A 44,222-nucleotide genomic window follows, 5' to 3' on the forward strand; every position below is an offset into this window, starting at 1 on the left:
TTGACTATCAGTCCGTACTCACAAGCACCCACACGAATTGCTTGATTCAATTTGTTAAAGAGCGTTTGGTTAAGAGCTTTTCGCCTCAACCGAGGCGCGCATTCTACGCTTTCCTCACTTGCTGTCAAGCGTTTATTTCGAAGTTTTTTTACAACCGCTTCCTTTCGAAAGCTAACAACTTCAAACACTTACCGCTTGCCCCGAAGCGTTTGTCGCTGCGAGGTGGCGAATAATACGCGCTTTGAAATTAGAGTCAACACCTTGATCTAAAAAACTTTTCAAAGGTGTTTCGCTGCCTCCTGGCAACTAATGGAAGCGCAGCGGATCTGTAATGAAACACCCCCACGGAGCGTAGCGGCCATGAGCGATGGGCAAAGCGAGAAAACCCCGGGCCTGTCTGCAGATGAAGAGCAGGAAGTCAGCCACAACCAGCCGCCGCGGGCGGCAGTGCTGCACGAGATGATTCGTTCCCAGGGCGACCAGGAGCTGGAGCGTACGCTCGCCGCGCTGTGGTGGTCGGCACTGGCCGCCGGCTTGTCCATGGGCCTATCGCTGATGGCCATGGGGCTGTTCTACGCCCGCCTGCCGGACGGCGACAGTGCCCAGGTGATTGCCAGCATTGGCTACAGCGCAGGCTTTCTCGCCGTTATCCTGGCACGCCAGCAACTGTTTACCGAAAACACCCTCACCGCCGTGCTGCCAGTCATGACCGCCCCTACCCTGGCCAACTTCGGTCGCCTGTTGCGCCTGTGGGGCGTGGTACTGCTCGGCAACCTGGCCGGCACCCTGCTGGTGGCCTGGGTCATGCTGGAGCTGCCGATCTTCGACAGCAAGACGGATGTAGCCTTTTTGGAGATTGGCCGCAAGGTCATGAAGAACGACGTCAGCCAGATGTTCGCCAAGGGCATCGTCTCGGGCTGGATGATCGCCACCATGGTCTGGATGATCCCATCCATGGAGCACGCCAAAATCTGGATCATCATGATGATCACCTACCTGATGGCCCTTGGCGACTTCACTCATATAGTAGTGGGCTCGGTCGAAGTGTCTTATCTGGTCTGGGCCGGCGATGAGACCTGGCGCAGCTTCTGGCTGGAATTCGCCTTGCCGACCCTGGCGGGCAATATCATTGGCGGCAGCTTTATCTTCGGCCTGATCAGCCATGCTCAGGTACGCAGTGACAGCGGCAAGCCGCCCTCGCAACTATTGAAAGACGACCAGGACCGGCCCTCGCGCAGCAGGGACGACAAACATTGAAGCTCAGCGTGCCGCCATTGTGCGCTCGTTCGCCTGGCCCCGCTGGCGCACAGGCCGCGGCTTCCACCAGTTCTGCCCGGCATGCGGTGAGCCAAGGCTGACCCGCTCGCCCATCTGCGGCGTACTCAGGCGCACCTGAGCCTGATTGGCCAGCGTCAGTATGCGTTCGAAGGGCTCCTGCCAGCCGTGGGTAGACAGGTCGAAAGTGCCATTGTGAATCGGCAGCATCCAGCGCCCGCGCAAATCCAGGTGGGCCTGCAAGCTCTGCTCCGGCTGCATGTGCACATCGGGCCAAGCGACGTTGTAGGCGCCGGTTTCGATCATGGTCAGGTCGAACGGCCCGAAACGTTCACCTATCTGCTTGAAACCGTCGAAGTACCCGGTATCGCCACTGAAGAACACCCGCACTTCCTCATCGACAATCACCCAGGACGCCCACAACGTCCGATTGCTGTCCAGCAACCCGCGCCCGGAAAAGTGCTGTGCCGGGGTAGCGACGAAGCGCACGCCTTCCACCACGCTTTCCTGCCACCAATCCAGCTGCCGCACTTTCGCAGGGGCCACCCCCCAGCGCATCAGCAGGTCGCCCACCCCCAGTGGCGCCAGAAACACCCCGGTGTGCGGCGCCAGCTGGCGAATCGCCTGCTCGTCGAGGTGGTCGAAGTGATCGTGCGACAGCACTACCGCAGCCAGCGGTGGCAACTGGTCCAATGCCAGCGGCGGCGCATGGAAGCGCAAGGGGCCCGCCCACTGCACGGGCGAGGCGCGCTCGGCGAACACAGGGTCGGTGATGAAGAAGCGCCCGCGCAATTTCAGCAATACCGTGGAATGCCCCAAGCGCCATAAGCTGTGGTCCGGGGCATCGAGCACCTGCTGGCGGGTCATGGGCTGGAGGCTGATTGGCATGGCTGGCCGGGTTTGCGGGGGCTTGCGCAGGAACAGGTACTTGAGCCCGATGCGCAGCTTTTTCAGCACGCTATCCTGCGGCCGCACCGCCTGGTTATGGAAACGCCCATCCTGCTGGGGTGCCGGCTCGCCAGCGTGGTTGGCCAAAGGAACCATCAGCAGCACTCCAAGCAACAGGAAAGCCTTCATGTTACCCCACAGTGATCGCATCAACCGTGAATTGGCTTGTAAGGTCATTTTTCGCCGATGAAACTGTGTTCAACAATATTCACGTGAGTTATGCGATAAACGGCACCCCGGCAGAAGAACAATGACCATGATGGACAATCGCAGCGGCAAAGGCCTTTCATTCGTCAAGCGCATCTACCTGCCGCGCGTCATCGGCATGGGCATCGGTCTGCTCAGCGTCATGGCCGGCATGGCTCCGCTGACGCCGCCTGCCTGGCTATGGGGCCTGCTGCTGTTCAACGGGCTGCTGTGGCCGCACGTGGCCTACTGTTGGGCTACCCGCTCGGTAACCCCTTACCAGGCGGAACAGCGCAATTTGCTGCTCGATTCACTGATGGGCGGGTTCTGGACCGCCGCCATGCACTTCAACCCGTTGCCCAGCGTGACCGTGCTGTCGATGATGACCATGAACAACGTATCTGCCGGCGGCAAGCGGCTGGTCGTGCGCGGGGCAGTGGCCCAGCTGGCCGGCATGCTTGTTGCCGTTCTGGTGCTCGGCCCCGGCCTGCAGCTGAACGCCACGCCCCTGCAGGTTTATGCCTGCCTGCCGATGCTGACGCTGTACCCGCTGGCCCTGGGCTGGGTGTGCTATCAACTGGCGATCAAGCTGGCCGACCACAAGCGCCGGCTGAGCGCCCTGACCCTCACAGACAGCCTGACCGGGCTGCTCAACCATGGCGCCTGGAAAGACCTGCTGCTGCTGAAGTTCCAGGCCTGTAAACAGCAACAAGGAGGCGCGGTCATTGCCCTGATCGACATCGACCATTTCAAGACCATCAACGACACCTTCGGCCACGTGGTCGGCGATTGTGTACTGCGCCAGCTCAGTGCCGAGCTACGGCGCAACCTGCGCGATGGCGACCAGGCCGGGCGCTACGGCGGCGACGAGTTCTGCGTCATCCTGCCGGACACCAGCGAAGCTCAGGCCTGCCTCGCCATGGAGCGCCTGCGCGAACGGGTCGCCAACTACCGTAACCCGCAGTTGCCGCACCTGCGTATCAGCCTCAGCATCGGCCTGTCAGCATTCGAGGCTAGCCTCGAGTCCCCGGAACACTGGCTGGAACAGGCGGACAAGGCGCTTTACACCGCCAAGCACGCAGGCCGTGACCAAGTCAATTTTGCCCGCGGCGAGGCTGCGACGCTCAGGCTGGCCTATCCTGATTGAACCTCCTGCCTGATTGCCCGGTGGGGGCTGCTTGAAGGAGCCGCTCGCGCATGGCCAGGACCGCCAACCTTCCACCCGCAAGCCCCACGCCGCGCTTTCAGGTACGCCACCTGATCGCCGGTTTCAGCGCTGTTTTCGGGCTGGCCTGCCTGGTCACCCTCGGAGCGCTGTTCAATATCGCGACCACGCTTGACCAGCAGGAGCGCCAGCGTAGCGCCTTTCATGCGACCCAGGCGCTGGAGCAACGGCTGCTGGCCTCACGCCAGTTTCTGTCCAGCTATGCCGTATGGGATGCGGCCTTCGAGCACCTGGCGGGGAATGCCGACTGGAAGTGGGCCTACGAGGAAAAGAACATAGGCGAGTCGCTGTACAGCGCCAGCGGCTACGAAGGGGTGTTCGTGGTGGAAAACGACCGTACCATCTATGCCTTGTTCAAAGGACAACCCAGCCAGGCAGGCGCCAACACCTATATAGATGCGCCGTTGCAGCCGATCATCGACCTGGCCCGGGCGGCGGCCATTCCCCGCGAGCAGATCACCCGTTTCGTGCTGTTCAATGGCTGGCCGGCCGTACTCAGTGCCGCAGCCGTACGCCCGGACCGCGACGTCACCGACAGCGAGGTAAGCCAGGCGCCAGTGATGCTGTTCGTCGACCAGCTTACCGAAGAAAAACTGGCGCAGCTGGGCAAAGGTGCCGGCCTGGCCGGCATGCATGTGGAAAAGGAAGACATGCAGCAGCATGACCACCTACGTATCGACCTGGGTGACACCGGCTATCACCTGTCCTGGAGCAGCCCGCTGCCTGGTCACCAATTGCTGTGGGCGGTAATGCCAGCCCTGCTGGGCGCGCTGCTGATACTCGGCCTGATCATGCTGTACCTGTTCCGCCTCACCTTGCGCAGCTCGCGGGCAATCGGCCTGACGCTTTCACACTTGCAGCAGAGCAACCAGGCCCTGGAGGCCAGCGAGCAGCGGTTTCGCGCGGTGGCCGAGTCGGCATCCGACTGGATCTGGGAAACCGACCGGCAACAACGCCTGACGTACCTGTCGCAGCGCTTTGCCAATGTCACCGGCTACCCGGTGGACGACTGGCTGGGTCACCCGCTCAACCAGTTGCTGGCCTGCGATACCACGCCGCTCTCACCTTGGCTGGACGCCCTCGCCAACGCAGACCCGCAACAGTTGGCCAACCTGCGCTGTACTTACCGCGACCAGAATGGCCAGAACCGCTACTGCAGGATTTCGGCCCGCGCGATCTGGCATGACGACAAACCCATCGGTTTTCGTGGCACCGCCAGTGACATCACCGACGAGGTCGACGCCCATGCCCGCATCCAGCACCTGTCGCTACACGACCCACTCACCGGCCTGGCGAACCGCAACAAGCTAGCCAGGCACCTGGAGCAGGCCCTGCTGCGCGGCAATGAATCGCCGCCACTGACCTTGCTGCTGCTGGATCTGGACAACTTCAAACCGATCAACGACTCCCTCGGCCATGGCGCCGGGGATGCGGTGCTGCAGGAAGTGGCGACGCGCCTGCGCGACACTACCCGCGATGGCGACCTGGTCGCACGCCTGGGCGGCGATGAGTTCATTGTGGTGCTCAGCGGCATGGACAACCGCAGCGAAGTGGACCGCTTCTGCGCACGGCTGATCGGCCTGCTGCAGCAACCCATCAGCTTTGACAGCCAACCGCTGCACGTCGGGGTCAGTATCGGTGTCGCGCAGACCCGCACCCAAGGCTTCGATGCCGGCGAGCTGATCCGCTGCGCCGACATCGCCCTGTACCAGGCCAAGGCCGATGGCAAGAATACCTGGCGCTACTTTGCCGCTGAAATGAACCAGCAGATCCAGTACCGCCGCCAATTGGAAAACGACTTGCGCCGGGCCCTGCGCAACCAGGAGTTCGTGCTGCACTACCAGCCACGCTACCGCCTCAGCGACCTGCGCATCGTCGCGGTCGAAGCCTTGCTGCGCTGGCAGCACCCACAGGAAGGGTTGCTGGGGCCGGATACCTTCATCCCGCTGGCCGAGCAGAGCGACATCATCGTCGCGCTGGGCCGCTGGGTGCTGCGCGAAGCCTGCCGCACTGCCCACGACTGGCCCGCCGACATTCTGGTTTCGGTGAACCTGTCGCCTGCGCAGTTCCTGCGTAGCGATGTGGTCGCCGACGTGCGCGAGATCCTGCTGGACACCAGCTTCCCGGCCCAGCGCCTGGAGCTGGAAATTACCGAAAACGTGATGCTCAACGACATCGAGGGCGCGCTGGGCACCATGCTGTCACTCAAGGAACTGGGCGTACGCCTGAACATGGACGACTTCGGCACCGGCTACTCATCGCTGGGCTACCTGCGTACCTACCCGTTCGACAGCATCAAGATCGACAAGCGCTTCATCAGTGGCCTGAACAGCAACGGCGGCAGCGACCGCGCCGTGGTGCAGGCCATCATCAACCTGGGTGAGGCGATGGGGTTGACGGTAACTGCCGAGGGAGTAGAGAGCGAACAGCAACTCAGCGCGCTGGAAAAGGACCACTGCCACGAAGTGCAGGGCTTTTACCTGAGCCGGCCGCTGGACAGTGCCGGGCTGGCAGCGCTGCTGCAGCCCCCCTCTCAAAGCACTGCACAGCCCTTGTAGGAGCAGCCTTGTGCTGCGAAGAGGCCGGTACAAGCTGCACAGTTGATGGTGGCTTCACCGGCCTCTTCGCAGCACAAGGCTGCTCCTACAAGGGCCGGGTTTATTGCTGCATGCTGCGTTCGGCCACGATCTCTGGCAGATCCCGGCGGCGCAGGTAGGCGCGCAGTGGCTCAGCAATATTCAAGCGGTCATCCACATGCTGCTCCAGCAGCAGCGCCAGCCGCTCACGGCACAGCGCCATGCGCTGCCCTTGCTCGGCACGCCAGACAAACTCGCTGCAGGGGGTAATGCTGTCGTCGGCCACATCCATGCCGAACGAGTCCTCGGAAAAACGCACGATATGAACGCCGCGCTTGCCATGAAAACCGACAAAGCCCTTGAGCTGGTCGGCGGCATTGCAGATGTCCTGGGAAGTGATGGCCATGACGTAACCTCGCAATGATATCGGAAGATACGCACGCCTGGCGGAGATCGGTCGCCTCTACCGGGCAACTCGCAAACTGGAGCCTAACGCAAGTGCCAGGCCGTTCGCCAAGGTTTTTCGTGCTTGCCCCGCACGTCTGCACCTGCGCCCGGCACCCTGTTCAGCGTTCACTTGGCGCTGGGTCGACCTGCGACGCCAGCACCGACGCCAGCCACTGCATGAACGCCTGAACCCGGCGCGGAACGTGCCGTTGCCGGGCATACAACAGCGACACCGGCATGGCCGGGGCCTGCCAGTCTTCCAGCAGTGAAACCAGCTCGCCCCGCTGCAGGTGCTCGGCAACCCCCACCGCCGGCACCTGAATCAGCCCCAGCCCGGCCAGGCAAGCCGCCGAGTACGCCTCGGCGTTGTTGACCGTGACCACACCCGCCATGGCCTGATAGTGCAGCTCATCCCCTTGCAGGTACTCGAACCCGGCGCTGCGTGCACCCAGGTTGCGCACGTAATGCACCAGCTGGTGCCCGGCCAGTTCCTGCGGCGTCTGCGGTACCCCGTAGCGGGCCAGGTACGCGGGGCTGGCACAGTTGCGCATGCTCAATTGCCCGACCGGCCGTGCCACAACATCCAGGTCATGCAGGGTACCTATGCGCATCACGCAGTCGAACCCTTCGCGCAGCAGATCCACCTGGCGGTCAGTACAACTGAGCTCCACCTCCAGCCGCGGAAAGCGCTGCAGAAACTGCGGCAACGCCGGGATGATGACCCGCCGGGCCATCATGGTCGGCAGGTCGATGCGCAGGCGCCCGGCCAGCTCGGCATCGTCGGCCCTGAACAGGCTCTCGATCTCGTCCATGCCTGACAGCAGGTCTTTGCTGCGCTCGTACAGCAAGGCGCCATCCTGGGTCGCCTGTACCCGGCGGGTAGTACGGTTGAACAACTGCGTACCCAGCAAGCGTTCCAGCGCCTTTACCTGCTCTGACACGGTCGAGCGTGGCAGCCCCAGGCTCTCGGCAGCCAGGGTGAAGCTGCGGACTTCACTGACCCGCACGAAGGTGCGCAACAATTCAAGCTTGTTCATTCGGGCATCGACTATCCGGTTTTGGCGAACAGTATTTCCATTTTTACAGGATTTAACAGCCTCGCGCCGACCAATAATCTGACCTCATCCACCCACCCTGAGGTTTTCACCATGACTCGCAAAATTGCCCTGATCACTGGCGCCAGCCGCGGCCTTGGCCGTAATGCCGCCGAACACCTGGCCGCACGCGGTATCGATGTGATCGGCACTTACCACAGCAAGGCGGACGAAGCCCAGGCCGTCGTTGCCCGACTGGAACAGGCCGGGGTCAAGGCGGCCATGCTGCAACTGGACGTCAGCGACAGCAGCAGTTTTGCCAGCTTCGCCGAGCGCCTGGGCAGCACGCTGCAGCAGCACTTTGGCCGCGAGCGTTTTGACTTTCTGGTTAACAATGCCGGGATCGGCCTGAACGTGCCGTACATCGAAACCAGCGAGGCGCAGTTCGACCAGTTACTGAATATTCAGCTGAAAGGGCCGTTCTTCCTCACTCAGCGCCTGCTGCCGCTGTTGGTCGACAATGGCCGCATCGTCAACATTTCCACCGGCCTGGCGCGCTTTGCACTGCCGGGGTATGCCGCCTATGCCGCGATGAAGGGCGCCATGGAGGTGCTGACCCGCTACCAGGCCAAGGAACTGGGCGCGCGTGGCATCCGGGTGAACATTCTGGCGCCGGGGGCGATCGAGACCGATTTTGGTGGCGGCGTGGTGCGGGATAACCAGCAGGTGAATGAGTACATTGCCGGCAATACGGCGCTGGGCCGCGTGGGCTTGCCGGATGATATCGGCGCAGCGATTGCGCTGTTGCTGGAAGACGGCAATGGCTGGATTACCGGACAACGGCTGGAAGTGTCGGGCGGCATGTTCCTCTGAGGCTCACGGCACGCCAGGCGATGCGCCGTACCTGCAGGAGCAGCCTTGCGCTGCGAAGAGGCCGGCATGGCCAACACAACTACATTGCCTGTACTGGCCGCTTCGCAGCACAAGGCTGCTACAAGTTAGCAAGGCAGCACCATCACTGCTCGCCCCGGTCCTCATGCACCTGCACGCTCGCGGTCATGCCTGCACTCAGGGTCACCCCTTCCGGTACCTGGTCCAGGCGAATCCTTACGGGTATGCGTTGGGCCAGCCGCACCCAGTTGAAGGTTGGCTCTACCTCCGGCAGCAACTGGCTGTCCGGGTTGCTGTTGCGGTCGGTGATGCCGCGGCTGATGCTCTCCACATGCCCCTGCATCGGCTCGCCCGCACCCATCAGCCAGACTTTCACCGTGTCTCCCACGCGAATACGCGGCAGCTTGGTTTCCTCGAAGTAGGCCTGGATATAGAAGGTTGAATCATCCACCAGGGCCATTACCGATTGCCCGGTGTTCACATAGTTACCCTCGGCCAGACGCAGGTTGGTGATATGCCCGCTGCGTGGCGCCCGCACTTCACTGCGCGCCAGGTTGATCTTGGCAACCTGCAACTGCGCTTCGGCTTCATGCAGTTCGCCACGCGCAATGGCTGCATTGATCTGGGCATTTTCACGCAGTTCGGCACTGATCGCTTCTGGCCCCAGGGCGGTACGCCGGGCTGCCTCGCGCTCGCGCAAGCGCAGTTGCTGCGCGCGGGTCTCAGTCACCGCACTGGCCTGGTCGAAGGCCGCCTGGAAGCGCTCGCGGTCGATGCTCATCAACAGGTCGCCAGCCTTGACCTGCTGGTTATCACGGGCCTTGAGCTCACGCACCCAGCCGGACACGTCAGGGGCGATCACCACCACATCGGCGCGCACACGGGCGTCACGGGTCCAGGGCGTAAGCATGTAGTACTGCCACAGCTGGTAGCCGGCCCAGACGGCCAGAGCCACCACACACAGCGTCACCAGGGTACGTACGGCCGCACGCATCGAAACACTCCTTTATAAAGCTCCCAGCAGCCTCACCACCAGGAACAACACACAAACGAACAGCGCTGCATCGAACAACGCTTCATGCCAGATCCAGCGCCCCAACGGCGTCGCCTGCACCACCAGGCGCAACACGCCGGTTATCACCAGCGCCAGCAACACATAAAGCAGAAACGGGCTGAGCAGCACGCCGCCCACTTCCCATTCACGCAACCCCATGGGCTTCCTCCTGCCAACGGCACCACTTGCCCCAGCTTTTCTGCAACTGCAGCACAGCCCCTTCGGCCAGCCGCAGCGGGTCACTCGCAGGCAGCCGACGCAAGGCGGCAATGAATTGTTCACTGGCGGCGTCCAGGCGCTGCCCACGCCCGGCGGCCGGCCCCTTGGCCAATACCGCCTCCACCTGCTGCAAGTACTCGCGCTCGGCCCGCCCCAAGGGGGCCTGGGCAACCGCCAGGCACATGCGCAGGTGCACCAGTTCATCGCCGATATCCAGCCCGTGCAGGCCGTCATCCCAGCGCTTGCGCTCGTTTTCGGGCAGCTCGCCAGCATGCCGCGCCAGTTGCATCAGGCGGTCGGCCATGCGCCCGCCAAACCAGCTGTCGGCGCCGCGCAGGTCGCGCCGGGTCAGGCGCACCAAGTCGCTCTGGGTGGCGGCACGCAGGCGCCGGCCCAGCCAGGCCGGGTGGCGGAATACCAGTAACCGGAAGGCCATCACCGCTGCCGACACCCCTACCAGCATCGCCAACGCACTGTTGAGCATGGTCGCCACACCAAACTGCATGGCGTTGAGCGGGGATACCAGCACGATGAAGTGCAGGCAATAGGAAGTGGCGGTGGCCCCGGTGCGTGGGTGGGCCATGCCCAATGCGCCGAGAAACAGCGGCACGCCCATGCCCAGGCAAAGCATGGCGAAGCTGCTCCATTGCGGCAGCAGGATCTGCCCCACCAGAAACGCCGCAGGTATCGCCAGGAAGATCCCGCGCAGGAAGCTCAGGCCAATCTGCGCGCCGTTCTCGCGGCTGGCGAACAGGCTGCAGACCACGCAAGTCAACACCAGGCCTCCCGGCGCCGAAGGCCACGCTGTCGCCAGCCAGAAGCCGCTCATCACCAGAAAAGCCAGTGCGCTGCGTGAGCCGAACAGCAAGGCCAGCGACCAGTCGCGGTGCACGGCCAGGCCTTGGGATACATCCTTGGGCGCCCTGCCCGCCTCCACATCCTCCAGCGCCAGACTGGCGGCCATGGCGTAATCCAGTAGCAAGGCCATGCGCGCCAGGCAGTAGTGCTCCGTCGAACTGATCTGCTCATCATGGGCGGCATCCCAGATGCGCTGGCGCAGCAGCAACAGGCTGGGCTGGTCGGGTTTGGCCAGAAGCGCGCGAACCTCTTCCAGCCAGTGTGCCAGGTGTGCTGCCTCACGCTCATCGAGTTGCCGCCACTGCCGGCGCACCGAGCGCGAGATGCGCAACAGCACCATCAGCTTCTGGCTGAGACCACGAATGGCGCGAGCTCGCTGGCGCCCGCGGTTGCCTTCGAACCAGGCATGTTCACGCTGGCTGTCGATGGCAACGATACGCCCCAGGCTCTCCAGCAAGCCTTTGCGCGCCTCGTCCTCGCCGCCCAGCATGGCACTGGCAGCCTGCAGGCCGTTCTGCCAGGCCTGCCGCGCCTGCCCGCCCAATTGCTGCTCCACCCGCATTGGCCAGAGCAAGGCACTGGTGGCGGTGGCGCAAAAAATGCCCAGGCAGATCTCGGTACACCGTGCCACGGCCTGGTCGAACACCTGCAACGGGTGGTCGATGGCCGGCAAGGCAATAATCGCCGCGGTGTAGCCAGCCAATACAAAGGCATAGGCCCAGGCGCTGCGCAGTTGGGTCGAGGCAGCAGTGCACAGCGCCAACCACAGCGCCAGGGTAATGAGGAACAAGCCAGGGGTCTGGGCAAACAGGCCGATGAACACCACTGACATGACCGTGCCGACCAAGGTACCGGCCAGCCGTGCCAGGCCTTTCTGCACCACCATCCCGGACAGCGGCTGGGCGACGATGAAGGCGGTCATCAGTGCCCAGGACGGCTGCTCCAGGCCCCAGCGCATCGCCAGCCACAACGCCAGGCCGCCACCGAGCAAGGTCTTGATGGCGAACTTGAGGGCGAGGCTGGTGGGGGCGAACAGGGCCTGAAGGGTGATGGGCACTAGGCGGACCTTGCGGGGGATGGTCGTACTGGAAAGATAGACAATGGTGAGGAGGATAATGCGGAAACGATTAATTAGCTAGCTAATCATCTTTATTGGAACATCGGTAAACCTGTGCCGGCCCTTTCGCAGCACCAGGCTGCTCCTACAGAGATCCCGTAGAGCCAGGCATCACGCTCAACCTGTAGGAGCAGCCTTGTGCTGCGAAAGGGCCGGCACAGGCAACACTTAAATCCCAGGCAAAAAAAATGGGCGACCGAAGTCGCCCTAAATGCCTTGCGTGCTCGTGTACCCGAAAGGTCAGCGCGGCTTGCGCTTGTTCGAGTCCTTCCAGATGAAAATGCCCAGACCGGCAAAGAAAGCGACCATCAACCCGACCGTTACCACACCAGCGATAACCACGTTGTCGAAGAACATGCTGGCCTCCCATTCGTCTGCCGTTGTCCGATGGGTGAACGTTAACCAATGTGAGGGGGGAGAAAATTGATCGGGGTCAATGGTGCCCGGGGCCGGGCACGCGAGGCGGCTGCAGGGTTGACCTGCGTCAAGTTTCAGCGCTTCTTCGGTTTGCCCTTGGGCTTCTTTTTCTTGCTGGTGCTCAACGGCAGGGCCTGCTCGAACGCGTTGCGCATTTCGTTCAGGCGCTTTTCCTTGAGGTCGTGGACGCGCTTGGCGCGTTCGGCATCAAAATCGATGAGGTTGTCTTGGCTCATGGGCGGGCTCGACGATCAACTGAGGCTTGCATGATGAAGCCAGGCGCAGGCGCTGACCAGCCCCGCGTCAGACTTCGATATCCACCAGCAGCCCCTGGCGTACGTGCTCGCCCATCAACGGGGCGACCGGCACGGTGTTGTCAGCGTTGACCTCGTCACCTGGCACGGCACTGTAGCGATCCTGGTCGCCCTGCTTGCGACGTTGCTGCTGGCGCCGCTGCTCCTCGCGCAGCAACAGCACCTGCTCCTGCGGGTCGCGCTGGTGCTTGAGGTCGATGCCACTTTCGCTGGACGTAGGCTGCGCCGGCACCACCGGCTTGATGTCGGGGGTCGGCTTGACCGGGTCCAGTTGCGAGGTCACCGGGGCAGCGCTGAGCGGGATGATTGGCGGCAGCATGGACGTTCTCCTATGCCCCCTGTATCGGCAGGCGCGGGTTTACCTTGATGTCATGGACAACAATTACTCGGCTTCGTCGTCAGGATCATCGTCGCTTGGCGGGCTGGCTTCGCTCCAGGGCCGCTTGTAAACCTGCTGCCAGACCGCATCCATGTGGTCGCGCAGCACCTGCGGCGCGGCTTTGAGCGAGGCACTGTCATCCCGGTCACCGCCGATCGGCTCCTCACCCGCCGGGCTGATCAGTGACTGGCCGGTGATGGTGTAACTGGCCTGCCCTTCGCGCATCTCGATAGCGATATCGTGCGGGTCGATGCCGCCGCCACAGAAGGCATGGCTGGCCACCGTAACCTCGGCCACATCATCCTTGTTCAGGTCGCTGACATCACTGACGTCGGTATAGAAGTCCACGTCCAGGTCCAGCCCCGGGCAGGTGGTTTCCTGCTCGATCTGCCAGCGCGCCTTGAATGCATCGCTTTCCGCAGTGCGCCCGTACAGGGTGGCCTTGAGTACCACCTTGTCCACTTCCTGCTCGCTTTCCGGGTCGCTGGCCTGGCCATCGCTGCGGCTCAATACCAACAGGCCTTCACCGTCGCGGTCACGAAAGTGCACGCTCTTGATCGGCGTCTGCACGCCCAGGACCTCAAGTTGCTCCATCGGGATGGCCGGCAAGGTCTCAAAGTTTTTCTGCTCGCAGGCGGCCAGCAGCAACAGGCTGCCCACGGCCATGGAAGCGCTGATCCAGCGGTGCTTGGCAGACATGTTGATCCGAGGCCCTCGTCAGCTGCACGGTGCAAGACGATGAAACGGCTAGACTGACTAACTTCCTGTTGTCGATCGGCACCTTTCGGTGCGTTCGCACTTTGGTCTGACCGGCCGATCCGTTAACATAATCGGCTTTTTCATCGCGGGAGTTCAGGCAGTATGGCGCAGCAGTATCAACCGGGGCAACGCTGGATCAGCGACAGCGAAGCAGAGCTCGGCCTGGGTACCATCCTGGCGCAGGATGGCCGCCTGTTGACCGTGCTCTACCCGGCCACTGGCGACACACGCCAGTATTCCCTGCGCAACGCGCCGCTGACCCGCGTGCGCTTCTCGCCAGGTGACCAGATCACCCACTTCGAGGGCTGGAAGCTGACCGTGCGCGAAGTCGACGACATCGACGGGCTGATGGTCTACCACGGCCTGGACGGTCAGAACCAGCCGCGTACCCTGCCAGAAACCCAGCTGTCGAACTTCATCCAGTTCCGCCTGGCAAGTGACCGGCTGTTTGCAGGGCAGATCGACCCCCTGTCGTGGTTCAGCCTGCGCTACAACACCCTGCAGCACACCAGCAAGCAGATGCAGTCGGCGCTGTGGGGCCTGGGGGGCTGCCGCGCGCAACCGATCGCCCACCAGCTGCACATCGCTCGTGAAGTCGCCGACCGCAGCGCCCCGCGGGTACTGCTGGCCGACGAAGTGGGCCTGGGTAAAACCATCGAGGCCGGCCTGGTGATCCATCGCCAGTTGCTGTCGGGCCGCGCCAGCCGCGTGCTGATCCTGGTGCCGGAAAACCTCCAGCACCAGTGGCTGGTGGAAATGCGCCGCCGCTTCAACCTGCAAGTGGCCCTGTTCGATGCCGAGCGCTTTATCGAAAGCGACGCCAGCAACCCGTTCGAGGATGCCCAGCTGGCGCTGGTTGCACTGGAATGGCTGGTCGACGACGAAAAGGCCCAGGACGCATTGTTTGCCGCTGGCTGGGACATGATGGTCGTCGACGAGGCCCACCACCTGGTCTGGCACGAAGACCAAGTCAGCGCCGAATACGGCCTGGTCGAGCAACTGGCCCAGGTGATTCCGGGCGTGCTGCTGCTCACCGCCACCCCCGAGCAGCTTGGCCAGGACAGCCACTTCGCCCGCCTGCGCCTGCTCGACCCCAACCGCTTCCACGACCTGGCCGCCTTCCGCGCCGAGAGCGAGCACTATCGCCCGGTGGCTGAAGCCGTGCAGGAGCTACTCGATGAAGGCCGCCTGTCGCCCAAGGCCCACGCCACCATCCAGGGTTTCCTGGGTGCCGAAAGCGAAGCCCTGTTGGCTGCAGTCAGCGACGGCGACAGCCAGGCCAGCGCACGCCTGATCCGCGAGCTGCTGGACCGCCACGGCACCGGCCGCGTCCTGTTCCGTAACACCCGTGCGGCAATCCAGGGCTTCCCCGAGCGCCAGTTGCACCCTTACCCGCTGGCCACACCCGAGCAGTACCGCGACCTGCCAGCCGGCGAGCACGCCGAGCTGTACCCGGAAGTCGCCTTCCAGGCCCAGGGTGATGTGGCTGACGACGAGCGTTGGTGGCGTTTCGACCCGCGCGTCGACTGGCTGATCGACACCCTGAAGATGCTCAAGCGCACCAAGGTACTGGTCATCTGCGCGCACGCCGAAACCGCCATGGACCTGGAAGACGCCCTGCGCGTGCGCTCCGGCATCCCGGCCTCGGTGTTCCATGAAGGCATGAACATCCTCGAGCGCGACCGCGCCGCCGCCTACTTCGCCGACGAAGAATTCGGTGCGCAAGTGCTGATCTGCTCCGAGATCGGCAGCGAAGGCCGCAACTTCCAGTTCGCCCATCACCTGGTGATGTTCGACCTGCCAGCACACCCGGACCTGCTCGAACAGCGCATCGGCCGCCTTGACCGGATCGGCCAGAAGCACACCATCCAGTTGCACATCCCGTACTTGCTGGGCAGCCCGCAAGAGCGCCTGTTCCAGTGGTACCACGAAGGCCTTAACGCCTTCCTCAACACCTGCCCCACCGGCAACGCCCTTCAGCACCAGTTCGGCCCACGCCTGCTGTCGCTGCTTGAAGGTGGCGAGAGCAAGGCCTGGGATTCCCTGGTGAACGACGCCCGCAGCGAGCGCGAGCGCCTGGAAGCCGAACTGCACACTGGCCGCGACCGCCTGCTGGAGCTCAACTCCGGCGGTGCCGGCGAAGGCCAGGCGCTGGTCGAGGCCATTCTCGAACAGGACGACCAGTTTGCCCTGCCGATCTACATGGAAACCCTGTTCGACGCCTTCGGCATCGACAGCGAAGACCATTCCGAGAACGCCCTGATCCTCAAGCCGAGCGAAAAGATGCTCGATGCCAGCTTCCCGCTGGGCGACGACGAAGGCGTGACCATCACCTACGACCGTGCCCAGGCGCTGTCGCGCGAGGACATGCAGTTCCTCACCTGGGAGCACCCTATGGTGCAGGGCGGCATGGACCTGGTGCTGTCCGGCTCTATGGGCAACACCGCCGTGGCACTGATCAAGAACAAGGCACTCAAGCCGGGCACCGTCCTGCTCGAATTGCTGTTCGTCAGCGAGGTGGTGGCACCACGCAGCCTGCAGCTGGGCCGCTACCTGCCGCCGGCGGCACTGCGCTGCCTGCTCGACGCCAACGGCAACGACCTGGCCTCCCGCGTGGCTTTCGAAACCCTCAACGAGCAGCTCGAAAGCGTGCCGCGTGCCAGCGCCAACAAGTTCGTCCAGGCCCAGCGGGACGTGCTCGCCAAGCGCATCAGTGGCGGTGAAGAGAAGATCATGCCGACCCACGTCGAGCGCGTAGCCGAAGCCCAGCGCCGTCTGGCAGCCGAGGCCGACGAAGAGCTCGCCCGCCTGGTGGCACTGCAAGCGGTCAACCCAAGCGTGCGCGACAGCGAAATCGACGCCCTGCGCAAGCAGCGTGAAGACGGCCTGGCGATGCTGGACAAGGCCGCCTTGCGCCTGGAGGCCATTCGCGTGCTGGTGGCTGGCTGATCTGACACGCCCGCTGGTGGCCTGACCACCATTTTGTAGGAGCAGCCTTGTGCTGCGAAGAGGCCGTATGCCCCACAACATTATTGTGAGGCTTACGGCCTCTTCGCAGCACAAGGCTGCTCCTACACGTATATGCCCCTCTTTATGCCTGATGGCGATTGGGTTGATAACCAAATCGTAGAAATCAATATGCCATTATTCAGGAAGGCTTAAACACCTCTTCCTATACTGCCTCTGGACAGTCTGCACAGGGTTGTAGAGCAGACGAGTGAAAACTCGATCATGGGGCACTCAATGGAATGGCTGGGGCTGCAACTGTTCGCCGACCTTCCGGCAACCGGGCGCATCGTTATCGATTGCCGCCATGAACCGTTCCTGGTGCTGCTTGCCTACTTCGTTGCCAGCGCGGCTTGCTTCGCGACCCTCGACATGGCCGAGCGCCACTCCCACAGCGAAGACCCCACTGCCCACCGACAATGGCACATGCTTGGCGCCTGCTGCCTGGCCGGTGGCATCTGGGCCATGCACTTCATCAGCATGCTGGCCTTCCAGGCGCCGGTGGAGGTGCACTACGACGTTTCCCTTACCATTCTTTCGCTGCTCATCGCCCTGGGCGTCGCCTGGGTGACCATGCACAGCCTCGACCGCAGCCAGATGCGCGCGCATCACTTCCTGCTGAGCGCAGTACTGATCGGCCTGGGCATCATCCTCATGCACTTTGTGGGCATGGCTGCGATGCAAACCGGCGCCCAGCAGTACTACCAGACTGGCCTGTTGCTGGTCTCTGCTGCCCTTGCCCTGCTCACCAGCCTGGCAGCGTTGTGCCTGGCCCGGTACTTGCGCAATGGCAGCGGCACGCTGCACCAGGCCATGAAGTACGGCGCCAGCCTGCTGATGGCCGGTGGTATCGTCGCCACCCACTTTACCGCCATGTCGGCCATGACCCTGGTGATCCCGGCCGATACCGCACTGCGCCTGCCCTCTGGTGACAACAGCCTGCAACTGGGGCTGGGCATCGGCTTCATCACCCTGCTTATCAGTGGCGCCAGCATCAGCGCCGCACTGGCCGACAAGAAGCTGCAGAGCAAGGAGCACGACCTGCGCCGGGTCAGCATACTGCTCAGCCAACTGGACCAGGCCCGCGCCTCGCTGCAGCAGGCCGCGCACTACGACGCCCTGACCAATCTGGTAAACCGCCGTGGCTTCAACCAGGTGTTCGCCGAGCGCCTGGCCGATCACCAGGCCACGGAAAACCGCCTGGCAGTGATGTTCCTCGACATCGACCACTTCAAGCGCATCAACGACAGCCTTGGCCACGACGCTGGCGACGAACTGCTCAAGGTGATCGCCAACCACATCAAGGCCGCCACCCGCAATCAGGACCTGGTTGCACGCCTGGGAGGCGACGAGTTCTGCGTGGTCACCAGCCTCAACAGCTGCGACGAAGCCCGCCACCTGGCACAGCGCATCATGCAACGGATGAAAGAGCCCATCGACCTGGGTGGGCGGCGCATGGTCATGACCACCAGCATTGGCATCAGCATTTTCCCCGACGATGGCAACAGCGCCGAAGAACTGCTCAAGCATGCCGACCTCGCCCTTTACCAGTCCAAGGATAGCGGGCGCAACAGCCTGCACTTTTTCAACCACAACCTGAAAACCCAGGCCTCCTTTGCCCTGCAACTGGAAGAAGAGCTGCGCCTGGCCCTGCTCGAAGAGCGTGGCCTGTGCGTGCATTACCAACCTATCTTCGACATGCACAGCGGGCAGGTGGCCAAGCTCGAAGCCCTGGTGCGCTGGCATCACCCCCAGCACGGCCTGCTGGCGCCCGATCGCTTCATCGGCATTGCCGAAGCCAACGGCCTGATCATCGACCTTGACCTGTGGGTGATGCGCCACGCCTGCGCCGACCTGGCGCACCTGCAGCGCCACGGTTATGGCGACATCAAGGTGACGGTGAATTGCTCAGCCGTAACCCTCAGCCACGATGAACTGCCCAACGAAGTGGAGAAGGCGCTGTTCCACGCCGGGCTCGCGCCCCGGAACCTGGAGCTGGAAGTGACCGAAAACGCCCTGATGGGCGATATCCAGCGTACCGTCAACCTGCTCAAGCGCGTGCGTGCCCTTGGCGTGGCGCTGTCGATCGACGACTTCGGTACCGGCTACTCGTCACTGGCCTACCTCAAGCGCCTGCCGCTGGACGTGCTGAAGATTGACCGCACCTTCCTGCAGGATGTGCCGGGCAGCCAGAAGGACCGCGAGATCGTCCAGGCGATCATCGTCATGGCGCATACCCTGCACCTGCAGGTTGTCAGCGAAGGCGTAGAAACCGTCGAACAGCAGGCATTCCTTGAAGCCCACGGCTGCGACTACCTGCAGGGTTACCTGCTGGGCCGCCCGGTACCGCTGGCCGATCTGCGGCCGCTACTAGAGCGGCTGCAGCGCCAAAGCGAGGGAGTCAGCCCTTGTTGCGGTACAGTTCTACAAGGGTCGCCGGATCTTTTTGCAGGTAACCCTGGCTACCGTGCAGGCGCATCAGCTGCGCGGCGAGGCCACTGAGCGGCGTCGCCGAACCCTGCTCACGGGAAAACTTGACTGCGCCGTCGAGGTCTTTGAGCAGCGTGCGCACGTGCCACTTGATTGGCTCGAAGCGGCTTTCGGCCATTTGCGGCGCGAGGATCTGCAGTGGTTTGGAATCGGCAAAGCCACCCGCCAGTGCTTCGGCGATCAGCGTCGCGTCCACCCCGGACTGCTCGGCCAGCGCCACCACTTCGGCGATTACCAGCGCATTGCACGCCACGATCATCTGGTTGCAGGCCTTGGTCACCTGCCCGGCCCCCACAGCCCCCATGTGCGTCACGCGCTGACCAAGCACGTGCAGCACTGAGCGTGCTCGCTCTAGGTCGGCCGCTTCACCGCCAACCATGATCGCCAAGGTACCGGCCTCGGCACCGGGTGTGCCGCCAGACACCGGGGCATCCAGCCAGGCCATGCCGCACAGTACCGCGAGTTCGGCGGCCATATCACGGGTGGCGGTGGGCTCCAGGCTGGAGAAATCGATCAGCAACTGGCCACTGCGCCCACCGTGAGCAATGCCGTGCTCGCCGAACACCACCTCGCGGACCACGGCCGTGTCGGCCAGACACAGCAGTACCATGTCGCTGCCCTGGCACAATTCGGCGGGGCTGCTGGCCAGGCGCGCGCCGGCAGCGACCAGCGCAGCACACTTGTCCGGGCTGCGGTTCCACACGGTCAGCGGGTACCCCGCCGCCAGCAGGCGTCGGCACATGGGCAGGCCCATCAGGCCAATGCCGGCGAATCCAAGCGAAGGTAGTGCAGTGCTCATCAATGACTCCTGGCTATTCGAATTGTTTTCCAGGCTGGCCGGAACGGTGGACACATTACGCATCCCGTAAACTGTTACCGCCACGCCGAATTGTTACTTACCTCTACCCGCCTTGAACGCCTTCAAGCACCAAAACGGGGCTGCTGCGCATTTTTGCGCACCAAAAAAGATCATGCTTCAGTCGGGCGCTTCGCCTGAATCACGATGAACGGCGAAACCACCACGGCCCAGATCTCTGGATCGCGGCTTTGCAGGTCCAGTGCCTGCTCGGCCGATACCGGCCCAACAGTGCCATCACTACGCCACTTGGCGAAGATCTCGCTGCGATTCTCGGCCATCGCCTCGGCAACGGTGATCAGGTCGAGGCTGGGGTCGACCCAAATCAGGTCACCCTTGGCCCAGAAACGCTCCAGGGCTTTCCACTCGATGATTGCCGTCTCGCCAAGCAATTTGGCATAGAGGGTGCTTGTTTGATCAGTCATGGGCGTGTATCCGCAAAAATCGGCCAATAAAAAAGGTCGGCATTTTTGCAGAAAAACCCAGGTACAAATATGTAATTTGGTCGATTGACCCCGAACTTGTGGGGCGGGGTCGCAGATACAGGCCATTTGATGGCGCCTTTTTGTATCTTTCTGTCGAGCACGCGACAACCCAGGAAACAGGCACTTTTTGACGGCTTTCCAAGCGCTCAAACAGCGCTCTACACTGTACCGGTACAGTTCCGGGACATGTTCCGGGGGAAGGTGGGCTTGCGCGTTGGCATGGCCACGCTGCAAATCCCGCCCGGTCTGTAGCCCTGGCCGCCAGGACTATAAGAATTACAACAGAATGAGTGGAGCACTATGATCAAGATTTCCAAGCTGTTCGCCGCAATGGTACTGGCCGGGGTAGCCAGCCATTCGTTTGCCGCCGATACCATCAAGATCGGCATCGCCGGTCCGAAGACGGGTCCTGTGACCCAGTACGGCGACATGCAGTTCATCGGCGCCAAACAGGCCATCAAGGACATCAACGCCAAGGGCGGCGTCGATGGCAAAATGCTTGAAGCCAAGGAATACGACGACGCGTGCGACCCTAAACAGGCCGTGGCAGTCGCCAACAAAGTGGTCAACGACGGTGTCAAGTTCGTCATTGGCCACCTGTGCTCCAGCTCTACCCAGCCTGCGTCCGACATCTATGAAGACGAAGGCGTGATCATGATCACCCCCGCCGCCACCAGCCCGGAAATCACCGCGCGTGGCTATAAAATGATCTTCCGTACCATTGGCCTGGACAGCGCCCAGGGCCCAGCGGCCGGCAACTACATCGCCGACCACGTCAAGCCGAAGGTCGTTGCGGTGCTGCACGACAAGCAGCAGTACGGTGAAGGCATCGCCACCGCGGTCAAGCAGACCCTGGAAAGCAAAGGCACCAAGGTTGCCGTGTTCGAAGGCCTGAACGCGGGTGACAAGGACTTCTCCTCGATCATCCAGAAGCTCAAGCAGAACAATGTCGACTTCGTCTACTACGGCGGCTACCACCCAGAGCTGGGCCTGATCCTGCGCCAGGCACAGGAAAAAGGCCTGAAAGCCAAGTTCATGGGCCCAGAGGGTGTGGGTAACGACTCGATCTCGCAGATCGCCCAGAACGCCTCCGAAGGCCTGCTGGTCACCCTGCCGAAGTCGTTCGACGCCGACCCTAAAAACAAGGCCATCGTCGACGCCATCAAGGCCGACGGCAAAGACCCGAGCGGCCCGTTCGTGTTCCCTGCCTACTCGGCTGTCCAACTGATCGCCGAAGGCATCAAAGCGGCCAAGTCCGAAGACGCCGAGAAGGTGGCAGAAGCCATCCACGCCGGTACCTTCAAGACCCCGACCGGCGACCTGTCGTACGACGCCAAAGGCGACCTGAAAGACTTCAAGTTCGTGGTATACGAATGGCACTTCGGCAAGCCGAAGACCGAAGTCTCCCCTCAGTAACTGCGTGACTAAATAGCTGACCGTAGAAGCCCACTGTGCGAGCAGTGGGCTTTGTTTTACGAGGTTCATGGGCCCGACTCCCGCGATCCGGGGGCGGGCCCACCTGAAAATCTTAAAACCGTCACCCGCGGTTTCCTGGCATACCCCCGCCAGCGAAATGCAAATCAGGTTTTTAGGAGCGCTGTAATGCCTGAGATCTACCATTTCTTCCAACAACTGGTTAATGGATTGACCATCGGCAGCACCTATGCCTTGATCGCCATCGGCTACACGATGGTGTACGGCATCATTGGCATGATCAACTTCGCCCACGGCGAGGTGTACATGATCGGTTCCTACGTGGCCTTCATCGCCCTGGCGGGCCTGGCCATGATGGGCATCCATTCGCTGCCGATCCTGATGACCGTTGCCTTCGTCGCGACGATCTTCGTCACCAGTGCCTATGGTTACAGTATCGAACGGGTTGCCTACCGCCCCTTGCGCAACAGCAACCGTCTGATCCCGCTGATTTCCGCCATCGGCATGTCGATCTTCCTGCAGAACACCGTCTTGCTGTCGCAAGACTCCAAGGACAAGTCCATCCCCAACCTGATCCCCGGAAGTTTCTCGTTCGGGCCAGGCGGTGCGGAGGAAGTTCTGATCAGCTACATGCAGATCCTGGTGTTCGTGGTCACCCTCGTGGCAATGACCCTGCTCACCCTGTTCATCTCCCGTTCCCGCCTGGGCCGCGCCTGCCGCGCCTGCGCCGAAGACATCAAGATGGCCAACCTGCTGGGCATCAACACCAACAACATCATCGCCCTCACCTTCGTCATCGGTGCCGCCCTGGCGGCGGTGGCGGCCGTGCTGCTGAGCATGCAGTACGGGGTGATCAACCCCAACGCCGGTTTCCTGGTGGGCCTCAAAGCCTTCACCGCGGCGGTGCTGGGTGGCATCGGCAGCATTCCGGGCGCCATGCTCGGCGGGCTGGTGCTGGGCGTAGCCGAAGCCTTTGGCGCCGACATCTTCGGCGACCAGTACAAGGACGTGGTGGCATTCGGCTTGTTGGTTCTTGTCCTGCTATTCCGGCCGACCGGCATCCTGGGCCGCCCGGAGGTTGAAAAAGTATGAGCAAAAATCTCAAACAGGCGTTCTTCAGCGCCTTGCTGGTCTGGGCCGTGGCCTTCCCGGTGCTGGGCCTGAAACTGAGCATCGACGGCATCAGCCTGGTCGTGCACAGCCAGGGTTCGTTCACCATCAGCATCATCGCCGTGTGCTCGGTATTGATGTTCCTGCGCGTGCTGTTCGACAAGCAGTGGAGTTCGGTGATGGGCCGCCGTTCGGATCGCAAGCTGATCCCGCCGGCCGTCAGCAACTACCTGACCCTGCCCAAGACCCAGCGCTATGTGATCATTGGTCTGATCGTTGCGGCACTGGTGTGGCCGTTCTTCGGCTCGCGCGGTGCGGTCGACATCGCCACGCTGATCCTGATCTACGTGTTGCTGGGCCTGGGCCTGAACATCGTGGTCGGCCTGGCGGGCCTGCTCGACCTCGGTTACGTCGGCTTCTATGCCGTCGGCGCCTACAGCTACGCCATGCTCTCGCACTACCTGGGCTGGAGCTTCTGGGTGTGCCTGCCGATTGCCGGCCTGATGGCCGCCACCTTCGGCTTCCTGCTTGGCTTCCCGGTGCTGCGCCTGCGCGGTGACTACCTGGCGATCGTGACCCTTGGCTTCGGCGAGATCATCCGCCTGTTCCTACGCAACCTCACCGACTGGACCGGCGGCCCCAACGGCATCAGCAACATCCCCAAGCCGGAGTTCTTCGGCCTGACCTTCGAACGCCGTGCCGCCGAGGGCATGCAGACCTTCCACGAGTTCTTCGGGCTGGAATACAACTCGATCAACAAGGTCATCTTCCTCTACCTGGTAGCCCTGCTGCTGGCCCTGCTCGCGCTGTTCGTGATCAACCGCCTGCTGCGCATGCCAATCGGCCGCGCCTGGGAAGCCCTGCGTGAAGACGAGATCGCCTGCCGTGCGCTGGGCCTGAACCCGACCATCATCAAGCTCTCGGCCTTCACCCTCGGTGCCTGCTTCGCCGGTTTCGCCGGCAGCTTCTTCGCTGCGCGCCAGGGGCTGGTCACACCGGAGTCGTTCACCTTCATCGAGTCGGCGATCATCCTCGCCATCGTCGTGCTCGGCGGCATGGGCTCACAACTGGGCGTGATCCTCGCGGCCATCGTGATGATCCTGCTGCCCGAGCTGATGCGTGAGTTCAGCGAATACCGGATGCTGATGTTCGGTGCGCTGATGGTGTTGATGATGATCTGGCGTCCGCAAGGCTTGCTGCCTATGCAACGTCCACACATGGAGCTGCATCGATGAGCCGTGAAATTCTGCAAGTCAGCGGCCTGAGCATGCGCTTCGGCGGCTTGTTGGCGGTCAACGGCGTGGCCCTGACCGTCAAGGAAAAACAGGTGGTGGCGCTGATCGGCCCGAACGGCGCCGGCAAGACCACCGTGTTCAACTGCCTGACCGGTTTCTACAAGCCCAGCGGCGGCACCATCCTGCTCGATGGCCAGCCGATCCAGGGCCTGGCCGGCCATCAGATCGCCCGCAAGGGCGTGGTGCGGACCTTCCAGAACGTGCGCCTGTTCAAGGAAATGACCGCGCTGGAAAACCTGCTGATCGCCCAGCACCGTCACCTGAACACCAACTTCTTCGCCGGCCTGTTCAAGACCCCGAGCTTCCGCCGCAGCGAGAAGGAGGCCATGGAACGCGCGCAGTACTGGCTGGAGAAGGTCAACCTGACCGAATTCGCCAACCGTACCGCCGGCACCCTGGCCTACGGCCAGCAACGCCGCCTGGAAATCGCCCGCTGCATGATGACCCAGCCGCGCATCATCATGCTCGACGAACCGGCCGCAGGCCTGAACCCGAAGGAAACCGAAGACCTCAAGGCACTGATCGCCTACCTGCGTGAGTCGCACAACGTCACCGTGCTGCTGATCGAGCACGACATGAAGCTGGTGATGAGCATCTCCGACCATATCGTGGTAATCAACCAGGGCACCCCCTTGGCCCACGGCACGCCGGAAGAGATCCGCGACAACCCTGATGTGATCAAAGCCTACCTGGGGGAAGCGTAAATGCTGAAGTTCGAAAACGTTTCCACCTTCTACGGCAAGATCCAGGCGCTGCACAGCGTGAACGTGGAGATCAACCAGGGCGAGATCGTCACCCTGATCGGTGCCAACGGCGCCGGCAAGTCGACCTTGCTGATGACCCTGTGCGGCTCGCCGCAGGCGCACAGTGGCAGCATCAAGTACCTGGGTGAAGAACTGGTCGGCCAGCCGTCCTCGCACATCATGCGCAAGAGCATTGCCGTGGTGCCTGAAGGCCGCCGCGTGTTCGCCCGCCTGACCGTCGAGGAAAACCTGGCGATGGGTGGCTTCTTCACCAACAAGGGCGACTATCAGGAGCAACTGGACAAGGTGTTGCAGCTGTTCCCGCGCCTGAAGGAGCGTTATATCCAGCGTGGCGGCACCATGTCTGGTGGCGAGCAGCAAATGCTCGCCATTGGCCGGGCGCTGATGAGCAAGCCCAAGCTGTTGCTGCTCGACGAGCCCTCGCTGGGCCTGGCGCCGATCATCATCCAGCAGATCTTCGACATCATCGAGCAACTGCGCCGCGATGGCGTGACCGTGTTCCTGGTGGAGCAGAATGCCAACCAGGCGCTCAAGGTCGCTGACCGCGCCTATGTGCTGGAGAACGGCCGGGTGGTGATGCAGGGGACGGGTGAAGCACTGCTGACCGACCCTAAGGTGCGCGACGCGTACCTGGGGGGTTGATCGGAAAAGGGCCTTCGGGCCCTTTTTCATGCCTGCCAGAAATGTCTCGCCAGTACCGGCCTCTTCGCGGTCTTGCACGCTCCCACAGAAAACCCACGGTACCTGTGAGAGCGGGCGAGCCCGCGAAGAGGCCGGCACTGGTAACCATTGACTTGAGATCCACCGCCGGCCTGAGTAACGTGGCCAGCTCTTTGCCAAAGATTCCCGGAGTTCGCCCGATGCGCCTCACCCCCACCCTGCTGCTCACCGCCCTGCTGCCCCTGTTCGCCGGCTGCCAGCTCATGGCTGACGCGCCAAGCGACCCGAATATCGGCACCACGCGCATGCAGGGCGAACTGCGTGCCGCCGGTGGCCAGCTGCTGTTCAAGCCGTGCAGCGAAAACCGCACGTTCGTGATCAACGACGTCGGCGCCACCGGCATCCTGCAGGAGGCCGCCAACCTCGCCAAAGACGCCAACGACAAACTGTTCGCCGACGTCCGTGGCCGCCTCACCGGCAGCAAGCAGGCCAACAACGACGGCCAGCTGGAAGTGCGCCGCCTGTACCGCCTGGAACCCTCCACGCGCGCCTGCGAAGACCCCAACTTCAAGCAGCTGACCCTGCGCGCCAATGGTCATGAACCCGAGTGGGACATCAAGGCCAGCGGCAAGGGCATGGTGCTCAGTCGCGTGGGCCAGCAGCCTTTGCCCCTGCCGTTTCTGGAAGAAGAAGTACCCGGCGGCGGCCTGACCCTTACCAGCGAAGCCAACGGCCAGCACGTGGAACTGTGGGTCGCGCCGCAGCGCTGCGTAGACAGCGCCACGGGCGCCATCCACCACATGCGTGCCGAGCTGCGCATCGACGGCAAGACCCTGCAGGGCTGCGGCTACTACGGCGGCGCGCGCGACAACTGATCACCGGGTACTTTTATCCTGCCAGTCGGGGCGGCGAACAGCTTATACTTGGCGGTTTGTGTAAAGCCGCCGGCCGCCCATGGCCGGGATACTGGACCCTGCCATGCTACGAATCACCGAACTCAAGCTGCCCCTGGACCATCCCGACGAAGCGCTGCGTGAAGCCATCGTCCAGCGCCTGGGCATCCGCGACGAGCAACTGCTCAGCTTCAACCTGTTCAAGCGCAGCTACGATGCGCGCAAGAAGAACAGCGAGTTGCTGTTCATCTACACCATCGACCTCGAAGCCAGCAACGAAGCCGAGCTGCTCGACAAGTTCGCCGACGATCACAACATCGGCCCGGCACCGGACGTGACCTACAAGTATGTCGGCCACGCCCCGGCCGACGTGCAGGAACGCCCGATCGTGGTCGGTTTCGGCCCGTGCGGCATCTTCGCCGGCCTGCTGTTGGCGCAGATGGGCTTCAAGCCGATCATCCTCGAACGTGGCAAGGAAGTACGCCAGCGCACCAAGGACACCTGGGGCCTGTGGCGCAAAAGCGTGCTCAACCCAGAGTCCAATGTGCAGTTCGGCGAAGGCGGCGCCGGTACCTTCTCTGACGGCAAGCTGTACAGCCAGATCAAGGACCCGCAGCACCACGGCCGCAAAGTGCTGGAAGAGTTCGTCAAGGCCGGTGCGCCGGACGAGATCCTGTACATCAACAAACCGCACATCGGCACTTTCCGCCTCACCGGCATGGTCGAGCAGATGCGCCAGGACATGATCGCCCTCGGCGCAGAAGTACGTTTCCAGGAAAAGGTCACCGACCTGCTGGTCGAAGACGGCCAGCTGACCGGCGTGGTGCTGGAGAGTGGCGAACAGCTGCACTCGCGCCATGTGGTCCTGGCCCTTGGCCACAGCGCCCGCGACACCTTCCGCATGCTGCATGCCAAGGGCGTGTACATGGAAGCCAAGCCGTTCTCGGTCGGCTTCCGTATCGAGCACCCGCAAACGCTGATCGACAAAGCGCGCCTGGGCAAGTACGCCGGCCACCCGAAACTCGGCGCCGCCGACTACAAGCTGGTGTACCACGCCAAGAACGGCCGCTCGGTATACAGCTTCTGCATGTGCCCGGGTGGCACCGTGGTCGCCGCCACCAGCGAACCAGGCCGGGTGGTCACCAACGGCATGAGCCAGTACTCGCGTAACGAGCGCAACGCCAACTCTGGCATCGTCGTCGGCATTGACCCCGAGCGCGACTACCCGGGCGGCCCACTGGCCGGTATTGAACTGCAAGAGCGTCTGGAAGCCCACGCCTACGTGATGGGCGGCAGCAACTACCAGGCCCCGGCGCAGCTGGTGGGTGACTTCGTTGCAGGCCGGCCATCGACCGCCCTGGGCAGTGTCGAACCGTCCTACAAACCAGGCGTGACCCTGGGTGACCTGGCGCCGAGCCTGCCCGACTTCGCCATCGAAGCCATCCGTGAGGCACTGCCGGCGTTCGACCGCCAGATCAAGGGTTACAACCTGCATGACGCGGTGTTGACCGGGATCGAGACGCGGACCTCGTCGCCACTGCGCATTACCCGGGGTGAGGATTACCAGAGCCTGAACCTGAAAGGGTTGTTCCCGGCGGGTGAAGGCGCCGGCTACGCGGGCGGGATTCTGTCCGCGGGTGTGGACGGGATCCGTATTGCCGAGGCGGTAGCGCGGGATATGCTCGGCCTGTAATTTTGTATCGCCTGTCAGGGCCCTTTCGCGGGTAAACCCGCTCCCACAGGTACTGCACAGTATTTGAGAACTGCGCAGTACCTGTGGGAGCGGGCGCGCCCGCGAAAGGGCCCTTGCAGGAATCAGAAATATCCAACCCGAACATCAGACATTCCCTCCCCCTTCCGCCCCCGTCTGCATCTAGGCTTCACACAGCCTAGCCGGCAACACCATATAACAAAAACGAATATAGTTTTTGTTTTAAAGCATATCGTCACAGGCTAGGGTGTACGCCCGTATCATTCGTAAACTGCTCATGGAGAGCCTATAGCCCGTGCGTAGCCTGTTTACCCGTTTCTTCCAGCTTGAAGCCGCCAGCGGCCTGCTGCTGATCGCCGCCGCCGTCATGGCACTGATCATCAACAACTCACCACTGTCCTACCTGTACAACGGGCTGCTCGATGTGCCCGTCGCCGTCCAGGTCGGCGCGCTGAATATCGCCAAGCCTTTGTTGCTGTGGATCAATGACGGCCTCATGGCCCTGTTCTTCCTGCTCATCGGCCTTGAGGTCAAGCGCGAGGTGGTCGACGGCCACCTGTCCAAACCTGCCCAGGTGATCCTGCCTGCCACTGCTGCCGTGGGGGGCATGGTGGTGCCAGCACTGATCTACTGGTTCATCAACCGCGACAACCCGGCGGCCGTGGCCGGCTGGGCGATCCCCACTGCCACCGACATCGCCTTCGCCCTTGGCGTGCTGGCCCTGCTGGGCAAACGCGTACCGGTATCGCTGAAACTGTTCCTGATGACTTTGGCGATCATCGACGACCTGGGCGCGATCATCGTCATCGCCCTGTTCTACTCCGGGACACTGTCGAGCGTGTCGCTGCTACTGGCTGCGGCCTGCCTGGTGGCGCTGGTAGCGATGAACCGGCTTGGCGTGGTCAAGCTTGGGCCGTACATGATCGTTGGCCTGATCCTGTGGGTCTGCGTACTCAAGAGTGGCGTACATGCCACGCTGGCCGGTGTCGCCCTGGCCTTGTGCATCCCGCTGCGTACCCGCAACGCCGAGACTTCGCCACTGCTGTCCCTTGAGCATGCCCTGCATCCTTGGGTCGCTTATGCCATTTTGCCGATTTTTGCCTTCGCCAATGCTGGCGTCTCGCTGGCAGGCATGACCGTAGACAGCTTCACCCACCCGGTGCCGATGGGCATCGCGGTTGGCCTGCTGCTGGGCAAGACCGTGGGCGTTTTCGGCCTGACCTGGCTGGCGGTCAAGCTGCGCCTGGCCGCGCTGCCTGAGGGTGCCGGCTGGGGGCAAATACTGGGGGTGGCGATACTCTGCGGCATCGGCTTCACCATGAGCCTTTTCGTTGGCTCGCTCGCCTTCGCCCCGGGTAGCAGCGATTACGCCGGTATGGACCGCATGGGTATTCTTACCGGCTCGTTCTTCGCCGCAGTGATCGGCTACGCCGTCATCGCCATGGCCAGCCGCAAAACCCGTGTTGGTTGACGTTACTGAAGCATGAAAAAACCCCGACTGGCAGCGGCCATGTCGGGGTTTTTGTTTTACTGCGCTACGGTCAGTGCGAAACGCGGCTGGTGCCATCAACAGTCATGATGCGCACGCGGTCGCCAACGCGGAAGATTTCGTTCTCCTGCACGGCCTGCACGTAGGCACGCATGCTGCCATCGTCCTCACGCACGGTGATTTCGACGCCTTGGGTGCGGGTCAGGCCTTCTTCTGCAGCGGAACCGGCCAGGCCACCGGCCACGGCACCGATCACGGCTGCAACAATGCTGCCACGGCCACCGCCTACAGCACTGCCGGCTACGCCACCAACGATGGCGCCAGCGCCACCGCCGATCGGGGTCTTGGTACCTTCGATCTTGACCGGGCGCAGGGATTCGATGGTGCCCATGCGCACGGTTTGCACGCGGCGGGCTTCATCACGGGAGTAGCTGTCACCGGTCAGGCTCGAGGCACAGCCCCCCAGCAGCAGCGACATGGTGGTAAAGGTCGCCACCAGCAAAGCGGATTTACGCATGGGTAAAGTCTCCATAAGTCAGGTGCTCATTAGACGCTGCACGTTGACGGCTGTCACGGTACAAACGTAATAAAATTGTTTTCATTCAGCCGGGGTACAGCCTGTGCGGTTGTGCCATAGGCTCATCAATTGAGACCAAGGATAGCCATGGATTACTTCATCGTCGTGGTCACCACCGTTGCCGGGCTGTATTTCCATTGGTGGCTGTATGTACGCATGCGCCGCTGGATGGACCGTGACCTGGCGTTGTCGCTGGCGGGGGCAGACCCTGAAAAGCGTGAGTACATGCTGGAAAGGTTGGCGCAGGCGCGGCGGGAGAAGGTGGGGCGCAAGCAACTGGCGGGGTGGTTGGAGCGCGAGGCGGCGGGGTATCGGGGGTAGCCTGATGGATCACTGGGGCTGCAAAGCAGCCCCAAATTCTCAGGGTGCCAGCCGCTCACGCAGCCATTGCCCGTCCACCAGCCGGTAGTTCAAGCGGTCATGCAGGCGGCTCGCCCGCCCCTGCCAGAACTCGATACGCTCAGGCAACAGACGATAACCACCCCAGTGCTCCGGGCAGTGCGGCTGGGTGTCGGAGAAGCGCGCTTCGGTGGCCTTGACCAGGCCCTCCAGCTCTTCACGACCGGAAATCACACGGCTCTGCGGCGAAGCCCAGGCGCCCAGGCGGCTGCCCAGCGGGCGCACCTGGTAGTAGTCGTCCGACTCCTTGGCCGTGACCTTTTCCACCCGCCCTTCGATGCGCACCTGGCGCTCCAGCGCCGGCCAGAAGAAGGTCATGGCCGCAAAAGGGTTGGCCTGCAGTTGCTGGCCCTTGGCGCTTTCGTAGTTGGTGAAGAAGGTAAAGCCCTGCTCATCGAGCCCCTTCAACAACAGTACGCGGCAATGTGGGCGGCCTTCGCCGTCCACAGTCGCCAGGGTCATGGCATTGGCTTCCACCGGTACCTGCTCGGTCTTCACCGCATCGGCAAACCACTGGTGGAACAAAGCGAACGGCTCCCCCGGGGCCTGGGCTTCGGCCAGGCCATCACGGGTGTAGTCGCGGCGCATATCGGCCAGGGATTGGGTCATTGCTGCGTTTCCTTGACGATCAGTTGGTCTTCGCAGGGCTATTGGCAGCTACTTTCTTGTCAGCGGTAGCTTTCTTGGCGGCAGGCTTGGCGGCTGCCTTGGCCGGCGCAGCTGTTTTCTTGGCCGTGGCCTTGGCAGGGGCCTTGGCCTTGGCAACAGGCTTCTTCGCCGCAGGCTTCTTGGCTGCTGGCTTGCTGTCGACGGCCTTGGCTGCAGGTGCCTTGGCATCCTGCACCGCAACCATCGAGGCCGGGACAGGTGCCGGGGCGGCCTGCTGGTACTTGGCCAACAGTGCGACCATGGTGTTCTGCGGGGTCAGCAGCATTTCCACGCGACGGTTCAGGGCACGGCCCTCGATGCTGTCGTTGGCGGCACGTGGCATGACCGAGCCCATGCCCTTGAGGGTCAGGCGGTCACGCTGCAGGCCGCTAAGGCGGAAGATGGCCGATACCGAAGCGGCGCGTTCCAGGCTGAGCTTCTGGTTGGCAGCGGCAACGCCGCTGCTGTCGGCATGGCCCAGTACCAGCACGGCAGTCTTGGGGTCGCCTTCGACGGTCTTGGCCACACGAGTGATCGGGCCGAGGGTCATTGGCAGCAGCATGTTCGGGCGATCAGGGTTGTACGAGCTGTCCACCGGCAGGGTGACCGCCAGCACATTGTCGCGGCGCTCCAGTTCCAGCTTGCTGTCCTTGATGGCTTCACGCAGCTTGGGCTCGTACTCGTCCAGCCAGGCCTGGGTGGCCTTCTGGTCGATCTTCGGCACGACCGGCCCTTTGGCTTGCTTGTCATCGCCGCCGAACGGCCACCACCAGCGGCTGGCGCTTTCGGACTTGGCATCGGCCTTGGCCACTTTTTCGGTGACGGCTGCCTTCACTTCCTGCTCGGCGACCTTGTCGGAACCGAAAGGCCACCAGCTGGAGCCACCTTCCTTGGAGCCGTCCGGAGAATGACTGGCGCAGCCGGTAACGGCGGTCAGGCACAGGGCGAGTGCTAAGGTTTTATGTGAAGACATCAGCGATACACCATGAATTAGAAAGAGATTTTGCCAACGCACATGAGGCGTTGGCATTGAGGATAGTCAAAGGGGCGGGGCAATACCCGCATTACCCGATCAAAGGCAACTGGCAAGAACACGGACCAGTTTCTGGGCTCGTGGATCCATGAGCACGTAGGGACCAAGTGTATTGACCACGAAACCGAAGGCCACGTCGTGCTCCGGGTCGGCAAAACCGACCGAGCCACCAGCACCTGGGTGGCCGAAGGCGCGGGCGCCGAGGCCAAAGGTGGCATTGGCCACATCAGGCTGGTCGAGCATGCAGCCCAGACCAAAGCGGGTCTGGGTGAGCAAGGTGCGGTCCTGGCCGAGGCTGTGCTCGCGAGTCAGTTCATCAAGCAGTTCGGATTCGAGCAGGCTGCCGTCCAGCAAACCGGCATAGAACCCTGCCAGGCTGCGGGCATTGCCATGGCCATTGGCCGCCGGCTGTTGCATACGTCGCCATTCCGGCTTATTGGTGCTGGTCAGGATCGCCGGCGGGTTGGTGAAAGCACGGGTCGATAGCGCCTCGGGTTCGCGCATGGTCACCTGCAGCAAGCGCTGCGCGGCGGCGTCCCCGGGGTTGCCCTTGCCACGGGCGATGTGCGCCACGCGGTAGAACTCTTCGTCTGCCAGGCCAACATGGAAGTCCAACCCCAACGGGCGGGCGGTGCGGGCCACGATCGAGTCGCCAGGGCCACGGCCATCGGCGCGGCGAATCAGCTCGCCGATCAGCCAGCCGTAGGTGATGGCGGCATAACCGTGTTCGCTACCGGGTGTCCACCATGGCGTTTCAGCCGCCAGGGCATTGACCATGGCCTGCCAGTCGTACAGGGCTTCAGCGGGCAGCAGCTCACGGATGGCCGGCAAGCCGGCGCGGTGACTGAGCAGCTGGCGCAAGGTGATCGACTGTTTACCGGCCTGGGCGAACTCGGGCCAGTAATTGGCCACAGGTGCATCGAGGGCCAGCTTGCCCTCGCCCACCAGTTGCAGGGCGGTGACAGCGGTGAAGGTCTTGGTACAGGAGAACAGGTTGGCGATGGTGTCGCTGTGCCAGGCCTGCTGGCCATCCTTGTCGGCACTGCCGGCCCACAGGTCGACGACGGTTTCGCCACCGACCTGGATGCACAGCGCAGCGCCACGCTCCTGGGGATCTTCGAACAGCGCGGCAAAGGCTTCGCGCACGGCTTCGAACTTCAGCTCATAGTGACCCTGGATCTGCACCCGCTGTACTCCGTACGACCATGTCCAAAAAAGGTGTGCATTGTTTCAGTACTTGGGTGTTTTGCAAACTGGCTTGGGCCAAATGGTCGCGACGAACGGTAGCTTCGTGCTCAGGGAGCCGGTTTTTCCAGCAGGGTGCGCAATTGGCCCATCGCCTGCAGGTTGCTCTTGCGCACAGCGTCGACAAACCCCGGGTACGGCACATCGGTGATCGCCACCAGCCCGAGGTGGCCGTTTTCGCCGTCAAGCAGGCGGCCGCTGGCCGGCTGGTCGAGGTACTGGAACCAGTGCGCACCAACGATCATCGGCTGCGCCAGGGCCGCCTTGAGGAAGTTGCCGTAAGCCGGGCCGCGGTCTTCTTCCCGCGCCAGCTCCAGCGGCCCCGGCCAGAACGGCCCGCGATCTCGTGAACCGAACTGGAACTCGGACACCAGCACCGGCTTGTCCAGCTCGGCCAGGCGGGCAAAATCGTAGCCGTCCTGCGGCTTGAGGGTATAGAAGTTGAAGCTGAGCACATCGCAGAACTCGGCACAGGCCTTGACCGCCTCCGGCGTGCTCACCGCGTAGCGGCCACCGAGCAGCAGGTGATTGGGGGCATGCCACTTCAATGAATCGGCAATGGTCTTGAAGTAGGTCTCGGCGAACACCTGCTGGAAGTGCTGGTAGTCGCGCTCGATTTCCGGGTGTTGCGGGTCGGGCAACGGCGCCTCGAAGCCCGGGTCTTCCATGAGTTCCCAGGCGGTCAGTTCGATGCCCCAGGCCTTGGACAGCCCTTGCTGATTGCGGTACTTGTCACGCAACTGCTTGAGGAAGGCGCGCTTGGCCGGTACATCGGTAGTCAGGCGCAAAGTGCCATAAGCCAGGCCATACCGGGCTTTAGGGTCGCTGCCTGGGGCAGCCCAGGCCAGCTCGTTGTCGGCGAAATAGCCAATCAGCCAAGGATCGTCACGGTGATCACGGGCGGCAATGGCCACGGCGCGCTCGGTGGCCATGGCAAAGCGCGGGTCGAACGGGTCGGGCATGCTGCCCCACCAGTCCATGCCGGTGCTGATGCTGGCGTAATCACCCACGATCGACAGCGGCAGGGTGTAGGGCATGCGCTTGGCCAGGCCCAGGGCGGGCTCGCTCCAGTTGCCGATCGTGTTGAAACCCCAGGCCTGCAAACGGTCCAGCGCATGCGTTTGCCAGCGGGCAGCGTCCAGAACCAGTGGCGGGCAGTTGGCTGGCTGCCCTTCTGCGCCAGGCGGGCAGGGTTTGCCGTAGGTACGCTGCACGTTGGCGGCATAAAAATCGAACCAGCGCCCTTGCTTGAAGTGGCGCCCTTGCGACGAGGCATTGCCATCGTCGTTGTTGCCCTCGCCGTAGAATGCGGCCAGAGCATCGCCCTCGCCCGGCAACCCCTTGAACATGCCTTCACGGCCGGCGACGTAGGTACGCCCGCCATCTGCGGCGACGGCGTTCACCCCCAGGGAATAGAACGGGTGCCCTTCCGGTGTTACCAGGTACCAGCGGCCATCACGCTTTTCGGTGCGAAAGAAGCCCTTGGCCTCGAAGGCCGGCCCTGCCAGCAGCCCGCCGTAGCCATCGAGTTGCTGCTTGCCGCGTTCAGCCAGCCAGCCCTTGAGCTGCTGCTGTTCACGCGTATCGGCCGCCTTGAGCTGCTCGTCATTGGCAACCTTCTCGGGCCAATTGCCGCGCGTGGACTGGCCATAGGCATCGATCAAATCCTTATAGGCCGCCTTGTAGGCCTGGTCGTCATCCTGAATGCCTACTCGCTCGATCAGCAGGTTCTGCGCCACCTTGGGGCTGGGGATGCTCAGGCTGACCGAGGCCACCTGCTTGAGGTCTACCGCGCCCGCGCTGCTGGTCAGCAGCAAGCGCTGGCCACCATGGTGCCACGGCATGGGTGGGCCGGCGCGCATGCCCTGGCTCAGCGGCGAGCTGGCCGTCAGCGGCACCATCACGGTTTGCGCGGGGCCGGCCGGCAGGTCAACGCGGCTGGTCAAGGTGCGGCCATCGCTGCCTTGCACCGTGACATCCACCGTCAGCGCCCAGTCCATGGCACTTTGCATGCGCAACGTGAGGAACTGCCCGGTGGACCAATCCCACGCCTCGCCTTGCGGGCTCAGCCGCAGGGTGGGCCGCTCGACCGGGTTGAACACCACTCGCCGCAACACCTCGCCCTCGGCCGTTTGCTCCGCGTTGTACTGCGGCATGCCGGCATCCTCGGTCACCACATTGACCACCGAGGCCGGGCGCACGAAGCTGAACAGCGTCTGCTGCCCGGCCAGCAAGGGCGAGCTGAACAACAGGGCGAAAACGGCAGGCAGGGTGAGGCGGACCATAAGGCTGGGGCTCTCCTTCAGGCCCCTTACGGGACCAAGACTGAGTAATGGACAACGCGCCGGAGCAAGTGCTCCGGCGGTCAGGAAATCTCCCGCCGGAACGGCGGCAGCGCATTGAGAATAGCCTTGCCGTAGCGCTGGGTGACCAGGCGCCGGTCAAGCAAGGTGATGACACCGCGATCTTGCTCGGTACGCAGCAGGCGCCCGCATGCCTGGATCAGCTTCAGCGAGGCGTCGGGTACGGCAATTTCCATGAACGGGTTACCGCCGCGGGCTTCTATCCACTCCGCCAGTGCGGCTTCGACCGGGTCATCGGGCACGGCAAATGGAATCTTGGCAATCACCACATGCTCGCAATAGGCGCCAGGCAGGTCGACACCCTCGGCAAAGCTTGCCAGGCCGAACAGCACGCTGTGCTGGCCATCGTCGACCCGCGCCTTGTGCTTGTTCAGGGTTTCCTGCTTGGACAGGTTGCCCTGGATCAGGACCAGCTTGCGCCAGTCACGGTCCAGGCCATCGAACACATCCTGCATCTGCTTGCGCGAGGAGAACAGCACCAGCGCGCCACGGGCATCTTCGACGATGTTCGGCAGCTCGCGGATGATTGCCGCGGTGTGTGCCGCCGCATCGCGTGGGTCGGCCTTGAGGTCGGGCACCCGCAACAGGCCAGCGTCTCCGTGCACGAACGGGCTGGGCACCACACAGGTCATCGCATCACGCGGTAAACCGGAGCGCATGCGGAAGCGGTCGAACTTGCCCAGCGCGGTCAACGTCGCCGACGTCACCAGCGCACCGTGGGCAACGCTCCACAGGCTGCGGCGAAGCATCTCGGCGGCAAGGATCGGGCTGGCGTTGACTTCGATGTCGAACATCGCACCGCTCTCGGCCAGCGTCAGCCAGCGAGCCATGGGCGGGCTGTCTTCCGGGTCTTCGGCGGTGAAGGCCGTCCACAGTTCCCAGTTGCCCTGGGCACGGGTGACCAGGCTGCCGAACAGCGGGTACCACTCCTCGGCCTGGTGGCTGGCGATGCCGATATTGACCTCGCCGTCCATGCCTTCCTTGAGCAGATCGGCCAGGCGGGTGAACAGGTCGTTGAGGCGGGCAAAGCCCTTCTTCAGCTCGATACCCACTTCACGAAGCTGTTCCGGCACGACGCCGCCTTCGAAGCGATAGCGCGGGCGCTCACGGCCCTCGGTGTCTTCACTGGGGCGGAAGTCGGCAACCTGCTCGCAGAGGGTGAACATGAACTGCTGCTGGGTGCGCACTTCGCGCGCCAGCTCCGGGACCTGTTCGATGTACTTGCCCAGGTCGCCGGGCAGCGGGTGCTGGGCCAGCAGCTTGGTCAGGTTCTTGGCGGTCTGTTCCAGCCAGTCTGCGGTGGAGCGCAGGCGCGAATAATGAGCGAAGTGGCCGATGGCCTTGTCTGGCAGGTGGTGGCCTTCGTCGAACACGTACATGGTGTCGCGCGGGTCGGGCAACACTGCACCCCCGCCCAGGGCCAGGTCGGCCAGCACCATGTCGTGGTTGGTAACGATCACGTCTACCTTGCCCATGCCTTCACGGGCCTTGTAGAACACGCACTGCTGGAAATTCGGGCAGTGGCGGCCGGTGCACTGGCTATGGTCGGTGGTCAGGCGGGCCCAGTCCTGGTCTTCCAGGGCTTCTGACCAGCTGTCACGGTCACCGTCCCAGCGGTTGCCGGCAAGCTTCTCGATCATGCTGTTGAACAGCTTCTGGCTGCGCTCGTCGACCTCGATGCGAAAGCCCTCTTCCTCGAACAACTGGGCAGTGGCCGACTGGGCGTGACCCTCCTGCAGCAGGATGTCGAGCTTGGACAGGCACAGGTAGCGGCCACGGCCCTTGGCCAGGGCGAAGCTGAAGTTGAGCCCGCTGTTGCGCATCAGGTCGGGCAGGTCCTTGAAGACGATCTGCTCTTGCAGGGCCACGGTAGCGGTGGCGATCACCAGGCGTTTGCCAGCGGCCTTGGCGGCCGGGATGGCGGCCAGGCTGTAGGCCACCGTCTTGCCGGTACCGGTGCCCGCCTCCACGGCAACCACGGCAGGCTCGCCGGCACGGCGGCCTTCATCGTCGCAGGCAATGTCGCCAAGCACCTTGGCCACTTCGGCGATCATCAGGCGCTGGCCATAGCGAGGCTTGAGGCTCTTGGCTTCGAGAAAACGCGAGTAGGCGCCCTGGATGGTGGCTTTGAGTTCGTTGCTGATCATGGTCTGCAGGCGCCCGTCGGGCTGGATATATTTTCAGTGTTTCGCATGGGGCGGCTATCATACCCCGCTATTGCCCTTTATGCCGCATGGAGATCCGGATGCTCGCCTTTGCCCTGCCCTACACACTGCATGTTCTGGCTGCCCTGGTATGGGTCGGCGGCATGTTCTTCGCCTGGCTGGTGCTGCGCCCGGCAACGGTTGCGGCCCTTGAAGGGCCTGCGCGGCTGCGGCTGTGGGTGGAAGTTTTCCGACGCTTCTTCGGCTGGGTCTGGCTGGCGGTGGCGATCTTGACGATAAGTGGTATCGGCATGTTGCACATGCGTTTCAGTGGCTTCGAGACTGCGCCGAAGTACGTGCAGGTAATGATCGGTGGCGGCATCGCCATGTTTGCCTTGTTCATGCGCATTCAGGCGCTGCTGCTGCCGGAGCTGAAGACGGCGGTGCAGGCCGAGGACTGGCCGACGGGTGCGGCGGTGCTGGGGCGGATTCGGCGGATGGTGGGGATCAACCTGCTGCTGGGCCTGGCAGTGGTCGCTGTGGCCAGTTCGCGCCTGATGATCTGACGGCTGAGTTATGCGTTGGAGATAGATCGAGCGCCGCGCGGGCGGCGCTCGATCGCATAGGCGCTGCAATTTCCCTCGCGAGAACTTCGCAGCCAAAAAGGTTCACAGGTGCTGCAGAATCAGCTCACCTGCGGCGCCTGCCAGGCCGGGCTGCCCAGGCTGCCCTGGCCGGCCATTGGCGCCAGCATCGGTGCTGTACACCAGGCAACCCTTGCTAGCTCCCCCTTTACCCGCCTTGCCCGCCGCCCCGGGCTTGCCTGGGGCGCCACCATCCAGGCGCACGACAACGCGCTCTTGCGCGAACCCCTGCGGCACGCTCAGGCGAATGCGCCCTCCCGGCGCGCCATCATGCCCGTCGCCGCCGTTATCGCCATTGGCACCACGACTGGCCTGGCCCCAGGTGCAGCCACCCGCCTGGCCGTTGCCACCATCAAGCCCCACATAACCCGGAGCGCCCGCGCCACCACGGGCATCGATCGCCACCCGTTCGGCATCCACTTCAGCCAGTTTCAGGTCCAGGCTGCGGCCCGGACGAGCTGCCCGCTGATAACTACCCGCCGCCCCGGGGGCACTGAATTCACTGCCCTCACCCAACTTCGCGCTACGCGCCTCGATCACCAGGGGGCTATCGGAGGGTGCGATGGCGATGCGCGCATCACGCCCCAGTTCCAGCTGGTCGACCGTCAATTGCGCAAGCGAGGCAGGCAGCAACAGGGTTGCCGCATCCGCGACACGCAGGTGCGTGAAGTGCACGCTGGCCGACTTGTCGGGCAGGCGCAGCATGGAATTGGCGGCGACCTCCAGGCTTTCAGCCTGGGCCAGGGGAGCGGCCATCATGGCCAGCAACATCAGATTACGCATTTCGCGGCGCCTCCTGCGCACGGGGAATGGACATGACATGGAAGATACCTGTCAGCAGGATCTGCAAACGGTCGAACCAGCGGTGGCTGCGCCCACGCAGGCTGCCATTGAAGAACAGCACCTCGAGCAGGTGCAAGCCGAACAGGACGATGCCAGCGGCATTGATCAACAGATTGAAAGGCACAGGTTGTGGCATCAGCTGATTGAACAACGCCACACCCCAGAAAGCGACCGTCAGGACCTTGCCCAGGCCCAGGATGAACTTCATACCCCGCCCCTATTGAATGTTGTTATGTCGAGGCGGCCCGTTCGAGCGGGCCGTGCGACCCACATTAACTGCAATGCCAAGTCAGGCGCCAGCAGCGCTCAGTTGAGGTGCAGCTCCACCCGTCGGTTGCGCGCGCGGCCCTCCTCGCTTTCGTTATCGGTGATCGGCTGGCTTTCTCCGCGGCCCTGGCTGGTGACCTTGCCCGGCTCCAGGCCCTGACTGATCAGGTACTCGGCAACGCTGCTGGCACGGCGCTCGGAAAGCGCCTGGTTGTAGCTATCGGAACCCACGTTGTCGGTGTGCCCGATCACACTCACCTTGGCTATCGTCGGCGAGTCGAGTTTTACCACCAGGCCTTGCAGGCGTTGCTGCGCCGCCGGGGTCAGGTCGGCGGAATCGAAGGCAAACATCACCGCACCGTTGTCATCCAGGATGATCACCTCTGGCGAGGGCTCAGGTGCAGTGGCAGGCGCCGCTGCCGGGTACTCCTTCAGCGGGCAACCCATGTGGTCGACTGCAGTGTTGGCGGGGGTATCGGGGCAACGATCGCGGCGGTCGAAAATACCGTCGCCATCTTCGTCGCCATCCTGGGCGTAACAGATCAGCCCACCGGCGATAGCGCCCAGGGCACCGCCACCTGCGGCCCAGGTAGAACTTTCAATAGCGCCCAGGCCGCCACCGACCAGGCCGCCCAGCAGGCTGCAGATGGGCCAGGTCCTTTGGTTGAGCGGCGCACTACCATCGCTGTGGGTTGCACAACCCGCGAGCAGGCTGGCAGCCACCAACAGCGGCAATGCCGCCTTCGACGTCACACTCATGCTGAATGCTCCTGTGTCATCGGCCACGAACGGCTGACCGGCATGAAGACGCGCCCGCGCCACTGCTCAAGGCACGGGCGCACACCGTCTACCGCTGGATCTTGATTTCGGTACGGCGGTTCATGGCACGCCCGTCGGCCGTGGCATTGTCCGCCACCGGCTGGGTTTCACCAGCACCGACCACCGAAACGAAGCTGCTGCGAGGTACACCGCTCTCGACCAGGTAATCGGTCACCGAGTGGGCGCGGCGCTCGGACAGTTTCTGGTTGTAACTGTCGGAGCCGACGCTGTCGGTATGGCCGCTGACGCTCAGGCGGGCAGACGGCGCTTCCTGTTTCAGGCGCGTGGCAATGGTATTGAGGCGCTCTTTGTCACTGGCGGTCAGGCGCGCGGAATCGAACTCGAAGTGCACATCGCGGATGACGATGACTTCTTCCTTCTGCACCACCACTTCTTCCACCACCGCTACCGGCTCAGGCGGGCACCCGTTGGCATCGACCTGCACACCACGCGGGGTGCCCGGGCACTTGTCACGGCTATCCGGCACGCCGTCGCCATCCTCGTCGCCATCGCCATGGGCCCAGCAGTAGCCCGCCGCCAGGCCACCGCCCAGCAACGCACCCCAGCCAGCCCAGCTGGAACTTTCAATAGCGCCCAAAGCGGCGCCGCCTACACCCCCGACGGCGGCACATTTCGGCCAGTCGGTTTTTTGCAAACCTGCACAACCAGTCAACACACTGGTGAGCAGTACCAGGGGTAACGCTGTGCGTACTATGCTCATTTCATTGCTTCTCCTAGGGGGAATCGGCATAAGGCCGATCTCTGGGAGTAAAGACCGCGCTTTCCAACCCTGCCAGCAATAAGCCACGACGTGGTCACATGCCTCTTTGCCCACACGCCGCGGCCCGCTAGTCTTGGACGACTTGAACGAGGATTGGCAATGACCGACGGTTTTTCCCAACGCACCCCGCAGCAAGCCCTCGCGGCCCTGCTCGAACGCTTCACCCCGCAACGCCTGCTACTGGTCGGCACGCGCTTCCCGGCGCTGGACGCCTTCGCCCAGGCGCACCCCCGGGTGACGATCGCCACGGCTGCCCCGGGCCCGCTGCCGGCCGAACTGGCGGCCCAACGCTTTGATCTGGCGGTGCTGGTGGACTGCCTGGAACACCTGCCCAAGCGCACCGGCCTGGAACTGCTCGGCGGCATTCGCAACCTCAATGCCAGCCGGGTAGCGGTGCTGGCCGACCTGGCCGCCTGCGGCTGGCAAGACACCGACTTCTTTGCCCTGGCGCTGTCGGCCAGCGAGAAATTCTGCCGTGACCAGCAGGTATTGAGCCTGTTCACCTATGATCTACATGACTACAAGCAGGTCCCGGACTGGCTCAACGCCAGGTTCTGGGCCAACCCTGAAAACTTCGGCAAGTACTGGTGGTGATGATGAGTGTCTCGGTCTGCCCTTGCGGCAGTGGCAACCTGCTCGACGCCTGCTGCGGGCATTACCATGCAGGTACCCCGGCACCGGATGCCCAGACGCTGATGCGCTCACGCTACAGCGCTTACGTGCTGGGCCTGGTCGACTACCTGGTGGCCACCACCCTGCCGGCCCAGCAAGCCGGACTGGACCAGGCCGCCATGGCGGCCTGGAGCGCCCAGAGCACCTGGCTGGGCCTGGAGGTGGAAGACGCCGAAGTACTGGGCGGCCAGCCGGAGCACGGGTTTGTCACCTTCACCGCGCGCTGGCACGACCAGGATGGCGATCACCAGCACCGTGAACGTTCGGCATTCGTCCAGCATGCCGGGCGCTGGTACTTCATCGACCCTACGGTTGGGCTGAAGGCCGGGCGCAACGACCCCTGCCCTTGCGCCAGCGGGCAAAAATTCAAGAAATGCTGCGCCAGTTACGTGGGTAGCTGAGCATGATGGCCCGCGCCCGCCTGCTGCTGCCCTGCACACTGACGGCATGCCTGGCCTTTCTGGCGGGCTGTGCCAGTTGGGGGGGTGACGACTGGCGCGAACCCGAAGTGCACCTGGTCGAGGTCGAAACGGTCAAGGCCAGGTTGCTGGAGCAGGAGTTCGTGCTGCACCTGCGGGTCGACAACCCCAATGACAGCCGCCTGTTCATCCGCAACCTGTCGTATGCAATACGCCTCAACGACCTGCTGCTGGTGCAGGACGAAGCCAGTGTCTGGCGCAGCGTGGGCGGGCACGCCCGGCGCACCTTCAAGATTACCGCGCGCACCAACCTGTGGCAGCACCTCAAGCCACTGGCCAAGCTGCTCAAAAGCAGGCAGCCGCTGCATTACACCTTGGAGGGCGAACTGGCGACCGGGTTGGTCATCCATCGGGACCTGCACTTATCGCGCAGTGGTGAGATAATCCCCGGCGATCACATCCCGGAGTAACCCTGCAATGTCTCAACAACCCCACGTTCATGGCCCTGACTGCAACCACGACCATGATCATGACCACCACCACGATCATGGCCATGTACACGGCCCGCACTGCAACCACGGCCACCAGGAGCCGGTACGCAACGCCCTGAAGGACGTTGGCCGTAACGACCCTTGCCCGTGCGGTAGCGAGAAAAAGTTCAAGAAGTGCCACGGCGCCTGATCGACTGACTCGATTCAAAACCTGCTACGCGGCCTTTCGCCGGGTCGCCCCCAGCAAGTCCTGGTACCAGAGGCCGGCGTCATAGGCGATGGTGACCAGGGTGGTTGCTGCATAGCGCGGGTGCTGTGCCATGCGCTGGGCGACGGCGAGGCAGGCTGCGGCGGTATTCCCCACGAAAATGCCACTTTGCATGTAGAACCAGCGCTGTGCAGCCAGCATTTCGGCGTGCTGCACCTGAGCCCGTTCGTCCACCAGCGCCCAGTCCATGAAGGGTGGGCAAACACCCACCGCCATGCCTTCAAAGCGATGGTCCGTGAACACGCCCGCCCTTGAATCACAACCGCTGGGGTCGACCAACACGGTCGAAACGTCAAAACCGTGGTCCTTCAGCCCCAGGGTAATGCCTGTGAAACTTGCGCCAGTGCCGGCGCAGCCGACAAACAGGATTTCCCGCCCGGCCCCGACGTTGGTCAATTGCACGGCAAGCTCACTGGCCGTCTGGTAACGATGGGCTTCAATGCCCACCGGGTTGTTGAATTGATCGGTGTAGAAATAGGACTTGCCCAGTGCGGCCTGGTTCTCCAGGTGATGCATCACGACATCCTTGGGTGTGGCGCCGGCCACCAGCATCTCTTTGCCGATCAGCCTGGCACCAAAACACTCCAGCAAATCCCGTTTGGTCTGGCTGAAGCCAAGCCCTACTGCCAGTTCCACGGCACCCGCCCACCGGTGAGTGTGCATGGTATGGACATTCGCTGTAGCCCTTATATTTCGGGCCTTCCAGAACCTCACTCT

The 44,222-nt window shown here is 63.1% G+C and carries 42 protein-coding genes and 1 pseudogene; 20 read left to right on the forward strand and 23 right to left on the reverse strand.

Features of this window, described 5'->3' with window-relative positions; genetic code table 11:
- The first annotated feature begins 360 nt into the window (after positions 1-360).
- Positions 361-1,257: a formate/nitrite transporter family protein gene (locus SB756_RS27360; protein WP_341796583.1), complete on the forward strand. Its 897-nt coding sequence runs from the start codon at positions 361-363 to the stop codon at positions 1,255-1,257.
- 3 nt (positions 1,258-1,260) lie between these two features.
- On the opposite strand, the gene SB756_RS27365 is transcribed toward SB756_RS27360, so the two are convergent.
- A complete protein-coding gene (locus tag SB756_RS27365; RefSeq protein WP_410912652.1) occupies positions 1,261-2,352 on the reverse strand; it encodes an MBL fold metallo-hydrolase in 1,092 nt (363 codons plus the stop codon).
- 130 nt (positions 2,353-2,482) lie between these two features.
- On the opposite strand from SB756_RS27365, the gene SB756_RS27370 reads away from it, so the two are divergent.
- Entirely contained in the window at positions 2,483-3,556 is a 1,074-nt protein-coding gene (locus SB756_RS27370) for a diguanylate cyclase (protein WP_341798921.1), read from the forward strand.
- A 50-nt stretch (positions 3,557-3,606) separates the two neighbouring features.
- The gene (locus SB756_RS27375; RefSeq protein ID WP_410912654.1) at positions 3,607-6,192 is read left to right on the forward strand and encodes an EAL domain-containing protein; all 2,586 of its coding nucleotides are present in this window, start codon (positions 3,607-3,609) and stop codon (positions 6,190-6,192) included.
- 100 nt (positions 6,193-6,292) lie between these two features.
- Here the strand turns inward: SB756_RS27375 and SB756_RS27380 are convergent, their stop codons facing one another.
- The gene (locus SB756_RS27380; RefSeq protein WP_016498271.1) at positions 6,293-6,616 is read right to left on the reverse strand and encodes a DUF2025 family protein; all 324 of its coding nucleotides are present in this window, start codon (positions 6,614-6,616) and stop codon (positions 6,293-6,295) included.
- Positions 6,617-6,776: 160 nt separating this feature from the next.
- Entirely contained in the window at positions 6,777-7,694 is a 918-nt protein-coding gene (locus SB756_RS27385; protein WP_410912656.1) for a LysR family transcriptional regulator, read from the reverse strand.
- A 111-nt stretch (positions 7,695-7,805) separates the two neighbouring features.
- Here SB756_RS27385 and SB756_RS27390 point away from each other — a divergent pair, with 111 nt between their 5' ends.
- Complete coding sequence (locus SB756_RS27390) at positions 7,806-8,564, forward strand: SDR family NAD(P)-dependent oxidoreductase (protein WP_341796587.1); 759 nt, start codon at positions 7,806-7,808, stop codon at positions 8,562-8,564.
- A 142-nt stretch (positions 8,565-8,706) separates the two neighbouring features.
- Here the strand turns inward: SB756_RS27390 and SB756_RS27395 are convergent, their stop codons facing one another.
- The 7 genes from SB756_RS27395 to SB756_RS27425 form a co-directional block, all read right to left on the reverse strand.
- The gene (locus tag SB756_RS27395; RefSeq protein WP_016498268.1) at positions 8,707-9,576 is read right to left on the reverse strand and encodes an HlyD family secretion protein; all 870 of its coding nucleotides are present in this window, start codon (positions 9,574-9,576) and stop codon (positions 8,707-8,709) included.
- Positions 9,577-9,588: 12 nt separating this feature from the next.
- Positions 9,589-9,795: a DUF1656 domain-containing protein gene (locus SB756_RS27400; RefSeq protein ID WP_016498267.1), complete on the reverse strand. Its 207-nt coding sequence runs from the start codon at positions 9,793-9,795 to the stop codon at positions 9,589-9,591.
- Positions 9,782-11,770, reverse strand: coding sequence for an FUSC family protein (locus SB756_RS27405; protein ID WP_284365204.1), 1,989 nt, complete (start codon positions 11,768-11,770; stop codon positions 9,782-9,784). Before SB756_RS27405 ends, SB756_RS27400 begins: the two co-directional genes overlap by 14 nt.
- Positions 11,771-12,070: 300 nt before the next feature.
- Positions 12,071-12,187, reverse strand: coding sequence for a cytochrome c oxidase subunit CcoM (gene ccoM / locus SB756_RS27410; protein ID WP_003254862.1), 117 nt, complete (start codon positions 12,185-12,187; stop codon positions 12,071-12,073).
- A gap of 134 nt (positions 12,188-12,321) precedes the next feature.
- Positions 12,322-12,483 carry a hypothetical protein gene (locus SB756_RS27415; protein ID WP_003254864.1) on the reverse strand — a complete coding sequence of 54 codons (162 nt, stop codon included), beginning with the start codon at positions 12,481-12,483 and terminating at the stop codon, positions 12,322-12,324.
- Positions 12,484-12,550: 67 nt separating this feature from the next.
- Positions 12,551-12,880 (reverse strand): hypothetical protein, encoded by a 330-nt coding sequence (locus SB756_RS27420; protein WP_016498265.1) that lies wholly within the window; start codon positions 12,878-12,880, stop codon positions 12,551-12,553.
- 63 nt (positions 12,881-12,943) lie between these two features.
- Complete coding sequence (locus SB756_RS27425; protein ID WP_049278000.1) at positions 12,944-13,639, reverse strand: M949_RS01915 family surface polysaccharide biosynthesis protein; 696 nt, start codon at positions 13,637-13,639, stop codon at positions 12,944-12,946.
- A gap of 162 nt (positions 13,640-13,801) precedes the next feature.
- On the opposite strand from SB756_RS27425, the gene rapA reads away from it, so the two are divergent.
- The gene (gene rapA / locus SB756_RS27430) at positions 13,802-16,648 is read left to right on the forward strand and encodes an RNA polymerase-associated protein RapA (protein WP_410912660.1); all 2,847 of its coding nucleotides are present in this window, start codon (positions 13,802-13,804) and stop codon (positions 16,646-16,648) included.
- Between the two features lie 294 nt (positions 16,649-16,942).
- On the forward strand, positions 16,943-19,207 hold the full coding sequence (locus SB756_RS27435; RefSeq protein ID WP_341798922.1) for a putative bifunctional diguanylate cyclase/phosphodiesterase: 2,265 nt from the start codon (positions 16,943-16,945) through the stop codon (positions 19,205-19,207).
- Here SB756_RS27435 and SB756_RS27440 read toward each other — a convergent pair.
- Together SB756_RS27440 and SB756_RS27445 are read right to left on the reverse strand one after the other, a co-directional pair.
- Complete coding sequence (locus SB756_RS27440) at positions 19,107-19,994, reverse strand: NAD(P)-dependent oxidoreductase (RefSeq protein ID WP_410912662.1); 888 nt, start codon at positions 19,992-19,994, stop codon at positions 19,107-19,109. The genes SB756_RS27435 and SB756_RS27440 overlap by 101 nt on opposite strands.
- A 170-nt stretch (positions 19,995-20,164) precedes the next feature.
- Positions 20,165-20,476: a DUF2288 domain-containing protein gene (locus SB756_RS27445; RefSeq protein WP_063422167.1), complete on the reverse strand. Its 312-nt coding sequence runs from the start codon at positions 20,474-20,476 to the stop codon at positions 20,165-20,167.
- Between the two features lie 360 nt (positions 20,477-20,836).
- Between SB756_RS27445 and SB756_RS27450 the strand changes: the two genes are divergently transcribed.
- From SB756_RS27450 to nhaA, 8 genes are all read left to right on the forward strand, one after another.
- Positions 20,837-21,952, forward strand: coding sequence for a branched-chain amino acid ABC transporter substrate-binding protein (locus SB756_RS27450; RefSeq protein ID WP_341796590.1), 1,116 nt, complete (start codon positions 20,837-20,839; stop codon positions 21,950-21,952).
- 186 nt (positions 21,953-22,138) lie between these two features.
- A complete protein-coding gene (livH, locus tag SB756_RS27455; RefSeq protein WP_008097482.1) occupies positions 22,139-23,062 on the forward strand; it encodes a high-affinity branched-chain amino acid ABC transporter permease LivH in 924 nt (307 codons plus the stop codon).
- Positions 23,059-24,315, forward strand: a complete 1,257-nt coding sequence (locus tag SB756_RS27460) for a high-affinity branched-chain amino acid ABC transporter permease LivM (RefSeq protein WP_341796591.1) — start codon at positions 23,059-23,061, stop codon at positions 24,313-24,315. The genes livH and SB756_RS27460 overlap by 4 nt, the downstream gene beginning before the upstream one ends.
- Positions 24,312-25,079: a high-affinity branched-chain amino acid ABC transporter ATP-binding protein LivG gene (livG, locus tag SB756_RS27465; protein ID WP_003254878.1), complete on the forward strand. Its 768-nt coding sequence runs from the start codon at positions 24,312-24,314 to the stop codon at positions 25,077-25,079. Before SB756_RS27460 ends, livG begins: the two co-directional genes overlap by 4 nt.
- Entirely contained in the window at positions 25,080-25,781 is a 702-nt protein-coding gene (locus tag SB756_RS27470) for an ABC transporter ATP-binding protein (RefSeq protein WP_016498257.1), read from the forward strand.
- Positions 25,782-25,999: 218 nt separating this feature from the next.
- Positions 26,000-26,674 (forward strand): COG3650 family protein, encoded by a 675-nt coding sequence (locus SB756_RS27475; RefSeq protein ID WP_341796592.1) that lies wholly within the window; start codon positions 26,000-26,002, stop codon positions 26,672-26,674.
- Positions 26,675-26,777: 103 nt separating this feature from the next.
- Positions 26,778-28,385: an NAD(P)/FAD-dependent oxidoreductase gene (locus tag SB756_RS27480; protein WP_041167602.1), complete on the forward strand. Its 1,608-nt coding sequence runs from the start codon at positions 26,778-26,780 to the stop codon at positions 28,383-28,385.
- Positions 28,386-28,698: 313 nt separating this feature from the next.
- Complete coding sequence (nhaA, locus tag SB756_RS27485; protein WP_341796594.1) at positions 28,699-29,874, forward strand: Na+/H+ antiporter NhaA; 1,176 nt, start codon at positions 28,699-28,701, stop codon at positions 29,872-29,874.
- 70 nt (positions 29,875-29,944) lie between these two features.
- Here the strand turns inward: nhaA and SB756_RS27490 are convergent, their stop codons facing one another.
- Entirely contained in the window at positions 29,945-30,409 is a 465-nt protein-coding gene (locus SB756_RS27490) for a glycine zipper 2TM domain-containing protein (protein WP_009684613.1), read from the reverse strand.
- A gap of 147 nt (positions 30,410-30,556) precedes the next feature.
- On the opposite strand from SB756_RS27490, the gene SB756_RS27495 reads away from it, so the two are divergent.
- On the forward strand, positions 30,557-30,790 hold the full coding sequence (locus SB756_RS27495; RefSeq protein WP_410912666.1) for a hypothetical protein: 234 nt from the start codon (positions 30,557-30,559) through the stop codon (positions 30,788-30,790).
- A gap of 39 nt (positions 30,791-30,829) precedes the next feature.
- Here SB756_RS27495 and pdxH read toward each other — a convergent pair whose 3' ends face one another.
- The 5 genes from pdxH to dinG form a co-directional block, all read right to left on the reverse strand.
- Complete coding sequence (pdxH, locus tag SB756_RS27500) at positions 30,830-31,477, reverse strand: pyridoxamine 5'-phosphate oxidase (protein WP_341796596.1); 648 nt, start codon at positions 31,475-31,477, stop codon at positions 30,830-30,832.
- 19 nt (positions 31,478-31,496) lie between these two features.
- The gene (locus SB756_RS27505; protein ID WP_341796597.1) at positions 31,497-32,489 is read right to left on the reverse strand and encodes an OmpA family protein; all 993 of its coding nucleotides are present in this window, start codon (positions 32,487-32,489) and stop codon (positions 31,497-31,499) included.
- Positions 32,490-32,588: 99 nt separating this feature from the next.
- On the reverse strand, positions 32,589-33,734 hold the full coding sequence (locus SB756_RS27510) for an EstA family serine hydrolase (protein ID WP_043197536.1): 1,146 nt from the start codon (positions 33,732-33,734) through the stop codon (positions 32,589-32,591).
- A 110-nt stretch (positions 33,735-33,844) separates the two neighbouring features.
- Entirely contained in the window at positions 33,845-36,079 is a 2,235-nt protein-coding gene (locus tag SB756_RS27515; protein ID WP_341796599.1) for a beta-galactosidase, read from the reverse strand.
- Positions 36,080-36,159: 80 nt separating this feature from the next.
- Positions 36,160-38,304: an ATP-dependent DNA helicase DinG gene (dinG, locus tag SB756_RS27520; RefSeq protein ID WP_016498247.1), complete on the reverse strand. Its 2,145-nt coding sequence runs from the start codon at positions 38,302-38,304 to the stop codon at positions 36,160-36,162.
- Positions 38,305-38,402: 98 nt separating this feature from the next.
- Between dinG and SB756_RS27525 the strand changes: the two genes are divergently transcribed.
- A complete protein-coding gene (locus SB756_RS27525; RefSeq protein WP_341796601.1) occupies positions 38,403-38,867 on the forward strand; it encodes a CopD family protein in 465 nt (154 codons plus the stop codon).
- A gap of 102 nt (positions 38,868-38,969) precedes the next feature.
- Here SB756_RS27525 and SB756_RS27530 read toward each other — a convergent pair whose 3' ends face one another.
- From SB756_RS27530 to SB756_RS27545, 4 genes are all read right to left on the reverse strand, one after another.
- Positions 38,970-39,728, reverse strand: a complete 759-nt coding sequence (locus tag SB756_RS27530) for a collagen-like protein (RefSeq protein ID WP_410912669.1) — start codon at positions 39,726-39,728, stop codon at positions 38,970-38,972.
- Complete coding sequence (locus tag SB756_RS27535; protein ID WP_341796603.1) at positions 39,721-39,996, reverse strand: DUF1145 domain-containing protein; 276 nt, start codon at positions 39,994-39,996, stop codon at positions 39,721-39,723. Before SB756_RS27535 ends, SB756_RS27530 begins: the two co-directional genes overlap by 8 nt.
- Positions 39,997-40,094: 98 nt before the next feature.
- Positions 40,095-40,814 carry an OmpA family protein gene (locus tag SB756_RS27540; protein ID WP_341796604.1) on the reverse strand — a complete coding sequence of 240 codons (720 nt, stop codon included), beginning with the start codon at positions 40,812-40,814 and terminating at the stop codon, positions 40,095-40,097.
- Between the two features lie 88 nt (positions 40,815-40,902).
- The gene (locus SB756_RS27545; RefSeq protein ID WP_338744993.1) at positions 40,903-41,595 is read right to left on the reverse strand and encodes an OmpA family protein; all 693 of its coding nucleotides are present in this window, start codon (positions 41,593-41,595) and stop codon (positions 40,903-40,905) included.
- 159 nt (positions 41,596-41,754) lie between these two features.
- Here SB756_RS27545 and SB756_RS27550 point away from each other — a divergent pair, with 159 nt between their 5' ends.
- The 4 genes from SB756_RS27550 to SB756_RS27565 are packed head-to-tail and all read left to right on the forward strand — an operon-like array spanning position 41,755 to position 43,427.
- Complete coding sequence (locus tag SB756_RS27550; RefSeq protein WP_341796605.1) at positions 41,755-42,249, forward strand: DUF6231 family protein; 495 nt, start codon at positions 41,755-41,757, stop codon at positions 42,247-42,249.
- A gap of 2 nt (positions 42,250-42,251) precedes the next feature.
- On the forward strand, positions 42,252-42,728 hold the full coding sequence (locus SB756_RS27555) for a YchJ family protein (RefSeq protein WP_341796606.1): 477 nt from the start codon (positions 42,252-42,254) through the stop codon (positions 42,726-42,728).
- A 2-nt stretch (positions 42,729-42,730) separates the two neighbouring features.
- Positions 42,731-43,216, forward strand: coding sequence for an LEA type 2 family protein (locus tag SB756_RS27560; RefSeq protein ID WP_341796607.1), 486 nt, complete (start codon positions 42,731-42,733; stop codon positions 43,214-43,216).
- A 7-nt stretch (positions 43,217-43,223) separates the two neighbouring features.
- Positions 43,224-43,427, forward strand: coding sequence for an SEC-C metal-binding domain-containing protein (locus tag SB756_RS27565; protein ID WP_019471879.1), 204 nt, complete (start codon positions 43,224-43,226; stop codon positions 43,425-43,427).
- Between the two features lie 24 nt (positions 43,428-43,451).
- On the opposite strand, the pseudogene SB756_RS27570 reads toward SB756_RS27565, so the two are convergent.
- Positions 43,452-44,159: pseudogene (locus SB756_RS27570) on the reverse strand (pyridoxal-phosphate dependent enzyme); the annotation flags it as partial.
- Positions 44,160-44,222: the final 63 nt, after the last annotated feature.

This window comes from Pseudomonas sp. SIMBA_068, assembly GCF_046534705.1.
GTDB lineage: Bacteria > Pseudomonadota > Gammaproteobacteria > Pseudomonadales > Pseudomonadaceae > Aquipseudomonas > Aquipseudomonas putida.

Bases quoted from the DNA above. Each gene is read 5' to 3' on its own strand.
- SB756_RS27360 (WP_341796583.1), top strand. From the start codon at position 361: ATGAGCGATGGGCAAAGCGAGAAAACCCCGGGCCTGTCTGCAGATGAA.
- SB756_RS27365 (WP_410912652.1), bottom strand. From the start codon at position 2,352: ATGAAGGCTTTCCTGTTGCTTGGAGTGCTGCTGATGGTTCCTTTGGCC.
- SB756_RS27370 (WP_341798921.1), top strand. From the start codon at position 2,483: ATGGACAATCGCAGCGGCAAAGGCCTTTCATTCGTCAAGCGCATCTAC.
- SB756_RS27375 (WP_410912654.1), top strand. From the start codon at position 3,607: ATGGCCAGGACCGCCAACCTTCCACCCGCAAGCCCCACGCCGCGCTTT.
- SB756_RS27380 (WP_016498271.1), bottom strand. From the start codon at position 6,616: ATGGCCATCACTTCCCAGGACATCTGCAATGCCGCCGACCAGCTCAAG.
- SB756_RS27385 (WP_410912656.1), bottom strand. From the start codon at position 7,694: ATGAACAAGCTTGAATTGTTGCGCACCTTCGTGCGGGTCAGTGAAGTC.
- SB756_RS27390 (WP_341796587.1), top strand. From the start codon at position 7,806: ATGACTCGCAAAATTGCCCTGATCACTGGCGCCAGCCGCGGCCTTGGC.
- SB756_RS27395 (WP_016498268.1), bottom strand. From the start codon at position 9,576: ATGCGTGCGGCCGTACGTACCCTGGTGACGCTGTGTGTGGTGGCTCTG.
- SB756_RS27400 (WP_016498267.1), bottom strand. From the start codon at position 9,795: ATGGGGTTGCGTGAATGGGAAGTGGGCGGCGTGCTGCTCAGCCCGTTT.
- ccoM (WP_003254862.1), bottom strand. From the start codon at position 12,187: ATGTTCTTCGACAACGTGGTTATCGCTGGTGTGGTAACGGTCGGGTTG.
- SB756_RS27415 (WP_003254864.1), bottom strand. From the start codon at position 12,483: ATGAGCCAAGACAACCTCATCGATTTTGATGCCGAACGCGCCAAGCGC.
- SB756_RS27420 (WP_016498265.1), bottom strand. From the start codon at position 12,880: ATGCTGCCGCCAATCATCCCGCTCAGCGCTGCCCCGGTGACCTCGCAA.
- SB756_RS27425 (WP_049278000.1), bottom strand. From the start codon at position 13,639: ATGTCTGCCAAGCACCGCTGGATCAGCGCTTCCATGGCCGTGGGCAGC.
- rapA (WP_410912660.1), top strand. From the start codon at position 13,802: ATGGCGCAGCAGTATCAACCGGGGCAACGCTGGATCAGCGACAGCGAA.
- SB756_RS27435 (WP_341798922.1), top strand. From the start codon at position 16,943: ATGGAATGGCTGGGGCTGCAACTGTTCGCCGACCTTCCGGCAACCGGG.
- SB756_RS27440 (WP_410912662.1), bottom strand. From the start codon at position 19,994: ATGAGCACTGCACTACCTTCGCTTGGATTCGCCGGCATTGGCCTGATG.
- SB756_RS27445 (WP_063422167.1), bottom strand. From the start codon at position 20,476: ATGACTGATCAAACAAGCACCCTCTATGCCAAATTGCTTGGCGAGACG.
- SB756_RS27450 (WP_341796590.1), top strand. From the start codon at position 20,837: ATGATCAAGATTTCCAAGCTGTTCGCCGCAATGGTACTGGCCGGGGTA.
- livH (WP_008097482.1), top strand. From the start codon at position 22,139: ATGCCTGAGATCTACCATTTCTTCCAACAACTGGTTAATGGATTGACC.
- SB756_RS27460 (WP_341796591.1), top strand. From the start codon at position 23,059: ATGAGCAAAAATCTCAAACAGGCGTTCTTCAGCGCCTTGCTGGTCTGG.
- livG (WP_003254878.1), top strand. From the start codon at position 24,312: ATGAGCCGTGAAATTCTGCAAGTCAGCGGCCTGAGCATGCGCTTCGGC.
- SB756_RS27470 (WP_016498257.1), top strand. From the start codon at position 25,080: ATGCTGAAGTTCGAAAACGTTTCCACCTTCTACGGCAAGATCCAGGCG.
- SB756_RS27475 (WP_341796592.1), top strand. From the start codon at position 26,000: ATGCGCCTCACCCCCACCCTGCTGCTCACCGCCCTGCTGCCCCTGTTC.
- SB756_RS27480 (WP_041167602.1), top strand. From the start codon at position 26,778: ATGCTACGAATCACCGAACTCAAGCTGCCCCTGGACCATCCCGACGAA.
- SB756_RS27490 (WP_009684613.1), bottom strand. From the start codon at position 30,409: ATGCGTAAATCCGCTTTGCTGGTGGCGACCTTTACCACCATGTCGCTG.
- SB756_RS27495 (WP_410912666.1), top strand. From the start codon at position 30,557: ATGGATTACTTCATCGTCGTGGTCACCACCGTTGCCGGGCTGTATTTC.
- pdxH (WP_341796596.1), bottom strand. From the start codon at position 31,477: ATGACCCAATCCCTGGCCGATATGCGCCGCGACTACACCCGTGATGGC.
- SB756_RS27505 (WP_341796597.1), bottom strand. From the start codon at position 32,489: ATGTCTTCACATAAAACCTTAGCACTCGCCCTGTGCCTGACCGCCGTT.
- SB756_RS27515 (WP_341796599.1), bottom strand. From the start codon at position 36,079: ATGGTCCGCCTCACCCTGCCTGCCGTTTTCGCCCTGTTGTTCAGCTCG.
- dinG (WP_016498247.1), bottom strand. From the start codon at position 38,304: ATGATCAGCAACGAACTCAAAGCCACCATCCAGGGCGCCTACTCGCGT.
- SB756_RS27525 (WP_341796601.1), top strand. From the start codon at position 38,403: ATGCTCGCCTTTGCCCTGCCCTACACACTGCATGTTCTGGCTGCCCTG.
- SB756_RS27530 (WP_410912669.1), bottom strand. From the start codon at position 39,728: ATGCGTAATCTGATGTTGCTGGCCATGATGGCCGCTCCCCTGGCCCAG.
- SB756_RS27535 (WP_341796603.1), bottom strand. From the start codon at position 39,996: ATGAAGTTCATCCTGGGCCTGGGCAAGGTCCTGACGGTCGCTTTCTGG.
- SB756_RS27540 (WP_341796604.1), bottom strand. From the start codon at position 40,814: ATGAGTGTGACGTCGAAGGCGGCATTGCCGCTGTTGGTGGCTGCCAGC.
- SB756_RS27545 (WP_338744993.1), bottom strand. From the start codon at position 41,595: ATGAGCATAGTACGCACAGCGTTACCCCTGGTACTGCTCACCAGTGTG.
- SB756_RS27550 (WP_341796605.1), top strand. From the start codon at position 41,755: ATGACCGACGGTTTTTCCCAACGCACCCCGCAGCAAGCCCTCGCGGCC.
- SB756_RS27555 (WP_341796606.1), top strand. From the start codon at position 42,252: ATGAGTGTCTCGGTCTGCCCTTGCGGCAGTGGCAACCTGCTCGACGCC.
- SB756_RS27560 (WP_341796607.1), top strand. From the start codon at position 42,731: ATGATGGCCCGCGCCCGCCTGCTGCTGCCCTGCACACTGACGGCATGC.
- SB756_RS27565 (WP_019471879.1), top strand. From the start codon at position 43,224: ATGTCTCAACAACCCCACGTTCATGGCCCTGACTGCAACCACGACCAT.